Source organism: Campylobacter sp. 19-13652, assembly GCF_019702925.1.
Classification (GTDB): domain Bacteria; phylum Campylobacterota; class Campylobacteria; order Campylobacterales; family Campylobacteraceae; genus Campylobacter_A.
In genome coordinates, this window is record NZ_AP024713.1 from 746,073 (window position 1) to 802,397 (window position 56,325).

Consider the following 56,325-nt stretch of genomic DNA (forward strand, 5'->3'; position numbering starts at 1 on the left):
CAATAAGGCAATATTTTACCCCAAAACGTGGTTAAACTAAAATATCCCACCCTAAAGCCGTCTAGGGTTAGAGCCAGCAAGGGACTGCCCCTTGCCTTTTCACCGTGGCTGCTGTCTTTTCGTTCTAAAGATAAATTTAATAGTAACTAGACGGCTTAAGGCTGAGTATATTTATTGTCCCTGCTAGCTGGCTTTACTAGCAGGCGACATTACATTTTTTTGGTCGGCGTGAAATAGCAGAAAATACGCCGTCAAGGTAAAAAACGCTAATTTAAAAACACCCTGCGTTAGGGGGTGCTGGTGCTGGCTAACAGACGCTAGGGCTAGCTTAAAGCTATTAAGTGCTTACGCACAGGCTTTCTAAACGTCGCCTTGGGTAGGCTTATGGAGTGTTAGCTCCCTTCCGATTAACCTGTATTTAACGTGCTGTCGGTCGACGCTCTGATACAATCTCGGCGATTTACACGATATGGGTTTCCCAAGCCCTTAAAAAGTGGCGGTAGTATTTTTCTGCGCTACGGCAGGACATCCGCCACTTGTTAAAGGTTTTGGGGCTTAGCTCTGTAAGCCCTCTAAAAAGGCTTTTGAAAGCTTTTTGAGTATTTGCTGTGCCTCGTCCTTGCTGTGGGTGTTTTCTCTGCACTCTAGCATTTTGCTGGCTAGGGCGTTTATATCTGCTTGGGTCATTTTGTCTCCTTTGGTTTTGGTTGAGGTAATTCTACAATATGTAGTATAAAATAAAACTTAAATATACTACATTTTTTAAAAAATATTGTAGTACATTTTCTGCTATAATTTCACTAATAAGTTATGAAAAGGATAAGATGAGCCAACTAGACAGAGCTAAGGAGTATTTGGGATTTTTAAAATTTTGGTTAGGAGTGGCAGTAGGCTCATTTGTAGCTTTGCTTGGGTGGCTAAGCAGTAGTTACAAAACAGCTGAACCTATTTTTATTGCCGCAGCTGGAGCTGGTATGGCTCTGCTTGGGCTTTGGGTTGTTTGGCTAAATAGACGAGTAAAAGCAAAATTAGACGAGATAGAAAAACTTTAGGAGATTATAATGACGTTTGGCGAAATAGTTATTTTACTAGGGCTTGTGGGGCTTATGTTTATTATTTATGACGGCATTAACGCCATAAAAGACAGCAAGACAAATTAACTTTAAGGGGAACAGACATGACAATAACTTTACAAGATAGCCCAGCGAATTTTGTAAATGAGCTTAAAGCGTGGCTAGCTAGTAAGGGACAAAGGGCGGAGATAATCGAACAAGACGCCAGCTATCCTGAGCTAGACGTGGCAATAGCAGAGCTTGAAAGCGGAGAGTGTGAGGTGTTTAGTGATTTTAATGAATTTAAAAGGTCTTTAGGGGCTTAGACTTGATTTATAAAATCAAATACTCAAAGAAATTTAAAACTTCATTTAAAAAGTTAAACATCAAATCACAAGAGCTGGTTTATGAAGTGATTTATAAGCTAGCAAACGACAAACCACTTGAAACAAAACACAAAGACCACGCATTAAGGGGCAAATATTCAGGCTTTAGAGACTGCCACGTCTTGCCTGATTTGGTGCTAATATACCGCAAAGATAAAGATGTACTAGAGCTTGCTTTAGCTAATGCGGGTAAGCATGCGGAAGTATTTAGATAGATTAGCCTAAACAACAAAGGCAGGGGGACTACAACCCCTTAATATACGCCTTTGTCCCTATGGCAATGAGTGCTGAACGCGAGATGCCTAAACTCGCTGCGGCTGCGTCAATTTCGTTTATCACGCTCTCTTTTAGGGTGATTGTTACGTTTTTGGCTTTGTCGCTCAGACTTTGCTCTAGTTTTGGCTCTGGGATATTCGTGCCATCCTCAAGCAAAGGCTCAATGGCAGCTTCAAATGCCAGCCTTAAATCATCTATGGCTTGGGCTGGAGTGTCGCCATCGCCCCAAAATGTGATTTTTGCTCTTAAAAAATCAGGCATAAATGCTGAGTATCCGCCCCCCTCGTCATCAGGTATCTTTTTAACTTCTATTGTATAAGGTAAATTTAAATAATAGCTTAAATCTTTTTTCATCTTACTCCCCTTTTATGGCTTCTAACACAAGTTTAACATAGCAAATTTTAACAGGCTTGTTGTATGGTATGGTAAGCTGGGCTCCGTTTGTGTTTTTAAAGGTATGGTGCGAGCCTTTAACGCTACGTAAATGCCAGCCGTGAGCTAAAAGCAGGCTTTTAATAGTCTCAAGGCTTGCATTTTTTGGATTATTTTTAATCTTTTCTAGTAGCTTGTCTTTTTGGCTCACACTATCCCCTTACATTTTATAAGTGTATTATACTTGTAATGCACTTATAAAATGCTTAGAATTTCAATAATATAAGCCTTTATAACCTTGTCGCCCTTTTTTAGAATTTTTATTTTTAATTTCACTGGCTCTTTGTTTTCAGCTTTTCTGATTAGCTTTATTCTTTCATCTGCTGATATTATATCTGAATTCAATAGTAGCTTAAAGTCTTGCAATTTAAATGGCTTGCCGTCTTTTAAAAAATCCTGATTAGCAATAAGCCCATCTACTATCTCAAAATGCTCGCTCTCGTCGTTGCTAGCCCTACTAGAGCGAAAAGTATCTGCGTGCGTTAGTGGGGTTTGGTCTTTGTATATTTCTGGGTTTATGTATGCTACTTCGTCATTTTCCAATATGGAAGTGATAGCTCTTTTGCTTGCATTTGTAGCCCTTTCTATGTCCCTGTTATCCTTTACTTGACTTAAGGCATCGATTACCGCTTTTAGCCTGGTCGTTTCTTGATTGCTTTGTATCTGGGCTATATCTTTGTCTATCGACCTTGAATAAGAATATCCACCAGTAACGGCTGCAGCAATACAAATCAGAACAACCATACTTTGCCAACCATTCATATTCTCTACCGCCTGCCTTAAAAAATCTGTAATGTCTGCCTTTATACTTAGACACCCTTTATTGAGATGAAATTTTAGCACCTCTTGGCTTATATTAATATCAAAATGCTTGTTAATAGCCATTATAAAATCATCATAGCTTTTTTGATATTCCACTATAAGCTGAGCTATCCTAGCGTCTATTACGCTTGGGTCATAGTCTTTAAACCTGCCACCATCTAGCTTTATTTCGTAGTTTATGCCACTAATGTGTTATTTGTATATCTCTTGGATTTTGCAGCAGACTTTCTTTTAACGTTAAAAACTCTTGCAATGAGCGAATACTAATTTTATTTTCTTGCATTATAATCTCCCTAAAAAATCTTATTTTCGCCGTCTTTTTATGGGGCGTATAACTTGCACCACTCTAGCCATTTCTAACTGGCTATAAACTGCTTCATCGTCAATATCAATAGTTCTAGGAAAAAACTCAGGGCTGTTATTTATAGGCTTGAAAGTGATGGTGTTATTGTTGTCTTTATTATAAATTTTTATCGCAACCTCATTAAATAACCTATAATAGACCAAGTCGCCGTCCTCTAATTTATCAAACTTATCACATACTACCACATCTCGGTCGCAGATTTCAGGATACATACTGTCGCCAGTCGCCACTACCGCAAAAAGTCCCTCACGCCACATTTTATCAGGGTAGTATACTTGTAATGCAATTATAATATTCTTAGTTTATTCCTTGGTCGCTTAGCAAAAGTCCACTTTTTAGGCTAAGCTTGCCACAAACTTTAGCTAAAATTTCAAAGTTATCAACTTCTGGGTCAATTATAAACTCTCCATAGCTTAAGTTCATACTAATTGTTTTTACCTTTTTACCTAAAAAAGCAAGCTTTTTTACCATCACGGTATCATCTACCCTAAAGACATAAATTCCATCTATTGGTTGAAAGTGTCTGCCAGCGACCATTTCAACAATCACAAAATCCCCATCGTAATATTCAGGCTCCATGCTATCGCCAAAGCACCTAAAAGCCTTAATAAATTTAGGATTTGGGTAGTAAAGTTCAAGTACACTTTTGTGTATTGCTAGACGGTTTTCAACTTCAAAGTTATTATCAAATACCCCAGTGCTACCGCAACCAGCTGGCATAGAAAAAGCGTCAATATACATTATCTCATCTTTTGCCTGCTCTGCTTTTGCTATCTTATTTGGGTTATCACTAAAAAGCATATTTGCATCCTTTTCCCCACAAATGGCTAATGCGAAACTGATAAAATCAGGGCTTGGGGTGCGCTGCCCGCTCCTGTAGGCTTCGACTGTCTTTTTAGAAGTATCTACTCCGTAATCATAGCTTAGCTCAGATACTCTTGCAGAGCTAAGACCAGCTCGCTTAAACATATTTGTTAGCCTTTTTGCAAAATCGCTCATAATATACTCCTTATTTTATTGATGTAAATTTATCACAAAATGTAGTATTTATTTTAACTAAATCGTAGTAATTTAAAAAAACTTTAATGCTACTTAATGTAGAATTATCTTTATGGATACGAAAAAGCGAATTAGAAAATTTTTATTTGAATGTGGCAAGTCAAAAAGAACTATTGAAAGTTACTTTTGTGGTAGTCGTCGCCCTGATGGCGATACTAGAGAACTAATAAGGGTCAAATTTAAAATACCCACTAGTGTGTGGGGAGACAGACAAAAACTTATTGAGTTTGGATTATTGCGAGCCAAAAAGACACCCAAATGAGCGAGTAAATGACTAACTATACCACAAGGGGCTATGAGAGTGAATAAGCAAAAGGAGCGCACATAAAAACTATACAAACTGCGATAAATTCAGTGCTTGATAGGTTTTTTAGCACTCATGAAAAAGTCAACAAACCAAATAAAAAAGGAGGCAAAAATGAGTTCACCAGAAAAAGAAAAAATGCAAGAGTTAATAAAAGAGATAGATGAGTTTATAAAAAGCAGTGAGGAAAAGCAAAAATGATGAGCTTTGTTTTAAACGTGCTGGCTGTGGTTGTGGGGCTTGGGCTATTTTACGCCTTACCGCTACTGTTTGGGCTAATTTGCTTTGTTTGCATATTAGGCAGCGTGCTAATAAATGAGTGCGTAAGAATATTAAATTTAAAGGCAGAAAAATGAGACTAAATTATAAAACACCCGACACGCTTGAGATTATTCTTTTTAGCGCTTTAGTGGCGTATTTGGTTTATATGGCAATAAAATAAGGAGCGAACAATGGCACAGAAAAAATACTACTGGTTAAAATTACAAAAAGACTTTTTTAAAGACCCACGTGTGAAAAAGCTCCGCCGTATAGCAGGTGGGGATACGTATTGTTGCATATACTTGATGATACTACTTCATAGCCTAGAAACCGATGGGATAATAACCTATCAAGGCATAGAGAATAGTTTCTCTGCTGAGCTAGCTCTGATATTAGATGAGGATGAGACAAATATCGAAGTAACACTAAGCTATTTATTAGCTCAAGGCTTAATGGAGCAGTTTGACAATGAGTATGTATTAAACCAAACTGTAAATTTAATCGGCTCAGAATGCGAAAGTGCAAGACGTGTAAGAGCTATGCGAGAAAAAAGAGCAGATAAGCAAATTTCAAAAAATCAAAAAGCCCTAAAAAACGACGTTTGCGATGAAAAAGCGTTACATTGTAACGCCTCTGTAACAGAGTGTAACGAAACTGTAACGACAGAGAAAGAGATAGAGTTAGAGAAAGAGATAGAGTTAGAAGTCGCTATCGCTCCTAATGCGTGCGTGCGCACGTGCGAGAGCAAAACGACATCGCAGCAAGAAAAATCAAAACCCAAAGGCGATAAATTCAAAAAACCCACAGTCGATGAGATAGCCAGCTACATAAGCGAAAGGGGCTATGACCTAGACGCAGAGCATTTTTACGACCACTACGAGAGTAATGGCTGGTGTGTAGGCAAGGCTAGGATGAAAGACTGGAGGGCAACTGTACGAAACTGGGCGAGAAATCCTCTGCCAAAGGCTAGCAATAAAGCGCAAGGCTATCAAAAGGGGCAGCTAAGAGATGACATAGACTACGCAAAATATGGCTTCCCCGTGGAGAGTGAGATAATCGAGGGTGAATTAATAGCCCATAATAGCACGCAAACGGCTCATAATTTAACAAACGCACCTTTAGCAATACCAAGACAGCCACAAATAGGCAAAATGGCTTTAAGCGCTTCAAATGAGCCTAAAACAGTCCAAGGGGGTTTATGATGAAGCTAAATGAGCGACAGCAGATAATCAAATACGCCCTAGAGCTAAATGACGTGGGGGCTTTGGTATGGGATAGGACGCTAGCTAACGTAAGCCAAAGTGAGCTGTTTGAATTTTTTAGTTTCAGGCTTCAATTTATCGCCCCAATGGTAAGCAAAGAGCTAGCCACTATGCAAGCACTTAGGGCATATGAGAAGCTAAAAACTCTAAGAGCACTAAAGGCTGGGTATAGGGTATTTGAGAGCGTGCAGGCGTTAGAGAGCTTTGTTAAGGAGCATTTTAGAGGTGAAGCCTTGTCAAATGGTGGCGATGGTAGTGGATTTTTTGAGTACGGCATAATCTCAGTCGATAATGACGGTGAGCTAAGAAACCAACACGTTATCGTAAACGGAGCATATCAAAGACTAAATACAACTGAAGCGGCAGATTATTACAACTGGCTACTTGATAATCAGCATAAAATAGGCGATATTAAGCGATATACGACTGAGGAAGTAGCGAAAATAGATAAAGAAATAGAACAAAAAAAGAAAGAGCAAAATCAAAAAGCACAAGAAGCAGCAATAACGCTAAGTGCTAGCAAAAAAGCAAACCCAAATGTGGCTATGCTGCCGCAGATGATAGCAAAACTATCACAGGCAAAAAGGATAAGTGCGTGAGTGTTGATAAGACGCGTATCATCATAAAGCTAGAAAGCGGCATTAAGCCTATGGTTTATTTTTTAGACAGTGAGGGCAAGCGGCTAAATGAGGGCTATCTTAGCGTATCTTTAGGCACAGCGGTAAGTGAGCTAATTACAATGCTAAATGAGGCTAAAAAGCAAGCGTGGAGTAGGAGAATGAATAAAGCGCAAGGAGAGCTGGGGATATGAAAATGCGTAAACTATCCGCGCAAAAGTGTGAAGCTGTGATGATATTTAAGCATGCGATGAGCGGGCGGTTAAATTTAAAAGCTGGGGCTATGCTAGAGCAAAGACTTAAAGCACTTGATGAAATAGACGCTGCTTTAAAGCGTAGCCAGCTAGAAAAAATAGAGCAAGATAGAGTGATACAGTGGGCTAGGAGCGTGGGGTTAGTGTGCTTTAGAATAAGCAACGGCGACGGTAAGAAAAGCGCTGTGGCAGGGCGTCAGGCTAAGCTAAATGGGGTGCTTGCTGGGGTCAGTGATTTGCAGTGCATACACCTAGGGCGAAAGAATTTATTCATAGAGATGAAGCGACGTGGCGGCAAGCCTAGTGATTTAAGCGAAGCTCAAAGGGCATTTGGGGAGTTTGTAAATGCGAGCGAGAATAATGCTTTTGTAGTGGGGTATGGAGCAGTTGATGCGATAGGAAAGATAAAGGGGTGGCTTGATGCCTAGAATAGCAGGCAAAGAAAATGATTTTTTCATATTCTTGCAAGAAATTCTAACCAAAGAACAACTACAAGCCGTACAGTGGCGTTTTATGGGTTGCAGTGTTTATATCCCAAAGCCAAATCATAGTCGACTTGTTTTAGAAAAATACTTTTTAAAGTCCAACAAATATCAAGGAAATGTTAGTAAAAAAATCATAGCCCAAGAAATTCAAAGTGAATTAGAAAAACTTGATATAAAACTAAGCGAGGAACAAATCAAGGAAATAGTAAAATATGGCGAAAAAGCAAAAGCTAGAAATAATAAACGATAAAACAATAGTCAGCATAAGCACACTTATTAGAGTTGCCACAGTGCTTGGGTATACCCAAATGGCAGAGCCACATAAGGTAGCTGAGCTAATAGATGAGGGGCTACCTACGTATGAAAGCGGCAAAGAAAAAAGCTTTGCGCTAGAGGACTGCCTAATCTGGTATCAAGAGAATGTGCTTGAGTTTGATGATTTAAAAAGTGCAAAACTAAAAAGCGAAATAGAATACAAAAAGAGCCAAACAACTAAGATAAATTTTGAATATAAAATAGCCCGTGGCGAGTTTATTCCAGTTAAAGAGTTAAGTCAGCAACAAGCCGAATTAATAACCTTTATTAAAAACTGGGATAAAAACTCCCTAAAAAATATAAAAGAGCCTGAGCTTAGGGGCAAAATAGACGCTATTTACAAGCAAAAATGGGAAAGTCTAGCAGAGGAGCTATCTATGTTAAAGCAAAAAGAGCTAGATAAATGAGCTTTAAAATTACCCAAAGAATGATAGCTGCTTGTGAGTACAAAGACTTTATACCGCCTGATGAATGGGCGTTAAAATACTATCATTTTGATAAGACTTCAGCCGTGGGTGTTGGTAAATTTAACTTTAAACACGCCCCTCATCAAAAATTGCCACTTCACTACATAGGCAAAAATGAAGTAAGAGAGATAACACTTTGGGTAGCTAGTCAAACAGGAAAGACTACGATAGCTATGATAGCCTTAAATTGGTATATGGATAATAGAGGTGGCAATGCTATGTTTTTCTTGCCAAGTGATGAGCTAGTAAATAGCACCGCAACAAACAGAATACTCCCAGCCATTGCAAAGACCCCAAACGCACAATCACTAATAGCAGAGAAAAAAGAGCGTGGCTTACGAGAAAATACCAAAGACATACGCTATCTAGGCGGAAGTGTTAGAGTGCTAAGCTCTACTAAAAGCGCAAACAGAAAATCAACCCCAGCAGCATTTATCATAATGGACGAAATTAGCGAGATGAAGCATGAACACGTAATGGAAATAAGCGAGCGCGCTAAAACCTACGAGCAATATGGAGCAAAAATCATAAAAACATCTACTGCTATGCACGATGATGACCCCATTGTATTTGCTTATGAAGCAAGTGAGGTTAAATTTGAATACTCATTAAAATGCCCATATTGCTCCAAAAGCCATATCGATAATTTCTTAGAAAATATCAGATACCCAAACATTGATGAGTTTGATTTAGAAAATGAAAAAACCCCAAGACTAAAGCTAGCCGCATATGCTCAGCTAGCTAGTAAAAGTGCTAAATATGAATGTCCGCATTGTAAAAAGCTATGGGACGATAAAGATAAGGATAATGCGATAGACGCTGGTGCGTGGGTGAGAACTTCAAGCGTTGACACTGGTAGAAGCGTGGGCTTTAAGGCTAGCTCATTTATATCTAAATTTGTCAGCATAGCTGAGCTTACAAGGCAGTTTTTATTATGCGATAACGACGAGCAAAAAGCAGCGTTTTATCGTGGCTGGCTAAATCAAATTTATACCCCTGAGATAAAAACTACACCCCTAAGCGAACTTGAAAAGCTAAGAAATAAAGAGCTAAATCAAAATAAGATACCAGATGATACTGTAGGGCTATTTGGGGCAATAGACGTACAAAAAGACCACTACTATTATCTTGTTATGGCAGTAGATAGTAAATTAAACAGGCATATTGTTGATTGTGGTAGGTTTAATAGTGATGTTGAGCTTATAAATTTTGTAGCTAGTGTTGGGTTTTTTAGAAAAAGTGATAACAGCGAAAAAGAGCCAGTTTTTATTGAGTGCTTTGCAATTGATAGCGGCTTTAAAACAGATGAAATTTATCAGCTATGTTATAACTTAAACCATTTCTTTGATGATTACAGCCCACAAAAAGAGCGTATTTTGGCAAATAGGCAGGGCGAGCTAATAACAGCTATACCGATTAAGGGCGCAAGCACAAACAACAGCAACACAACAGGCGATTTAGGGCGCATAGTCTCGATTGATAAAGACATAAACGGAAAGGCGTTTGAGGGTGGACTAAGTCTGCACGTAATAAATACTTATCTATGCAAAGACACACTAATGACGCACCTTGATAATCAAATAAACGATAAAGACGCAGAACGGCTACAGGTATATCACAAAGCCCCAGAGAGCTTGCTAAAAAGCCTTGTAAGCGAGCATAAGGTACAGGTAAAATCAACCAGTGGCAAAGTCATTTTTGCATATGAGCCAATTTCGGCGCACCCATTTAACCACTACCTAGACTGTGCCACATACTGCTATTATCTAATAGCTAGATTTAATGTGCGCTTTAGAGCTAGCGCATATGCAATTAGTATGTCAAATAACTCAGTATCAAATAAAGATAAAACATCAAAGACAAGGGATTATTTGGATGAGTTTTAGCCAGTTTTTAAGCTCTATCTCATAGCGCAAACGATATAATAAGAAAATGAAATTTGAAGTATCTTTTATAAATGAGACGGCAGAAGCGGAGTTTTTAAGCTTGCCTGATGGTTTAAAAGCTCGTGGCGTGTATATGATTGATATGCTTGAGCTTGGCTTGCGTGGTGAGCCACATACCAAAGCTTTGGATGATGGGCTATTTGAACTACGTATTAAGTCCAAAGAGGGCATAGCAAGGAGCCTATTTTGTTATCAAATCGGCTCACGCATAGTGATTTTACGCACCTTTATTAAAAAGGACAATAAAATCCCAAGCAATGAGCTAAAAATCGCCAAAGCTAGACTAAAGGAGCTAAATGATGATAAGCTTTAAACAGACTAAGGATAAGCTACTAAAAGACCCAGCCTTTAAGGCGGAGTACGAAAAGGCAAAAGTCGAGCTAGAAACGGAGTTTGCCCTGCTTGATAGCCTAAAGCAGGCTAGAAATGAGAGCAAACTAACTCAGGCTGAAATAGCCCAGCGTATGGGGACAAAACAATCTGCCGTCGCTAGACTGGAGGCTGGCGTGTTTAATGCCAAACTAGATACCATTATCCGCTATGCACGAGCGATTGGGCTAAAAGAGCTTAAGATAGCATTGTAGACTTAATACATAGGGTGGTAGCCACCCTGAAACACAGGATAATAAATTTAAAATCCCATAGGGTGTCAGCCACCCTATGGGACTGGGTTTTAAAATGAAAATTCCCTAGGATTTATTAAAGATTAATCAGCTACAACCTTATATACTATCTTTTCATTATCAGCTGAGATTATATTTATTATTATGTCTTTAAATCTAATCTGCTTTTGTTTAGGGCTGTATAAGAGATTTTGCGAAAAGGCAGGGCGTGCCATATCATCTCCAGTATACTCCCTATACACCATAGTGATACTGTTATCATTTTTGCCAGTGTAGATTATTTCATAGCTTGATTGTTTGGTTTTTGTTGGTTTACGAGTGCTACTAGGGACTTTTTTGTATTCAAATTTAATGTCAGCTTTATCTATTGTGGCGTCGTAGATTTCATTACCTGCAGCTGCTATTTTTAGAATAAAATTATCATCTTTATCTACCATAAGTGCGATTGGGTCTAGGTATGGTATAGTATAAAGCGTAAGCCTTTGATTATCTAGGTCTATCGCGCCAGCCTTAAGAAAAATGTCGTCATCATCAATACGGAATTTTGCGTTTAACTCTGGAATATTTAAATGAAATCGTTTATTAAAAACATAGCCTTTTTTATACCAGCGCGTCTCAGTGTATTCAGAAACTTTTATTATGGCATTACCAACATAGGCGGTTTGTTCTTTGTTTATTTCATAATTTTTATCAAAAACCGTTTCTGTATCATAATAGCTTTGATATGCGTAATTACCAAGCCTTTTGCTAGCAAGATAGCTTGGTGCGTCAACGCAACCAACTATTGTAAAAGCTATAACCAAAAAGACAAATAAACTTACACCTTTAAAGCTTCGTCGTGTAATAGTGCTTGCTTTATCTATACTCATTTTAACTCTCCTATTCTTTTGAATTTATTTATTTTATATTAAATATTCTGAAAAAATTTTAAAATGTGCGTCCATTACTAACGCTTTTTGACCTTTGATTTCAGTAATACTTTTTTATACATTTTTGGATTTTTAAAAAATCGCCATTTAAGCTAAAATGCCTAAAAATACGGCATTAAAAAGATTTTTTGTTTTATGGACTTTATTACGATTTTGGGGAATAATTTCGGTATCAGTTGCAGGAAAGCAGCCCGCAACTGAAATAAATAAGAAAGGAGATTAAAACAAATGCAATCCACTCTGTTTTGGGTTGTTTTAATCTTGTGTTTAATCATAACAGAAGCAAGATAAGAAACAACTTAGCCCTCTAAATAAAATTAGGGGGTGGGGTTGCATTGATTTAATCTCACTTGAAAGGATAGAAAATGAGACGTTTAAAATATGATGAGTGCTTAGAGATAAATAGAAGGTTTAGTTTTAACTTTGCCGAAGTGCCTATAAGTGCCTTTGATAGCCTTTTTAAAATGGCTTGGACTTATACAGATGTTGATTTTTACACAAAATGCGAAGAGTATGAATTTTCTTTGGCTTACCTTGTAAAGGATAAGGCATTTTTTTACGAGCTTAGCAAAAACCAGCTTAGGAAAATCGAGCGTTTAGGCTGGGTAGTTATGGAGATTGATGACGCTATTTATTTTACGCTTGAGCGCATATTTAAATACACGGCTGATTATGAGCGTAGCGGAATAAGTGAAGTCGTAGCCATTAGGCAAGTGGAGTTATTAAAAGCACTTGGGAAAAAAATTGTTTTAGATAGGCTTTAAGATAAAACCCTTTCTAGTTAATCCGTGGTGGGTTGGGTGGGGATTAACTAAGAAAGGAGATTAAAAAAATGCTTTGCGTTGTAATTTTAACGCTAATCGCCTTAATAATTGCTTTGAGTAAGCTTTAAAGGCTAAGGCGTTGCCTCTTGTTTTGCAGGGGGCTACAACGCAGGCAAATTAAATTTAAAAAGGATAACAAAATGAAAAGCGTAGTTTTAGTTTATACTGGCGATAGCTGGCTAAGCCACTCAAGTTTAAATTTGGTGGGTGTTTGCCCTGATATGGATAAGGCGTTTAAGTTACTTAAAAAAGCTTGCAGACGTGATAAGGGGAAAATAGGCTTTATTGATATTAACGCTAGTGAGCCACAAGGGGAAATAATTTATCCTGGCGATGAGTATGGGGCGTTTTGCTTGCGTAGTGTAAAAGTTAGCGAAGTGCTTTAAAAGATAAAAAAGCCTTTCTTTAGTCGTGGGTTGGGAATGGTGGGGACTAAAGAAAGGAGAAATAAAAATGTGTATAGCTATTTTAGCCCTAGTTTGCTTAATAATTGCTTTGAGTAAGCTTTAAAGGCTAGCCCCCTTAATGGGGTGGCTATACACAAATTAAATTTTAAAAGGATAACAAAATGAAAAGAGATACAATTATTAAAAAACTTAAAAAAGTTGATAGCGGTTTTAGTGTTGATGGTAGCATTATCTACCTAGACGGCAAAGCAGTTGGCAATACAAACGGACACCCAAACAATATCTACTTAATTATTTTTTATTCGGTGGCAGATTTGTTAAAGTATCATAGTGGAGAAACCACTTGTTTGTTATAGGTGTTTAAGGCTGGGGGCGGTATAATAATGATACGTAAATGGCAAGAATTAAGCTTAAACGCTTTATTTAATATTGGAGTGGCGTTCTTTGCTGGTGGTGTGTTAAAAATGGCACTAGATACAGGCGTTGTCCTTGGTGCCTTTTTGGTGGCGTTAAATGGTGGGCTGGGGATTTTTCTTTTTAGTCTTGTGGCTTATTACCTAGAGAAAGGGGGCGAAAAATGAGCGGTTGGGATTTTGTTGTGGTGTTGTCTTTTGCATGGGTAGCTTTTGCGGCGAGCTTGTTGGCGTTTGTTGTCATAAAGGATAAAAGAGCAAATGGCAAAAAAGTGCTTGGGGGGAGAAAATGGCAGGCGATGAAATAGCGACGTTAATATCGTGCGTTTTTACATTCGGGGCGGCGTGTGCTTTGGCTTATGTGATTTATACAGACAAACACAGAGCAAAGAGACAAGGGAAAATATATTAAAAGGAGAAATAAAATGGCTGAAATATTTGAGATAATATCTTATGTTATATTGTTTTTAGGAGTAACGCAAATTTTAGCGGCTTTTGGTGTGGTTTAAAAGCCACTCTATTATAAAAGACTTCAGGGGCTAGGGGTAGAAATCTCTAGCCCCTTTTTTATTCTTTAATTTTCTCTAAAGCCTAACTACTAATAAGAATATCAACAAAAATAAACTAGCACTACGGCATACAAGGACAAGTTTATTATATTTGTGCTATCATTTCATCTTAACACAGGACAAGAAAACATCTAATTTTTTGTATAAAAAAAGGATAATTAATTTATTTTTTTAAGTTTAAAATATACATTTTATCAAAAATTATACTAAATTGATATTATGTTGGTTAAGAAAAGCGTCAGTTTTACAAGGTATAATTACGTCTAAAAATTAATAGGTTCTTTGAAAAAACGGGCTTCTTAGGGGTCGTCAGTGCCGCAAAAATATTTTCTCTGTCAGGATTTTAAAATTTTTGCAGACTTTAAAAAAAGTACTATTACGTAGTAATAGTAAAAATTCCAAAGTCTGCAAAAGTACCCCATATTTTAAATAAATCTATTTTTAATCAACGCAATTTTATGCTTGCTAAATACTAATAAATTTAAAGCAACTTTTTATCAAATTCAAATCTGTTTTCTGCCATATTTTTACCTAAAAATTATTCGTTTTTTCTAAGGCTTTAAATTAATTTTATTTTTAAGAAAAAGCCTAAAACCCAAATATACTTAAGCTTTACTTGGCTTTTAAAACTTTAATTCCCCACAAAAACAATATACAATTTTTATAAAATCAAAAAAGGGGCGAAAATGGGCGAAAATCTTGCGGATAACCTACCTAGCACAGAAATTGGCGAAGTAAAGTCTACTGCACCTATTCGCGGAGCTTCTTTAATCTCAAACACTAAGGAGCGTTTAGCGCAAGCAGAGCCTACAACACAAGATTTGCCTAATAAGCAAACAGAGCCTCTAGCCAAATCAATAACCAGCAAAGAAGCCACGCCACAAAATAGCTATGAAACAGATAGCTACACCCTAAAAGACCAGCTAATAGACGTCCGTCAAGCCATAAAAAAATTAATAAACACAAATATCGCAAGTTACAAAATAGGCGAACAAGAGATTGTTAAAAATAGATTAAGAGACCTGCAAGCTAGGGAGCGTTATTTAATAGAACAAATTCAAGACCTAGGTGCTGATTATGACCCACTTAGTGCTCCACCAGCAGTCAAAAAAACATTCATCTCATTCGAAAGATAAAAAATGCTAGCCCAAGTAAAAGATGATTTTAACATCATTTTAGAGCTTGATGAGCTATCTCAAGACGCAATCTACATCCGCTTTAAAACAAACGAACAGATACAGATTAAGTGCGTGTTTGACCTAGCTAAATTTAATCAAGATGATGATGAGCGGCGCACTTTAGTTGATACCGCAGTCGCATATGTAAAGCTAGATTTTAATCCTGAAATTTATGACACAATAATTTGCGATACAAATGAGTATAGGGTTATGCAGTACGCAAAAAGAGGCGCATATTTTAGGCTAAGCCTAGAGCTAAATAGGCGATTTAGCGGCGTACATAGCACAGGTAGGTTTAGATAATGGCTAGCTCCGTTTTTATCACAATTTTAAAAGACCCAGCACTTAAAAAGCTTGATGAGTTAATACAAAAATCCCCAAACTGGGCTAACGAGGCTTTAGGTAAGGTTGGGGCAGCTGTGCGTAAAAACATAGCCACAAAAACACGCTCATACGGCGAGCTAAATACTGGAGTTGGCAACAAAAATGGTCGTGTGCTGCTGTCTAGTCAAGACGACGGAGATAAAAAAATAGCCTTTTCAAGACTAAGCCATAAAAACAATAAATCACAACCCGATATGGGAGAGCTCGCTAGATTTAGGGTATATGACGCAAATCATAAGCTTTTAGTTGGTTTTTTTGATACAAAATCATTTACTCCCACTCTATACAGAAATGGCGAAATTGTCGGCAAAGGCTCGAGAATAAAAGGTATAGCTGGGCTTAAAAAGATAGCTCAAGATTTAGAAGCTGGAGGAAAACAAAAGCTTAGTCAAATGCAAATTAGGCTCTTTAGACGCAGTGGCTGGGGTAGAGCTGCCAAAAAAGGCTACATTACAAGAAGCGCAAGGACTGTCATATCCCCAGTTTTTAATCAAAGTAGTAGCGATATGAAAAGAATTTTTAAAGACACTATTACAAGGGCGTTTAATGGGTAAAGATTTAACACTTAGCCACGAAGCAAGCCAAAGCGCAAGCTTTTATGAGGGTGGACGATTTACACTTGCAAATAGAGATTTTATAAATGCCGCCAGTCCATTTGAAGATGTGGCTTTTTCTGAGCGTGATACTTTGCGAGCTAGGGCTAGATGGTTACACGAAAATAATCCAATAATCTCAAACATAGACCGCACAATAGTCGCCAATGTAATAGGCGGTGGGCTTAAATTTCAATTTAAACTAGGAAGCGAAACCACAGACGATAGTGTAGAAAGATTAAACTCAGAAATAGAGCTAGCTTGGGAAGTGGCAAAAGATGAGCTAGATATTACAGGCTCGGTGCATTTTGATGAGCTATGTAAAATTGCTCTAAAAAATCGCTTTATGGATGGCGAGTGCCTATTTTATCTACCCATTGTTGATGTTGGTTTTGGTGGGAAAGAGCTAAAAATACAGCCCATAGAAGTAGATAGATTTGCACTTGGATACGTTGAAATGACAAACGGCGGCTTTTATGATGGCATAGAGATTGATAAATTTGGCAAAAATGTAGCCTATCACATAAGCGACGGAGCATTTGAAAAAATAAAAATAGCAGGCAAAAATAATAAAAAGATAAGCTCAAGCGTCAAAATACCAGCTAGGGACGCAATTTATTATTTTAAAAAAGATAATAGATTTAGCCAAATTAGGGGTGTAAGCGAATATAAACAGACTATTATTGACCTTAAAAACTTTGCTGCTTTTATGCGCTCAACTATCGAGGGTGCTAGAAGCAGGGCTAATATCGCTTATGTACTTAAAAGACAAAACCCAGAGATGCTAAGAAATTTATCCGAAAAGCCAATTGAAGTAATCAATGGCATATTCGTCCAAAACCTGCGCCCAACGGATACCCTTGAAGTGCTTGACCCTAAAATTGCTGATGATAATTTTGGTGTATTTGTAGAAGCGGTTTTAAGACTAATAGCGTCTGGCAGGGGTGTTAGCTATGAGCTAGCTAGCAGGGATTTTTCTAGAGTTAATTACTCAGGTGGCAGGATGAGCCTACTACAAGATTATAAGCTTTTTGATGATGATTTATTGCATTTTTCAAGAAATTTTTACCGCCCTATTTTTATGCGTTGGCTTGAATTTGAAGCATTAAAAGGAAGCTTTAAATATCTAAGCTATCAAAAATTCTTAGAGCTAAAAAATCAGATAAAAGCGTCTGCTATTTTACTCTACCCGCCACGAAGGGAGTGGGTAGACCCATTAAAAGAGAGCAAGGCGATTGCCACAGAACTAGAATACAACACGACAACTCTTTCAGAAATTTACGCAAGGCGTGGGCTTGACTGGAGAGAGGGACTAAAGCAAATAGCAATTGAAAAAGATTTTGCAGAGAGCCTTGGACTAAGCAGATTTAATAACGCCAAATTAATAGTCAATACTAATGATAAGGAGGACGATAATGAATAATGAATTAGGCGATGAACTGTTAGCTCCACTTGCTATTAGCAAAGAGAGTTTGCTTTCATTTTTGAGTATAAATTTTAATTCAAATCTAAGCGCAAGACCGCAAAGCAGATACCAAAGCACAAAAGAGCAGATAATACTACCAGTAAGCGGAATGATGTTTCGGTATGAAAATGCTTTTACAAAGCTTGGATACGGCATTAGCACACAGACTTTAAAAGAGAATATCAAACAAGCCATTGATAGCGGCGCAGAAGTGTTACTTGTGATTGATAGTGGCGGCGGAGTGGTAAATGGAATTACCGACCTTTGTGATTATGTGGCACAGAATAAAGATAAAGTGAGTGCATTTGTAAAAGGCTACGCCGCCTCTGCTGCTTTTTGGCTTGCTAGCTCTTGTGGGAAAATATACGCTGAACGCTCATCAAGACTTGGAAGCATCGGTGTAGCTAGCGCTATTTTTGACGCCAAGGGTTTTTTTAAAAACCTAGGTATAAACGCCAAAGAGATAGCAAATACACTAAGCCCAAATAAAAGACCAGACCTAGCTACTGACGAGGGCGAGGCAATTTTAAGAGTTGAACTTGACGCAGCGGCTGATATTTTTATTAGTGCAGTTAGCAAGAATTTAAAAATAAGCAAGGAGGACGTGGTAAGCAAATTTAATCAAGGTGGCACAATTACAGGAGAGCAGGCGTATAAGTATGGGTTTATTAATGCCCTTGGAAGTTTAGATGATTTTATTAAAGGAGTAAATATGGATAAACAAGCGATGCAAACGGCTGAAGCCGTATTGCCTTTAAAAGCAGAAAAAAGCGTAGCAGACATCACCCAAAATAGTCAAAAAGCAAGCATAGAGCTTGATAAGTTTAAAGCCCTAAGCGAGTATAGAACCCTCTTAAGCGATGACGAGCACGAAGCATTTGCCAAAGATGAGACAGTAAGCGCACAGGCAATAAAAGATTTTATCTTACAAAAACAGGCAAAAGCTAAAGCACCAGTTGCGTTTAGTCAGGTTATAGTTGGGGATGACCTAGGCAAAGAAGCAAAAAAACAAGATGTAATAGACGCAGTGGCTTTAATGGTAGGCAATGACGCACCAAATGCTAGCAATCAAGCGTATCGTCTAGCAAATAGCGGTAGTCTAAAAGCTATGCTAGCGCATAATAGTGGGCTTGGATATTTAAACAGTGATAGCGATTTTATGTCTGCTATGACTACGTCTGATTTTCCAGTGCTTTTAAAAAGTTCACTATCTCGTGTACTTGAGGACGGCTTTAGTAAGGCGGAGACAACATACCGCTCGCTAGTTAAAGAGGTAGCGCATCCAGATTTTAGGGAGTATACTAGCGTACAAATGCAAGATGTACCAGCTAATGTATGGGATAATCCGCTAGTTGAGGGTGGCGAGACAAGAAGCTTTAGTCTAAGTGAGAGTACAAGGGGCTCTAGGGTTGAAAGCTATGGAGCTAAGTTTAACATAACTCGTCAAATGCTAGTAAATGATGATTTGGGAGCGTTTGTAGGTATGGTACAAAAGTTTGCAAAAAGTGCGGATAAATTTATAAATAAGTGCGTATATGATTTTATCCAACAAAGGGGCAAATATGCTAATTTTACCCTAAAAGACGGACACGCTTTATTTGATAAAACAAATCATAAAAACGTAATAGATGGGGCAAAGTCCGCACTAAGCAAAGAGGCTCTTTCAAGTGCTAGAATAGCAATGAGCAGGCAAAAAGATGAGTGGGGAGAGGATATTAGCATACACCCAAAACTTCTAATAGTCCCACCTGAGCTTGTTGATGTGGCAACAGAGCTTATGGTAAGTTCAGCTACGCTTGAAGCCAACAAAAACTCAGGCGTTAAAAATATCTATCAAGGCGCGTATTCAATCATAACCGACCCAGCACTAAGCGAGCCTGAAGCTTGGTATTTGTTTGCTAAAGAGCAAATTTGTCTTGGCTATTTAAGACAAAATGGTGGAGCTAAGCCTATTATTGAGCTAAAAGATAAATCTTTAGTCGATGGGCTTGTGTATGAGGGCGTACTTGATTTTGTTGTGTATGCAGCAAATTATCAAGGTGTTTTAAAATCCAAAGGCAAAGCTTAAAAGGGAGATAATATGCTAAGAAAATCAGAAACTATTCAAATGGCGCACGATAGTGCTGTAAAGAAAAACGATATTGTGCTAAAAGACGGAGATTTTGCAATGGTTGCGCTTAATGACGCAGAAGCAAACGAGCTTATTGCATATGGGGTTGAGGGTAGCTTTGAGTTTAAAAAAGATAGCGGAGCTAGCCTTAAAGTTGGTGATAAAGCATATTATAAGGTAGCTGAGAAAAGTATCACAAACACAGCAAGTGGGAATAAATTTATCGGCAGAGTGGTACAGGTTGGAGCGTCCACCGTAGAGGTAAAGATAAACACAAAGTAGGTAAAAATGGTATCAAACACAGAGCTTGCAGAGTTTATGCTAAAGGTAATTTTAGCTAATAAAGAGATAGATGAGTATTGCAAAGAGCATTTTAATACATCTTTGCTGCTTTTAGTTGGGGTAGATGTAAATAACGCCCCACAAGATGATGAAATGCCTATTTTAATCTTAGAGCCAGTTGTAAAAAACTTAGGAGCTCAAAGCGATTTTGAGTATGAGTTTTTGCTAAAGCTAGCCCTAAAAGGGGGCAAAGAGCCAAAACTAGGCAATGATGGAGTACTACGATATGAGGGAATTTATCAAATAGAAGCACTTGGTAATCTTATTGCAGCCACCATAGAAAAAGCTATAAATTGTCAAACAAACATAGATACAAGCGAAGTGAGTTTTTACCACGATGAAATAGCCTATTTCCCACTTTATTCTGGCACGATAATTATTAATTTTTCACTACCAAAAGTAATTGGGGATAGACAGCTAAGGCTAAGTTACACACAAGGAGAACAGTAATGGCTACACCAAAAATTAAACAGGTTTTACTGGATTTTGAGGATAAGGGTAAATTTGGGATAAACCCAGCTACCCCAAAGCCCTATCAGATTTCAGTAAATGAAAATGGCATAGTTGCTAATATGCAAACTAAGACAGATAACGTCATAGGTGGCGATATTGACAGTGGCGGTGAACTTTACAAGACATATGATGAAGTTGGCGGAAGCATTAAAATGCCACTTTATTACGAGCAGCTTGGAGTTATTTTAAAAGCAGCTCTAGGCGAGCCGCACACAGAGGACTTAACAAGCTCCAAGCCTGGGTTTTTTAAGCATACTTTTAAATCAACCGAATGTATACCAAGCGTGGTGGTACAGGATTTATTAAGTGTACAGTGTAATAAAAGTGGCACAGATAAAGATTTGATTAAAAAATTTAATGGGCTTAGGGTAAATACATTAAGCATAAGCGCAAGTCCAGATAGTGATTATGATGTTGAGATAAATTTCATCGGCGCAACTGGTGAGGATAACTTAAGTAATCAATCAATGCAAAAGCTTGATGATAGCTCAAAAGTCGTGCTAGATAGTACAAGAATGAAAAACGACCACGTAAAGCTTTATGTTGGCGATGATGGCAACTTCTACAAGCTAGCCAAAGAGTTTAATCTGAGTCTTGATAGGGGCACAGAAGCCATTAGGGTACTCTCAGCTGGCGCAATGGTAGAGGATAGCAAGTTTGACCTAACAGGGCAACTTAGCTCAATCTTTGATGGCGAGTTTTATAAAAAGGCTAAAAATCAAGAACAAATAAAAGTGCGCCTAGTCTTTAGTGATGGCAGCAATGAAGCTGAGTTTATTATCGCTCAAGCCCAGTTTGCAGTCGATGATAGTGCTAGAAGCTATGGTGGCAAGTATCCGCTTGATATGAAATTTAATGGCGTAAAAAGTGGCTCAACGGACGCAAAATTAAAAGTCGTTTTAACAAATAAAGTGGCAAGTTATTAATTAGGAGGAAAATATGAATAAGAAAATAGAGCAAAACCAACAAGATTTAGGGCAAATTTCAACCGAACTCATAATGGAGTTTAATAAAGAAAGAGCGGAGTTTGTAAAAAATGTATTTGAATATGAGCTTCCGCAAGAGCTTTCCGATGTGGCATATCCACTTAAATTTAAAGAGATAAAGGCGTTTGAGGGCAAATTTAATCTTCGCAACATAGACAGCGAGCCTGAAAAGATAGTCGATTTTATAGAAAAACTACTTATTGGACGTGGAATAAAAGCGGAAGCATTTGATGAGATGAACTTTGCCGAAATGCAAATATTAGCTCATAAGGTTTTGCTTGGCACTTTTGACGCTAAGGCGATAGCAGCAAAAAAGTAGTTGAGTTTTTAAAATGGCAGTATGATGAGAGCTTGCAAAAAGATATTGAGGTGTTTTTAGGTCTTAACCTAGAAATCCCTAGTGAGCTTTTACCTCCATACCTGCCAAAGTATCTAAAAGACGTTTTGGACTTTTACCAAAGCGTCAAAACTCAATGGAGAGTTGTTTCAGGTTTTAGCGGAATGGCTTTAGTCGGACTTGACTATGGGGCTGTATTTAACACCGCTAAAATATTTAAATTTGACCTTGATGAGTTTAATTTTTTAGTCTTGCAAGAAATTGAACGCTTTATCATCAATTGGCACAATGAAAAAATGAGTACCAAAGAATAAAGCTAGCGTAATAAGTTATTTTAGCTTGCTTAAGTCTATGCACTTTTTGATGGCTGGCTTTATTCTTTTGCTGTGGTTAATTTTTAATGCAATTTCTCAATAAATTTTTACCAAAAAAAGCTTATTTTCATTTAATTCCCCATAAAAAATCTCTAAAATCTTTTAAAAATATCTTATTTTAGGGGGTTAAAGTGTCAAATGCTAGTGTAATTATCAAAATGCAAGCTAACGACGAACTAACCCCTGCTCTTAAAAAAGCTCAAGAGCAGTTAGAAAAATTTGATAAAGTTGCTCAGCGTAACTACGAGCGCATACGCCAACTTAAAAGCGCAAAAGGGCTAATCCTTGATGGCAAGTTTGATACTGGAGTAGAAAGCATAACTGACCTACAGTCTCAGTTGGCTTTAGCAAGGCAAAAAAGCAATGAGCTAAAAAAACAAAATGCTAGCGTCAAAGAACAAAATAGTGCCCTAAGAGAGCAAAAACAAATTCAAAAGCAAATTCAAGCCGAACTAAGCAATACAATAGGGCTTTATGAAAAACGCTACCGTAGAGCACTTAGATACAAGCAAGACGCAGCCAAATCTGTTTCGCTTGAGATAGAAAATATCAAAAAAAATACTAAAGCTACAGATGAAAATAGCAAAAGCCAAAACAGAGCAAATGTTATTTTGCAAAAAGCTACCGCCATAAGAAATTCAAATATCAACTCTTTAATTCGCCATATAAGGCAGGTTGAAACTTTAGTAGTTTCTATCTACGGACTTAAAAAAGCTTACGATGCCACGCTAGGAAGCGGGATTGAGCTTCATAGACAGATAGAAAATCAAACAGCTGGTATTGCTGCGTTAATTACTGCTAATACAAGAATGGCTAATGGTAATACAGACCTAAGCAGACATTTTAACGCCTCTATGAAGCTATCAGAACAAACTATCAAGCAGATTAAAAAAGCTGCTATTGAAACAGCTGCAACTTTTCCTGAACTTACTGCAATATTTCAACAAGCAATAGGTGGTGCACTTGGTGCTGGTGCTAGTATGGGTAAGGATATAAGCGAGCAGATTAAAAATACCATAGACATAGCCCAAAAGATGTCAAATTTTGCCAGTGCTATCGGTATGCCTATGGTGCAAGTCAATGAGGAGATACGCTCAATACTTGAGGGGACTATTGACATAAACTCTCGTATAGCTAAAATGCTTCATATTACAAATGATGAGATACGAAAGGCAAAAGAGAGTGCTGGCGGACTTTATGAATATCTTAATAAAAAACTTGCTGCTGTTGATGCACTAAAGAGTATTGAAACATTTGATAGAGCTCTTGCTAGGTTAAAAGACAGAATGGATAACATAAGGCTTGAAGCCACAAGCGGAGCATTTGAAAATTTTAAAAAAGAGATACTAGCCCTTTATCAATGGCTAGGGGATAATGAAGCAGAAGTTACGTCTGGACTTAAAAAAGTAGCAGATTTTATAAGCACAGATTTATTGGGCGCAATTAAAGCTGTAATTGAATATTTAAGACAGTGGGGTGCAGCAATAGCCTACGCTGTTGGTGGCTTTATGGCACTTAATGGTGTTATTGCTTTAGTTACAAGGCTAAGTGCAGCAATAGCAGCACTTAGGGCTGGTATCATAGGCGCTGGTGCTGCTATGGCTACTTTACGTGCTGGTTGGGCTGGTCTTATTGCTCTAGCTGCTGGCGGGGCGGCATATTCGATTTATAATTATTTTTCTGATAGTGCTAAAGCCACTAGAGATTTTTCTGATGCACTTAATATAAGCACGGAAAATTTTAAAAAACTCAATGCCGAAGCTAGAGAGAATATTGTACTAAATTTAAAAAAGGGACTTACACAAAAGCAAACCGAATTAGAGCAAATTCAAAAAGAGATAGCTAATGCACAGAACTTTAGCGTAAATACTACTGGCTACGGTCTTGGTGGTAATTTTGGCGAATATGTAAACGGCAACAAAGTTAAAGAGTTGCAAGCTCAGGCAAAGATATTGGAGCAAGAAATTTTTAAGGCTAGCGCAGCCATAGCAGAAAATTCAAATATCAATGAGAACTTAAAGTCTCAAGAGAAGCAAGCAAAGAAAACAAGCGTCGCTACTCAGGAGTACTTAAGGGCGATTACAAGCTTATCAGCATCCGTGCAAAACGCCATATCAAACAACTCCACCCCTATTATTTCTGATAAGTTAGAAGCCAAAATAAAGACTAAAAAAGATGAAATAAAGCTCTTAAGTCAAACTCTTGATAATCTGCGCAGTAACGCTGGAGACGCCGAAGTCATAAAAAATATTGAAAGCGCAATTAAAAATGCAAAATCAAATTTAAATCAGCTATCACAAGAAAAACTAGAGCGAGATAAACGAGAAGCTGAAACAATAGAGAATAAACAAAAGCAAAAAGAAGCACGTGAAAAAAGAGAGGCTGAAAGAGCTAAAGAAAAAGCACAAAAAGAGCTAGAAACAAAAATTAAAACCCTAGAGGACATAGGTAGGACTGAGGAAGCGTGGCAGCTAAAACTAGCCGAGCTTAAAGAGACGCTTGGCAATAATAATTTTTTGAGTGAGATTGAACGATTTAAAATTTTAACTGTTGCTAGAGATAAATTCTACGAGCAAGCCAAAAAGAAAAAAGCCGAATTTGAAAAAGACTTCATCAAATCGCAAAACTCCTACACCAAAGCCCTCTCTTACACCCTAAAACAATACCAAAAAGACCTACCAAATGCAGCAGAAAAAGGCTTTGAGCTAGCTAGTAAGGGCATATCTAGTCTTGAGAGTAATCTTGAGCGATTTTTTGATTTTGGAAGTGATGGCTTTTTAAAACTAGGCGAGCTTGGTAAAAGCGTATTTCGTGATATTGCAAACACCCTAATCAGGCAAAACCTAACCCAGCCACTAACTGGAGCAATTGGAAATTTCTTAGGCGGAATATTTGGCGGAGAAAATGAAAGCCTAGCTAATACAGCAATGGCTTTGGGGCTAAAGGCGGCTCAGGGTGGTGGCTTTAGCGGTAAAATAGGCGATAGTGAAGTTGAAATTAGCGCGGCTGGAGATGTTTTAAAAGGGGCTGACGCACTAAAGGGTGCAAATACCAGCATATTTGGCAAGGCAATGGACGGACTAAGTGCCATAAACGCAGCAAAAACCGCATACTCTGCTTATCAAGGCGGATTAGCAGCAGCTGGCAGTGCGGTTGCTGCACCGTTTCACAGTGCTGGGGAGTTTTTAATTGCAAATGGTTTTGCCAACACTGGGGCATTTAGTATTGGTATGGGTGCAGGTGCTGGGTCATTTATAACAGGGCAAAGTGGATTAGCTGGAAGTATTTTAGCCGAAGGTGGAGTGGGTTCTGGCGTACTTGCCTCGGGTGTAATCGCAGGAAGCGCTATGGCTGGTGCTGGAGTTGGTGGAGCTATTGGTGCAATTGGTGATTTGGCATTTGGGGCGCAAACTAAGGCAAGTACAGGTGGAATGATAGGTGGGGCAATTGGTGGTAGCATTGCTGCACTTTCTAGCATTCCATATGTAGGCTGGGCGTTAGCTGCAATTGGTGCATTAGTAGGTGGGGCAATCGGAAGCTGGAAAATAAGCCAGCAAGGAATAGCTGTACGCGGCGAGGAGGATTTAGTTTATGATAATGGCAAAATTAGCGGTGCAGCACTTTATAACTGGACGGAGCAGAAAAAGAAAAGCTGGTATGGTACAAGCACAAAAAGCGATTATAACAGAATAGATGATTATAAGGTAAGTGCAGTAAATAAAGCCCTAAAATCCACAAGCTTATTAATTGATAGCTTTGCAAAGAGTGATAGTATTAGAATTTTAAGAGCAAACTATGGTGGCAATGGCTTAATAAATGAAGGTCTTACAATGGGAGCGCTTGAGGCAATCACAGGCGAAGCTGTACCACGCTGGGGAGTGGGACATTATCATTATGAGGTCTTTAAAAAAGAGGCAGAAATTCATAAAAAAGAGCTTTTTGAAACCTTTGCAGAGTATGCCACGACTGTTAAAAAAAGCCTGCACGAACTTAAAGCTCTGGCTCAAAATAACCCAGCTAAAGTTGCCTTAAACGAGCTAGCTGAAGCTAATAAGCTATTTAAATCAGTTGCGCCTGAGTTTTTTAAGGATGCAACTGAGGCTTTTAGCGTTGATTTATTTGATTTTAAAAAGCGGTATTTAGAAGCTATTCAAAATAACTTTACCCCAGATACGATAAATGCTTGGGAGGAGGCTAAAAATGCGCTTGAGGCTGCAAAAAAGGCGCAGCTTGATTATACAAAAGCCCTAATTGAGTTTAAAAGCCAAGTTGCAAGCCTGGCTAGCAATTTTTATTCAAACAGTGGGCTAAATACAGGCACATTTAACCTAATGAGTAGCGCAAGCAAGGTAAATGAGCTTTCAAAGCTTGTAAATTTTAGCTTAAGCGGTGGCGAGAGACGATTTTTAAATGAAAATGGTGGGATTAGTAGCATTAATGCTTGGAATAAATTTATCTCACGCTTTAATTATGATGAGCTTCAAGACTGGTTAGGTGAAGGAGAGAGCGAGCTTAAAAAAGAGCTAATGGGCGCAATTAATGAGTATAATGCAAGTATTAAAAACGGTGCGCTTAGTACTCCAGCCCTTGATAGTCTAAAGCAGGTAAGCCAGCAAATAGCAAACGCAAAGCTAGCCCAAAGCGCACAGAAATTTAAAGATAATCTAAGCGCATCACTTGATATACTAAACAGACAATACAGCGTGCTAAATAGGCTAAAAGATATGGCTCGTACATTAAGAGGGCAAGCAGATAATGCGGTGCTTGCACTTGGCTATAATGAGGCTTTAATCGCAGCTAAAGCGGCTTATAAAAACGCAGAAACAGATAGTAGGGCATATGCTGATTTGCAAGCTGCAGCTAGCGCAAGAGAAGCCCAGCTAAAGATAAGCTCAGCCACATATGAGGAGTACAAGCTAGGTGTATTTAAAATAGCTAACGAGATTGAGGATATTGGCGGTGGGGCTGATATTATGGCTATTAAGCTAAGCATTAATCGTCTTGAAATGCAGCTTGCTAATGCAAATAAAGACGCAAACCAAAACATGGATAGCCTAATAGCCCTGCAAAAAAGCCTAATAGCCCAGGCAAATACTGAAGCAGATGAGATTAAAAGGCTTCTTGGAGAGAAAAACCCATTAGTTGGCTATTTAAAGGCTATGATAAGTGCGCTTGAAAATCAAACTTCCGCAATTTTAAAAGGCAGTAAAACCGAGATAACGCTACCTAACATTACAATCCCTGACCTACCAGCTTATGTATCAAAGCCAGCTACAACTACAACCGCAAACGGTGCTGTATTAAAAGATGAAACAGATAGGACTATAAATAAAATCTACCTTGAGCTTTTTGGTAGAAGCGTAGAACAAGATGGGCTTAATCACTGGAGGCGAGATATGCTAGCTGGTGGCTGGGACGCAAAGACTGCAGCTGGGCATATTAAATACGCAGGCGATTTAAATTTACAAAAAGCTGGTATGAGCCTTGATGAGTGGAATAAGACGTACGGCTTTAAGCCATTTGCAGACGGTGGTATCGTAACTCGACCAACTAGGGCTTTAATAGGCGAGGCTGGATATGCTGAGGCTGTAATACCTCTAAAAAATGGAGCTGGATTAAAGATTGATGCAGGTGGAGCGTTTAGCGCGATGCTAGCTGAGCTTAGGGCGCTTAATTTAAAAACCCAAAAGCTTGATAGAAGCTTTGAGGATAGCGCAAAATACCTACAAACCCTAAATGCCATGATTAAAAACGTTACAAATCTTGATGGCAGTGCGCTATTAATGGAAAGGGCAGCGATATGAAGCTAATTAGAAATTTAATAAACCCAACAATAAAACCCTTCGCTAAGATTTTTGGGAAGTATCAAATAAATTACGCTACAGCTTTTGCTCGTGGTGCAGATGCGGATAACGCAACGCCATATTCTAGCGGAATGCAAGTAAGAAAAGATGATAGGATAGTATATAAGGGCAGGCTTTATCAAGCCACAAGAGACATAAGCTCGCTCACAACCGAGCCAAACTCTGAAGCAAATGCCACTGCGTTAATTGATATGGGAGCAAGCAACGCTAATAAATTTCAAGATGAGCTAATCAACTCTCAAACTATTAGCTCAAAAAGCACTAATGCGCTTATAATCGATGTTGATACTGATAAAAATTTTATAGATAGAGTAAACCTGCTAAACATAATTGGCGAAAGCGTAAGCATTTTCCAAAACGAAATAAAAATAAAAGAGATACCGCTAAGAGCTAGGAGAGCCAAAAGTTGGCTTGATTTTTTTACAATAAATACCTTTTTAAGCTATAAAAAAGACATCAGTATAAGCTTGCCACCTATTAAAGGTAGGTTTTTAATATCTATATATCCAAACTCAAACGGCGCAGCACTGGGACATTTAAGCATAGGAAAGGGTATTGATATAGGGCATTGCCTTTATGAGCCACGAATTAGCGTGCTTGATTACTCACGCAAGAAAAAGGATGACTGGGGCAATATCACACTAGCCAAAGGCAAAACCGCCACACTGCTTGATATAAAGGCTGTAGTTTACACTGAGCTAGTCGATGAAGTAAAAGAGACACTAAGAGATGCTTGCGGGGAGCTTGTAACGCTTGTAGCAGATGAAAGAGATGAGGGCATAAAAAGCCTAAGCTTGCACGGCTTTATAAAGGAGTTTAATATCACTGTATCAAACTCTCAAACAAGCGAATTAAACTTAAGTTTTGAAGGAGTAATTTAATGTCAATTACAAGACTACCAACCCCACCAAGTCTAAGTGATTTACCTCACTTTGAGGAGAGGGCAAACGCATTTATAGCAGCTTTGCCTACCTTTGCAACTGAAGCAAACTCATTAGCAAGTCAAGTAGAACGCGCTAAGATAGAAGCAAAAAATAGCGAAACCACAGTAAGCACAAAAGCAAATCAGATACTTGGATTAAGCAATACCTTAAACGAACGCTTAAGAGAGATAAAGGAGATAATTAGCACCTTAGAGCAAGACGGCAGGCTTGATAGATTAAGCACCTTAAAAACAGAGCTTGAGACTTTATTAAGCAGGGGAGGAGAGGCATTAAACAAAGCCCCTATTTTAGAAACTTCTAAGGTTCTTGAAGCGATAAATTTAGCAAATGTGCTAGTAGATACAAACTCACCTACTATAGACCTATCCCTTGGTAGAAACTTTAAAGTTACTCTAAGCTCAATCTCACAGCTTAGCTTTAGCAGTGTAAGACCTGGCGCAAACGGCATATTAATAATAAATGCTGGCAATAAAATTAGCGGGTATGCTAGCAATATCAAACTCGCGCCAAATAATCAAACATTCTCATATCTTGTGGGCGAAACATTGCTTTTATATTACGTTATAAGTCAAGATGAAATCATTTTAAAGGTGGGCTGATGTCTTTTCACGTTTTTTGCTTAGAAGATAAAAACAAACGCCACGGTATCCGAAGCTTTTTAAATGATATAAAATTATACTGGCAAAATCAAGAAGCTGACGCTGAGGATATTAAGTGGTTTTTTCTAGCAGATGAATATAGCTGGGGGAGTATGGATTTTAATGCTTTTAGGGAAAAGGTAAGCGTAAATAATGCAAAAGCCATTATAACAAGGCGGTGGATATTTGACGCAGGACGCACAGGTATCTGGAGAGGCTTTAACACAACAACTGGTGCTTTTAATACTATAAAAAATCTATCAAAATTACTAAGACAAAACACGACAAACCCAAACACGCTAGTCTTTAACAATAATATTTTTATAAACCTAGATAAAGCAGAAGGCGGAAGCGATGTACCAAATGGATTTAATAGCAAAGATGCAAGATATTGGCGGATTTGCTTGGTTGCTGATAACGGCAATGTGATTTTTAGCGTAGATATTGATAATGCCGTGCAAGATTGGGAAGTTAGGCTGGATTTTACAAACTACATAAACGAAAATGCTGAGGAAGGAGTGAAATATGCAGATGTTTTTTATGCTAGGGGGTTACCTTTTAAAAAGATAAGAGATTTTAAGTATATTGGGATAGTTTGGTTTAAATATTACTTTGAATTTAGAGAACTAAGCAGGGCTAATATTGTGATTTTTCCGCTTGATAAATTAATAATGGAGTAAAAAATGTTTTATAACACGCATACAGATACTATAGTCTATGATGAACTTATACAAACACAAGATGGCTTAAAATATGTCAAATTTCTAAGCCACGATGAGCTTTTAAGGCTTGGTTTTAAAAAGGTCATCAAAGAAAAAAGACCTGAAAACATAGGCAAATACGAACAAATAAAGGAGATAAGAACGCAAACAGATGAATATTATAATATATCCTATAGGGTTATTCCAATAGATATAAAAGAAGCAAAAAAGCTAAAGCGTGAGGAGCTAAAGCTAGAACGCGACGCGGCAATCTCAGAGCCACTAAATAACGTCCAAGTTGCAAGTGGAGATGATTTACGCAATATTGAGGGTGCCATACTAGCCTTTAATAGGCTTGCAAGCGAGGGGAAATTAGCGTGGATAATGGCTGATAATTCAGTATCAAAGCTAAATAAAGAGGAGCTAGAGGCTATAAGAGATGGCTACATAGACAGAAAGCAAAAGATGTTTAACGCCTTTGCACTTGCTTGTGCTAAGCTTGAGATGGCAAGCTTGCCGAGTGAGATAAGTGAGATAAAGCTAGATAAAGGAGAGTTAGATGTTTAAAACCGACCTAGATATTAGACGAATAATAGGGGTAAATAACTGCTGGCAGACATTATCGCCTTTGGTGTTTGAATACTACCAAGACAAAAAGAAAAAGGTATATACAAGCCCTAGCGTACCAAATTTAAAAGCCTGCATAATCACAGTTAAAAAAGGCTTTATCTTTGACTTTGCTAGCGTACCAAAAGCCCTAACAAATTTATTCCCTAAAAGTGGAGCACGCTATGATAGGGCTAGCTGCTTGCATGATTGGCTGTATGCTACAAAGATGACTAGCCGTGCCGAGGCTGATGAGATTTTTCTAAAAGCTATGATAAGCGATAAGGTAGGAAAGATTAGGGCTTATTCGATGTATTATGCAGTAAGGGCATTTGGCTTTATTGCTTGGGGAGATAAAAAAAGGGAGACCTTTACCCCAGAAAGGGGTGAGCTATGAAGCAGGTGGCAAAAAGCTTAAAAAGTCTTATCTCCATAGAGATTTTTACGGCTTTTACTCTTAAGCTTATCGATAAAATAAAGTGTGCAGATAATAAGCACTGCGCCCAAAAACTGAGGAATAGTCATTCTCGTCCCCTTAAAACACTTAATAAATATTCGCATTCACTCCAGCTATGGTGCAAGGAGCGAGCCAAAAACATAAGCCCGAGCGCACAAAAAGATAGCTTGCCCCAGCCTAGCTTTTCAAAATTTGCAAAAGTCCAGCCAATAACCCCAAAGCAAGAGATTATTTCAGCACCGAGCCATACTCTAAGAATACTTAGGCGTTCTTTTATAAATTCATTACTTAACTTATCATTTCTAATAATCATTCCAAAATCATATCAAAACTATGTTTTTAATCATCTTAAAGGAGTTAAAATTGTTTAAATGTCTATTTTTAGCCATTTTGGCTATTGTTTTTACAGGCTGCGTTGGAGCAATTTCTAAGCATAATTATAAGCTTGATGATATCCAAAAAGCGGAGCGAATTTATCGTGGTATCGGAGTGGTATATGGTAGCACAAAGGCTGTGATTAAACAAAGTAGAAAGGATAAAAATGCCGCTAAATGAGATAATTGACAAGCTGCTTACCTTTTTATGGGTCTTTTCTATTTCGGCATTTGCTGGCATTACTAGAAGGGTAAGACGCCTGCAGGGTGCAAGTGGCAATGATGAGCTTAAAAAAGAGGGAAGCTGGATTTTATTTGCAGCTGATATTGTAATAAGTGGCTTTATCGGAATGCTTACTTATTATATTTGCGTATATGCAAATGTACCAGATAGCCTAATGGCTGTATACATAGGGGTATCAGCTCATATGGGGACAAAAGCACTTAGCCTTTATGAGGCACTATTTAGCAAGGGTATGAAAGGCTAGGCTATGGATTTAATAGAAGTAGCAATAAGCGCATTTTTAATAGCACTTGGGGGATATTATATGAGTGTTTTTATTAGGATTAGGGGTGGGGAGAGAAAGGTTTAACATGAAACTAACAATAACTAGATTTAAAGAGATTGACGACGGTACGATAGGCAAATTTAAACTACTTGATGATAAGGGCAACGTATGGCTAGAGGGTTATACGCTTGAACCAGCTGGAGATGATACTACCAAAGCAGGTAAGGATAGGCGAATACCAGCAGGAGAGTACAGTATAGACTGGCACAATAGCCCAAAGTTTAAGCGCAGATTGCCACGTCTTAGCAGTGCATTGGTGCCAAAATCAAGGCAAATCCTAATCCACGCAGGCAACTATCCAAAGGACACGACTGGCTGCGTGCTAGTAGGAGAGAGCTACAACAATGCTGGGGTATTTAACTCAAAGGCTATGCTAAATCGCCTGCTTGCTTTAATGCATAAACAAGATGGGGTGGTTGTGGTGGAGAATAGCTTTACATAGAGATAAAAACTGTGCCATTTTTGTGCCAAATTGTGTCAAATTTGTGCCAAAATTGGCAAATTGTAAATAATTTATTGTAATGTCTAAATGCTTTACAAAGTGCCATTTTATGGGATAGAGACACTGTTTTTATAGGTTTTTTAATTTCTTATATTAAAAGAAAAAATTTATAATAAATTAGTATAATACAAAAATTTCAAATAAAGTAGGGCGATTGAAAAATTTTAAGGCGATTAAGGACGAATTAGTTATTTTCTTGCGAAATTACCTGCAAGAAAGTGGTGCAAAGGGCTTTGTGCTGGGGCTTTCTGGTGGGCTTGACTCTGCTGTGGTGGCACATCTTTGTGCGATTGCTGCGCCTGAGCGCTTAAATGTCTTGCTTTTGCCTAGCAAAAACTCAAGTCAGCAGCATTTAAATGATGCGTTAAGCGTATGCAAGGCATTAAATTTAACGCCAAATATAGTAAAAATAGACCCAGTTTTAGAGGGGTTTAAAAGCGCCATAGATGGCGAGATAAGCCATTTAAGGCTTGCAAATTTAACCGCTAGAACTCGTATGTGCCTACTTTATGACGCTTCAGCGAGCCTTAGTTCATTAGTTGTTGGCACAAGTAATAAAAGCGAGATCATGCTAGGATATGGCACTATTTATGGGGATTTAGCCTGCGCTTTAAATCCTATAGGCGATCTTTTTAAAACCGAGATAAGAGAGCTTGCAAGAGAGCTTGGGGTAAGCGATGATATAATCCAAAAAGCCCCATCGGCTGACCTCTGGGCTGGGCAGAGTGATGAGGGTGAGCTAGGATATAGCTATGATGAGCTAGACCATGTGCTAGCTCGCATAGAAGCAGGGGCTAGCGAATCTGAGCTAATAGCTAAGTTTGGCAGAGATTTGGCGATTAGCGTCTTAGCTAGGTTTAATGCGAATAAATTTAAAAGCAAAATGCCGCCAGTGGCAAGAATAGGGGGTTAGCAATGGAAGAGATAAGTTTTTTTAAGCCTACTATAACAAGTAGAGAGAGCGAGCTTATAAACGAGGCGCTAAATAGCCAAGGTACAGATATGATAGATAGGCTTGAGGAAAGCTTAAAATCGTACTTTGACGCACGCCATATAATCGTTACTTATAACGCAGCTGCGGCGCACCATCTAGCGCTTTGTGCGATGGATATAAAGCGCGGAGATAAGATAGTTTGTTCTGTAAATGCTTTTCCCAGCGTCGCTCAAGCCATACGTCATTTTGACGCAGAGCCTATATTTGTAGACATTGATGAGGATGATTTTAATATAGACCCAAATGCCCTAAGAGCAACACTTAATAAACATAATCATAAAAAGCTAAAAGGCGTCTTTGTCTCTCACATAGGCGGGCAGCCAGCAAAGATGAGAGAAATTTATGAGATAGCTGGAGAATACGGCATAAAGGTGCTTGATGATGGAAATAAGTCTATAGGCATGACCTATGACGGTAAGAAAATAGGCAACACTGGCTCGTTTATATCTTGCTTTCAGATTAGCTCGCAGCTAAAAAATCCAGTCGCCACGGCTGGCTTTATGATTACAAACGATGATGAAATAGCTGCTCGCGCTCAGCTTTTGCGCAACTATGCTCTTTTAAGCGGCGTCGATAAATACGGCAATCTAGGCTATATCTATGATGTTGTTGATATTGGTGTAAAATACGACATCACTACGCTAAATGCAGCATATGCCTTAGCACAGTTTGAGAAAAATGATGAATTTATCGCTCGCCGTGCGGCTATTGCGGAGTATTATAATAAGGCTCTTGATGGTTGTCCGCACGTAAGAACCCCAGTAAAAAAGCGCGATCACGTCTATACTCAGTATATCATTAAGATAGACAAAAACCGCGATGGCTTTGCTAGGGAGTTGTTAGAGGCTGGAATTCATACAAGCCTTCATTACATACCCATACATATGCTAAAGTATTATAAAGATAAATATAGCCTTAAGGTAAATGACTTTCCAAATGCGCTAAAGGCTTATCAGCAGGTGCTATCTTTGCCTATTTATAATGCGCTTAAAGATAGTGAAGTATCATATATCTGCGAGAAAATCGAGCAAATAGCAAAATCAAGAGTCTAGTACTTGCGTGCTTTAAAGCTTTTGCATTCTAAGCTATTTTTACTAGGTGAGAGATATATCTATTCGCCTAGTATTTTGTGGAAATTGCTAGCTATTTTGCTTTTGCCGCTTTCTATATTATGGGCTTTAGGGGTAATAATAAAAAAATCTCTAAATAAGAAACAAACACCTCCACCACTACCAACCATTAGCATAGGAAACCTCACTCTAGGAGGCAGTGGCAAAACTCCACTTTGTGTTGCTATTAGCTCTAATATTAGCGGTGCTTGCATAATCTTAAGAGGTTATAAAAGAAAAAGCAAAGGGCTGGTCGTAGTGGCTTATAATGGCAAAATATTAGCCGATATTAACTCCAGTGCAGATGAGGCCATGCTCTATGCAAGGCTTGTTAAAAATGCTACTGTAATAGTAAGCGAGGATAGGCTACAAGCCATACAAAAAGCAAAAGAACTCGGCGCAAGATACGCTTTGCTTGATGATGGGTTTGGTAAATTTAATATAAAAAAGCTAGATATTTTAATAAATCCACTCTATTCTCCAGCCTTGCCTTTTTGTCTGCCTAGCGGTGGGTATAGGTATCCGCCTAGCTTTATAAAATATGCTGATTATGTGGTGCAAAGTGGGCGTGAGTTTAAGTCTATAAGTTATATAAAAAATTCAAGCAAAAGCATGGTTTTAGTTAGCGCTATTGCAAATCCAGCTAGACTGAGTGAGTTTTTTGGCCGCACTGTGGGGCAGGTATTTTTCCCTGATCATTATGATTTTAGCAAGGCTGAGCTTGAGGAGATTTTGGCTAAATTTAACGCCACAAGCCTGCTTGTAACGCAAAAAGACTACGTAAAGATAACCCATTTTGGACTTTGTGTGTCGCTTATTGAGCAGCATACTATTTTATGTAGCGATTTTGTGGCTTTGTTAGAAAATTTTATAAGCCAAGAGGCGTTATAAATTTATTATTAAATCATTTATGATATAATAAAGTCTATGGAAAAGTTAATAATCACAACCGAATCTAAAAAAACTTTGGCTAAAAAGCTTGCCAAAAAGCTCGTAAAAAAGGGGCTAGCAGCCTGTGTCATGGTGTCAAAAAATGAGTTTAGCGCCTATATTTATGAGGGTAAATTTTATAAAGAGCGTGAGTGGGTGTTAAGTATAAAAACTGCGCAAAAATTTAAAAAAGTAAAGCACTTTATAAAGAAAAATCATAGCTATGAGCTACCTGAAATAATAGGTCTAAAAATAGCTAAAATAGACAAAAAATATAAAAAATGGCTAAAAGGACAGAGATAATGAGACTAATAAGCACAAGAACAGACGGCAAGTTAAAGCCTAAAAAATCAGAGCTTAGCGAGGCGATATTAAATCCATCTGCGGAGTTTGGTGGGCTTTATGCGCCTAAGAAACTGCCAAAGCTTGAGTATGAGTTTTTCCAAAAGGGCGGATATATGAGCTATGCGAAGTTTGCTATAAAGCTCATAAAGGAGTTTAAATTTGACGTTTCAAAGGAGCTTTTTAAGACTGCGCTTAAGCGATATGAGAGCTTTGATGATGCAAACGAGCCAGTGCCTCTTGTAAAAATTGCAAAAAATTTATACGTAAATGAGCTTTACCACGGCCCTACAAGAGCGTTTAAGGATATGGCGCTTCAGCCATTTGGTGCGCTTTTAGCCGAGCTTGCTAAGGAGCGTGGCGAGAGGTATTTAGTCGCTTGCGCTACAAGCGGAGACACTGGGCCAGCTACACTTGAGACATTTGCAAATGCAAGCAATGTAAACGTGGTCTGCCTCTATCCAGACGGCGGTACTTCTGCGGTACAGCGGCTTCAAATGGCGACAGCTTCGGCTTTGAATTTAAAAGTCATCGCTATAAACGGCAACTTTGACGATGCACAAAGGGTGTTAAAAGAGCTTTTAGCTAGTGATGAGTTTAAAAGCGAGCTTGAGCGTAATGGGCTAAAGCTAAGTGCGGCAAACTCAGTAAATTTTGGGAGAATTTTATTTCAGATAATCTACCATGCCTACGCATATGCTAGGCTTATTCACAGTGGCGAGCTTAGTAGGGACGAGAGCTTTGATGTGATAGTGCCAAGCGGTAATTTTGGTAATGCTTTAGGAGCTTATTATGCTAAAAAAATGGGCGCAAAAATAGGCGTTATAAAAATAGTCTCAAACGAAAATAATATCCTAACAGAGTTTTTTACTACAGGGCGCTATGATCTGCGTGGCAAATCTCTAATAAAGACCATAAGCCCAGCTATGGATATTTTAATAAGTTCAAACGTCGAGCGGCTGCTTTTTGATAAATTTGGCGCAATTCGCACAAAAGAGCTTATGGATAAGCTAAAATCTGATAAATTTTACGAGCTAACAAAGGCAGAACTTGCAGCACTTAATGAGGATTTTGAGGCGGATTTTTGCACTGATAGCGAGTGTAAAAAACAGATTGCAAAATGGGCTAAAAAGGGAGTATTGCTAGACCCACACACTGCCACTTGCCTAAAAATGCGAGACAAAGAGCGCCTTAGCGTCATTACTTCGACGGCTGATTGGGTGAAGTTTACCCCTAGTATGGTGTCTGCGATTAAGCCTGATGCACCAGAGTGCGCTAAGCCAGAGGAGGAGCTGTCTGCTATGCTGTCTTTGGGTGCAGAATATAAAGCAAAAGTGCCAGTTCAAATTTCCAAACTCTTTAAACAAGAGGTGCTTCATAGTGAGATTTTAGACCCAGATAAGGTAGCTAGTGCGGTTTTAGGCTGGCTTAAATGATAGTCATACCAGCGCGTCTGGCCTCTAGCAGACTAAAGGATAAGATACTCTTGCCAGTTGGAGGTGTGCCGCTTTTTGTCGCTACGGCTAGGCAAGTTAGTGGGGTCGATGAGGTACTTGTAGCGGTTGATGAGCCTATGGTGCTTGAGATAGCCAAAAGCTATGGGTTGCGCGCTGTGCTAACCTCAAAGCAGCACCAAAGTGGCACTGATAGGATATATGAGGCTGTGAGTGCTTTGGGGCTAGGAGATGATGAGATTATCATAAACGTCCAGGCCGATGAGCCATTTATAGAGCCTGATAATGTGCTTAAATTTTATCAGTTTTGCCGAGATGGTGGGGCTTTTATGTACTCTTGTTTTAAGCTTGTTGGGCTTAGCGAGGCACAAAATCCAAATCTAGTAAAAGTCGTTACAGATGATGCTAGTCGTGCGCTTTATTTCTCACGCTCGATTATCCCATATCCTAGGGCTGAGTGCGCTAGTTTTAAGGCTCATTTGGGGATTTACGGATATAGCGTGGCTAGCCTTAGGGAGTTTTGCGCTCTTAGTGCGTCGATGCTTGAGATGACCGAAAAGCTAGAGCAGCTTCGCGCCCTACAAGCTGGCAAGGACATAAAGATGCTTGAGATTAAAAGCAGCAGTATCGGCATAGATACGAGTGAGGATTATGAGAGGGCTTTAGCTCTTGTTTAAGGGCGCCTTGAAAATCCCTTAGAGATTTAGTTTTAAATTTTTAATATTTTGGTGCAATGATGGTAGCCTCACTAGCAAAGCCTTAAAACCAATAGCTTAATTTAATAGCACGCCTTATCATAAATAGATAAATATTTAGGCTCTATTTTAACAAAGTATGGTTCCTTAGGGACACTAAAACAAGCACAGCACCGCTAATTCGTACCAGTGGCTTTTGGTATTTTTACAAGGTCGGCACGATTTTTAGCACTTCGTAAAACTCAGCGCAAAAATCTGAGGATCGGTGGCAAGTCCGTAGGACTTAAGACGACGACTGCTTTTTTGCGGCTCGTATCGCTTTGCGATATACTCGCCAACATCCAGTTTTGCAACGCTAGCCTAGAAACTTCGCTTCGCTCGTTTTCTAAAGAAGCTTTGCTTTCGCTTTATGCACGCACAGCAAGCAGTTGCTGTGCTAAGCCACTCATATACGTGGCGATAGCTTGCCAAAAACCAAATTAAGCTTTAAAAAAAGCAATACTTTTTAAAACAGAGCCAATTTTTAAAGGAGTGCTTTAAATGTAAGTTTTAAACTCTAATGTAATAAATTTAAAAACAGTCCATTTTTAAATTTACTTTTATAAAATAATCCCAAAAATATCTTTTAAACTTTATTATAAGCCTGTTGAAAAAAGATTATCTTTTAAATTTAATTCAAAGCATTTTAATATAATTATATCCTTTTAAAAAATAGTATTATTTTTTAACTACAAATTTAAACTATAATATAACCCCAACACCATTAATTTAAATTATATGCATGATATGTGACTTATCTTTTAAATTTATAAAGCGATGATATTGTTTAAAAAAGAAAGAAAAAGGTAGATGGCAAATTAAAAGACAGGCTTATTTATCAGATAGTATAAATTTTTTCTTATATTGCATGCAATGAATTTATAGGCTAGATGGCTGATTAAAGTCTTAAGCCTTCATATCAAGATAAGCCTGTATGGGGGTCAAAGCTCAGCCAGTGCCATTTCAAGTCCATGCGAGCTTTTGTTTGCCTCAAGTTGCTGCTGTTTTTGTAGTATTGCATTTTGTTTTAGGCTTGCTCTTAGCTCTTTTTCATAATCCCTTACCAAATCATCAATCGTCGCTTTTAATTCGAGCCTTTCTTCAGCGCTTTTGCTTTCGTCATTTAGCCCCATGCTCTCCTCGAGCTCGGCGCGTTTTTTGGCTAGTTTTTCGCCTATTATGTCCTCGCTCATTTTTGCCACAAAGCCAAATGCTCCGTATTTTTTAAGCGCAGCTTTAAAATCCTCAACACTCATCTGATTTAAGCTAGCGTCCGCATTTGGCTCGCTTTGGCTGTTTAGCAGGCTTTTGAATTCATCACTATTTGCCGATAGTTTTCTTGTGTATTTTGCCGCTTCGCTTAAAACTGAGCCTAATGTTTTGGAGTCTATTTTCATGATTTCTCCTTTTTAGACTAGATAAGCAAATTTCATTCCGTTTCTAGGGCAAGTTTAGCTAAAAATCTAGCAAAATCCTCGCCGTCATTTGGGCAACGAATCACTTTATATAGCTCATACCCTAGCTCATCTGCGATTTGTCTATACTCTATGGCTAGCTCAAAATCCGTCTCTGAATTATCAATGCAAAATGAAATAGGTACGATTATGGCTTTTTTTATTTCAATCTGCTTTAGGGTGTCGCTCATGGCTGGTTCTAGCCATTTTACTGGACCTAGTTTGCTTTGATATGCTAACTTAAATTCTTTAAAATTTAGTCCATTTTGTCTGCATAGGTTGCTTAAAATTTCAACATGCTCTTTTACATGCTTTTCATACAAATCACCTCTATCTATCACGCTTTGGGGCAGAGAATGAGCAGAAAAGATCAGTGTTACCTCTGATATATCATTACCTTTAATCTGGCTTAAAATTCTATTTAATATTATATCATTATAGGCACTATTTTGGTAAAACTCTGGTACGATTTTTACTTCGCCTTTAAATTTTATCTCATCAAGCACATTCTTTACGTCATCAAGGCTTGAGAGTATTGTTGTACTTGAGTGGTGTGGATAAAGTGGCAGTAGAATTATCTCGTCAAATTCAGAGTATTTTACCATTGTATCTTTTGCAAAAGCCGGGGTGTAGCGCATGGCAAAATCAACTGCACTAAACTCGCCGTAAAGTGAGCTGATTTTTTCGCATAGGCTTTTTGTAGTATCGCTTATGGGCGATTTTCCGCCTAGTTTTGCGTAGTTTTCTTTGGCGTTTTTGTGTCTTGCAAAGGTTATGATATGCGCTATGATGGAGCGTAAAAAATCGCTTTTTATGGGTAAAATTCTTCTATCTTTAAACATATTTAAAAGAAAGACCTTGACCTCGCTTAGATTATTTGGACCACCCATATTTAGTAGTATTAGCGCACGTTTCACGCAAAAAGCTCCTTAATTTTTATTATCTCGTCTATGCCACCAAGCTCAGCTTCATTTGCTCTGCCTTTTTGCATAAAATACTCATAAAACGCCCGATATTGCGCTCTGACTTCGCTACTATCTGCGTCTACTCGTAGATTTATCTGCCCTATCTCGCTTTGCATGTATAGCTTGCGCCCCAATAAATCAGCAAAATAAATTCCACCACTTGTAGCAACTTCTATAAAGTGCCGCTCGACTTCGCCTAGCATTGAGCATTGCATGCACAGGGCTTGTGATGTAGGCATTATAAGCTTTAAGCTAGCTTGCGAATATGCGCCTTTGCGCGCTAGTATAGTGCAGGATAGATCCTTTCCGCCGTAGACTTCTGCGCTTGAGGTAAAGCTTGCTAAGTCTATATTATTTACCAAAAGTTCGACTATGCTTAGGGCTTTTGGATTTATGCCTGTAACGCTCATGCTATAAATTTGCTCCTCTTTTAAAAGCTCTTTTTTAAGGGAGAGGATAACTGGGTGAAATCTATGCGGCAAGTCCAAAATAGCCCTTACGTTAGCGGCTTTTGCTAGCTCGCTAAGCTCGTGCAGTATCTCAAGGGGAAGCGGAGCGAGACGTGAGATTATGATGTTTTTGCACTGTTTTATAACCTCTTTAAATGACTGCAATACTAGCTCGTCTTTTACATAAATTGCCACTACATCAGGGGAGGCTTGTGAAAGCATGGTGCTTACGTCATCATAAAGTGGTACTCTAGCACCATTTAAAGCACCTCCTAAGGTGCACACTCCGCAAATTTCAAACGTGTTTGAGTGTTTAAGTTCGTTTAGCCTATCTTTTATATCATCACTGCTGTCGTCTAAAAGCGCGATGGATAGCTGCATTGTCTCCCCTTTGCATTATTTAAATCACTTATTATAATTAAAATTTATTTAAAATCTGCTAATTATGTGTTTTTGATTTTAATTAGCCTTACATGAGTAGCATTTTAAAGCCCTCTAAATTATCCAAAATGGCGGATAAATTTAAAAATTTAATAAAATTTATGCTAAAATCAGCCGTTTATTTTAAATTTAGGAAACATAAGCAAATGGATATTAGACACGAATACCTAAACTTTTTCGCCTCCAAAGGACACGAGATAATCCCCTCTGCGCCACTTGTGCCAAACGACGCTACCCTGCTTTTTACAAACGCTGGTATGGTGCCATTTAAGAGCATTTTTACTGGCGATGAGCCACGTCCTACTCCGCCTATTCGCACCTCCGCTCAGACTTGCATTAGGGCTGGGGGCAAGCACAATGACTTAGATAACGTCGGCTACACTGCCAGGCACCACACCTTTTTTGAAATGCTAGGAAACTTTAGCTTTGGCGAGTATTTTAAGCGTGAGGCTATCGCCTATGCGTGGGAGTTTGTAACTCAGGTTTTAAAGCTACCAAAAGAGCGGCTTTACGTAACTGTGCACGAAAGCGATGACGAGGCGTTTGGGCTTTGGTGTGAGCATATTGCAAGCGAGCGAATTTACCGCTTTGGCGATAAGGATAACTTCTGGCAAATGGGCGATACTGGACCTTGTGGGCCTTGCAGCGAGATATTTTATGACCAGGGTAGCGAGCATTTTAACAGCCCTGAAGACTATATGGGCGGCGACGGCGACCGCTTTTTGGAGATTTGGAATTTAGTCTTTATGCAGTATGAGCGAAACGAAAAGGGCGAGCTAAGCCCGCTACCAAAGCCTAGCATCGACACTGGTATGGGGCTTGAGCGAGTTACTGCGATAATGGAAGGTAAGTTTAGCAACTACGACAGCTCGCTTTTTATGCCTATCATTGATGAGATAGCTAAAATTTGCGCTAAGCCCTATGAATACGAAAGCGGCGCAAGCTACCGCGTCATAGCCGATCACATCAGAAGCACGACCTTTTTGCTGGCTCAAGGAGTGAGCTTTGATAAAGAAGGGCGGGGCTATGTGCTGCGTAGAATTTTACGCAGGGCTGTGCGTCACGGCTACTTGCTTGGCATTAAAGAGCCGTTTATGTATCGCCTAGTAGATAGGCTTTGCGAGATTATGGCTGGGGCGTATCCGTATTTGCTGGAGAAAAAAGAGTTTGTAAAGCAGATGGTAAAGCTTGAAGAGGAGCGGTTTTTCGCTACGCTTGCGGCTGGGATTGAGCTGTTTAATAAAGAGCTTGAAAGCACAAGCGGTGAGATTTTTAGCGGCGAAGTAGCCTTTAAGCTTTATGACACCTACGGCTTTCCGCTTGATCTGACTTCGGATATGTTGCGTGAGAGAAATATGCGCGTTGATGAAGCTAAATTTGACGAGCTAATGAATGAACAAAAACGCAGGGCAAAAGCGGCCTGGGTCGGCAGCGGCGACGGGGCGAGCGCGAGCGGGGATTTTAAGCTCTTGCTTGAGGAGTTTGGCGAGAATGAATTTATAGGCTATGAGAGCCTAGTGAGCGAAGCAAAGGTGCTTGGGCTTTTAGACGCTGAGTATAAAAAGGTGCAGTCTTTGGGCGCTAACCAAAGTGGCTGGGTGATGCTTGATAGGACGCCATTTTACGCTACTAGCGGCGGGCAGGCTGGCGATAGGGGTGAGCTGGCTGGCGTGGCTAGCGTGGTGGATACGCAGAAGTTTTTTGGTTTAAATTTAAGCAAAATCGACACCAAAACCGAGATAAAAGTGGGGCAAGCAGTAACAGCAAGAGTAGGCTGTGAGCGAGCCCAGATAGCACGGCACCACTCAGCCACGCACCTGCTGCACGCTGCACTTCGTGCGGTGCTTGGCGAGCATATCACTCAGGCAGGCTCCAGCGTAGAAAGCGACAGACTGCGCTTTGACTTTACCCACCCAAAGGCGCTTAGCGGCGATGAGTTAAGCCGCATTGAGAGCTTTGTTAGGGCTGAAGTGGCGGCTGCGGCTGATACTCTTGTGGAGATAATGGATTTAGAAAGCGCAAAAAATAGCGGTGCGGTTGCCCTTTTTGGCGAGAAATATGCCGAAAATGTGCGTGTGCTAAGCATAGGCGCTAGTAAGGAGCTTTGCGGTGGCACTCACGTGGCAAATACGGCTGAAGTGGGGGCGTTTTTTATCGTTAAAGAAAGCGGCGTAAGTGCTGGCGTGCGCCGTATTGAGGCGGTTTGCGCTAATGCAGCGATAAAATATGCAGATGAGCTTAGAAGTGAGCTAGCGGGGCTTTATGCCGAGATTAAAAACACCGACTTATTAGCTGGCGTAAGAAAGCTAAAGGGCGAGATAAAAGCCCTAAAAGACGAGCTAAAGCAGGCCGCGAGCTCTGCAAGTGTGGCTGGCGAGAAAGTGGGCGAGACGCTCGTTTTTGTCGGCGAGTTTGGCGGTGATATAAAGGCAAAAATCGATGAGCTTAAAAATCAGCACGATAGCGTCGTGGTAATGCTATTTAAATCAAGCGATGATAAGGTGCAAGTAGCAGCTGGGGTAAAGGGCGCTGGCTTAAAGGCTGGGGAGCTGGTTAAATTTGCAGCTGGTATTTTAGGCGGCGGCGGCGGCGGACGAGATGACTTTGCCACAGCTGGGGGCAAGGACGCCTCAAAGCTGGGCGAAGCTATGGCGGCTGCAAAAGAGCTTATAAAGACAAAGCTTGCTTGATGGAGTATAATATCGCCTTTGCTAGGCTTGAGTATTTTTTGCCATTTTTGCATATCGCTTCAACCGTAGTATATGCTGGGGCTTTACTAGGATTTACGCTTGTTGGGCGAAAGCTTTTAATTAGCGAGAGTAGGGAGCGTTTTTCCATCTTGCTTTCGCTTTTTAAGTCATTTAGCGTGATTATCCTAGTGTCGCTTTTTTTGATTTTAATAAGCGCTGGTGTGTTACTGCTTGAACATCAAAGAGTAGCAGAGGTAACTGATCCTATGGCAGAGGCGATACTGGCGACAAAGGCGGCGCTTTGGATATTTTTACTGCTTAATACTCTTTATACTTTATATCATTATAAAAAATCCGTGTGCGCTTTTAGCCAAAAAGACATGATTCAAACCCACGAGAGCCTTATTTTGATAGTTTATTATTTTATACCGTTAAATTTATTGATCCTTGTCGTGGCTGGCTACCTTGGGCTTTCATACAGGGGGTTTATGTGATAGTTTTGGTTTCCTCATCTCCTTCTCGTGCTAATATATTGCGTGAGGCTGGACTTGATTTTGTTGTGCGTAGCTTTAAATTTGATGAAAATTTAAAAAAAGAGGGTATAACTCCACAAACTTATGTGCAAAAAATTCTACGTCAAAAGGTAAATCAGGCTAAGGAAGCTGGCTTAATTAGTGCGCTTTTGGATGAGTTTAGACATGGATATTTGGTATTTGCTGATAGCTGCGTGGGCGTGAATAATACAGTGCTTACAAAGGCAAGCGATGAGGAGCAGGCTAAAAAAATGCTTCTAATGCAAAGCGGTGCAAGTGCTAGCGTTTTTACAGCTATGGCTGTAGTTAGTGCTAAATTTGATATTTTTAGCCTTAGTAAAACGACTTTTAAATTTGCTCCATATGATGACAAAAGGCTAAAAGATTACCTAAAAAGTGGCGATTGGCAGGGCAAGGCTGGTGCTATGATGATAGAGGGCTTTAGTGGGGAGTTTGTGTTATCTTGCGAGGGTAGTTTAAAAAATGCTATGGGCTTAGATGTAGATATTTTAAAGGCTTTTTATGAAAATTTTATTTAACATTTTAATAGCTTGTGCGGTCGTGCTAGTTGGTGTGTTTGCCTATTACTATAATGAACTTCGCTTTGAGGCGCGCTCAATAGTGCAGGATTATCACCCAAAGCTGGCTACACAGATACTCGATAGAAATGGCAAGCTTATAGCAAATATCTTTGATGAGGGTGGCAATCGATTATATGTCAAATACGACGATATACCAGGGCGCGTCATAGAAGCTCTTGTAGCTATTGAGGATACTAGCTTTTTTGAGCATGGTGGTGTAAATTTAGAAGCCATTGTGCGTGCTGGCATAAAAGACGTCATAGCGGGTAAGCTAGTTGAAGGCGCTTCTACGCTAACGCAACAGCTTGTTAAAAACCTAGTCTTAACCCGTGAGAAAAAATTTAGCAGAAAACTAAAAGAAATAATGCTATCTATTAAAATAGAAAGCGAGCTAAGCAAAGAGGAGATTATAGAACGATACTTAAATGAAATTTATTTTGGACATGGATATTATGGTATTCGCACCGCTGCACAGGGATACTTTCACAAAAGCCTTGATGAGTTAAGCTTAAAAGAGATAGCTATGCTCGTGGGCTTACCAAAAGCTCCTAGTGATTACGATCCCACACGTCATAAAGATGCTAGTCTTGGACGCGCAAACCGTGTGCTAGAGCGTATGTATAGTCTTGGCTGGATAAATGATGATGAGTATAAAATCTCCACCCAGCAAGACCCGATTGTTTATAATGACACACTTACTTTAAATGCCGCTCCTTACGTGGTTGATGAGGTACTAAAGGAGATGGTGCGAAGATATGGCTATGAGGATATTAGAACAGGTGGATATATTATACGTACTAGCATTGATTTAGAGGTGCAAAATATGGCTCGCGAAAGCTTGCGCTGGGGATATAATGAAATTTTAAAGCGCAACACAAGAGCAAATCGTGAGCTATTAAATGGGGCTATGGTAGTTACTAGGCCTCAAACTGGCGAGGTTTTAGCGCTTGTTGGTGGAGTGGATTATGAAAAAAGTAGCTATAATCGCGCCACAATGTCTCAGCGTCAGCCAGGATCTGCTTTTAAGCCATTTATCTATCAAATAGCCCTTGATAGCGGATATTCTCTAGTTAGCCAGCTTGATGACGTGCCAGTAAGCTATGACTCAGGCGACGGCAAGGTCTACACTCCTAAAAATTATAGTGGCGGTTTTAGTGGTAAAATAAGTCTAGAGGACGCACTGGTATTTTCTAGAAATTTACCGACTGTAAATATGACAAACGCGCTTGGCATAGAAAATGTCGCAAGCGACCTTGAGAGTTTTGGGTTTAAAAATATCCCAGCTGTTTTGTCGGTATCTCTTGGAAGTTTTGGAATTTCCGTTATCGACCTAGCTAAGATGTATTCTATGTTTGCAAATGAAGGGCGTATAATAGTGCCAAATTTAATCCACTCCATAGAGGCTTCAAATGGCTCAGTCATAGCCACATCAAGCCCAGATATTTACGAGGCCGACCTGCCTGAGCAGTCATTTTTAATGATAAGTATTCTTCAAGATGTGGTAAAGCGCGGAACTGGAAAGGCAGCACGTGTACCTGGCATAGAAGTAGCAGGAAAGACTGGAACGAGTAATAATAGCGTAGATGCGTGGTTTTGCGGATTTACTCCCGATACAGAGGTTATTATATGGTACGGAAATGATGATAATAGCCCCATGAGAAAGGTAGAGACTGGTGGGCGTACCGCAGCCCCTGTTTTTGCTGATTTTATGAAAAAGTATCTAGCTCGCTATCCTGATATAAGGCGTGAGTTTATCCGTCCAGAGGGGGTTTACGTGGGTAAATATGACGGTAAAGAGGTATTTTACACAGATCTTTCTCGCCTTCCAGCTCAGCAAAAATCTGTAAGTGATGAGATAGAGCAGGAAAATAACGAAAATGGCTTGATATTTTAAGGTTTTAATATGAAAAAAATACTCATGATAGAAGACGATGCGGAGCTGGCTGAAATTTTAAGCGAGTTTTTAGAAGCTCATGATATGAGTGTAACAGTAGCGCAAGATCCATATATCGGTATTTCTACTCTAAATTTAAATAGCTTTGATCTTGTGATATTAGATCTTACTTTGCCTGGGATTGATGGGCTTGAGGTGTGCAAGCAAATAAGGGCAAGGCATAATGTGCCTATTATGATTTCAAGTGCAAGGCATGATATTACAGATAAGGTAAATGCGCTTGAAAATGGCGCAGATGATTATCTACCAAAGCCTTATGACCCAGAGGAGCTGCTAGCACGTATACGCTCGCACCTTAGGCGAGTAGGCGCGCAGACGCAAAAAGACGAACACCATAAAGATATAATCTTAAATGAACATGAAAGAAACATCTACTACAAGGGCGTGGTTTTAAATTTAACCGCAGCCGAATATGACATACTACGCTATCTTATAAATAAAAATGGTGGCGTAGTAAGCAGAGAGGAGCTAATCTATAACTGTGATAGTATAAGCGAGGATAGCACTAGCAAGAGCATAGACGTGATGATAGGGCGCATTAGGGTAAAGCTTGGCGAAAATCCAAAGGAGCCACATTACATACATGCAGTACGTGGTGTGGGATATAGGCTATCGCAGTGATGCCACGCTCGTCTATTTTTATAGCCATTACCTTTATATTTTTACTAGCCCTTACTAGCATAGGGCTTGCGTTTTTGTGGCTTATGGACTATGATAGGCAAAATTACACAAGAGAGCTAAATAATAGATACTCAAACGTAGCGCGAGCCCATCTTTTTTATATGAGTGGGATTATAGATAAAGATCAGTTTGCAAGGCAAATTGAGAGTATAAATATGCCAGATGTAAGCAGTGCAGAACTTCGTGAAAAGGTGCTAAAAGATGGCGAGGTTATAGACGAAATAAGCGCTGACATAGGCTCAAGTGCCATAATAGAGTATAAAAAACGTCACTATCTCAAGATAAATCATCTTGATGAGATGAAGCTTTTAGCTGATAGGGATTATCAGCCATATAGGTACTATGTGATAAAGGCGATTTTTGCGATAGTTGCAATTGTGCTTTTAAGCGCTTATATTTTTGTTATTTATAAGATAAAGCCTCTTCGTAGACTAAAAAGGCAGATTGATAAATTTGCCAGTGGGGATTTGGCTAATATAGAAAACGTAAGCGCTGGGAATGATGAGATAAGCGAAGTTTCGCAAGCTTTTTACAATGCCATAAGTGAGATAAAAATTCTAAATAGCTCAAGGCAGCTTTTTTTAAGAAATATAATGCACGAGCTAAAAACACCCATCACAAAAGGGCTAATAACTGCTCAAATGATACCAGAGGGTAAGCATAGACAGAGGCTTATAAGCCTCTTTCATCGTCTTGAGGGGCTTATAAATGAGCTAGCCGCAGTCGAGCAGACTACCTCAAATGTGGGGCTTGGGGCTAGGGCTATGTGTAAAGTGCAGGATATAGTCGATGAGGCTATTGATATGGCTCTTGTTTCGCGAGAGCAAGTGGTGGTTATAATAGACGATGATGCGCCTATTGAGGTGGATTTTAGGCTATTTTCAACAGCTGTAAAAAATATGATAGATAATGGCATAAAATATAGCGATAATAAAAAAGTAAAGCTTATAATAAGTACTGATGAGATTGCCTTTTTTAGCAAAGGCGAGGGGCTTAGTGGCGAGCTAGGGCTTTATACCCAGCCTTTTATTAAAGGCGAAAACTCAAAAGATAGCTTTGGTCTTGGGCTTTATATAGTAAATTCTATCTTAAAATCACACAGCTTAAACCTAGAATACGAGTATATACAGGGCGTTAATGTTTTTAAATTTAAAAATCTAAAATCCATAAGACAAAACGGCGCGTGAGTAAATTTTACATACTTTTTAGTTTAAATTTCATCTATTTTTCATTATTTAAATTGCTTTAATAAATATTCAAATATAATTTTTGAAATTTTAATTTAAGGGGATTTATTATGGAATTTCGTATAGAAAAAGACACTATGGGACAGATGAATGTGCCAAATGAAAAGTACTGGGGTGCACAAACGCAAAGAAGCTTTGAAAATTTCCCTATCGGCACTGAGCGTATGCCAAGCGAAGTAATCGCCGCTTTTGCCTATTTAAAAAAGGCATGCGCTATCGTAAATAACGAGCTAGGCAGGCTTGATGATGATAAAACTAAGGCTATTTGTGAGGCGTGCGATGAGATTTTGGCGGACAAACTTGAGGGTAATTTTCCGCTTGTAGTGTGGCAAACTGGCTCTGGCACGCAGTCAAATATGAATATAAACGAGGTCGTGGCAAATAGGGCTAGCGAGATAATGGGGAGTGATTTTCGCGTTAAAAAGCTGGTGCATCCAAACGATGATGTAAATAAAGGTCAAAGTAGTAACGACACCTATCCTACGGCTATGAGAGTGGCTTTTGTGCTTGAGATACAAGCGCGCCTGCTACCAGCCATTACAAAGCTTAGAACTACCTTAGAGGCAAAGGCTGATGAGTTTAAAGAGGTCATCAAAATAGGGCGCACCCACCTGCAAGACGCCACTCCGCTAAGCCTTGGGCAGGAGATAAGTGGCTGGGCGCACATGCTAGCTAAAAGCGAGGAGCAGGTAAAAGACAGCCTAAAATATCTCTGCGAGCTAGCCATAGGCGGCACGGCTGTGGGTACTGGGCTAAATAGCCATCCTGATTTTTCGCCTATGGTGAGTGCGGTGCTAAATAAAATTACTAATGTAAAGGCTAAATTTATAAGCCACCCAAATAAATTCCACGGTCTAACAAGCCACGATGGCGAGGTCTTTGCAAGTGGTGCGCTAAATGCACTGGCGGCAAATTTAATGAAAATAGCAAACGACGTTAGATGGCTTGCATCTGGGCCACGCAGTGGGCTAGGCGAGATAATAATCCCTGAAAACGAACCAGGCAGCTCCATAATGCCAGGCAAAGTAAATCCAACTCAGTGCGAGGCGATGACTATGGTTGCGGTGCAAGTAATGGCAAACCACGTCGCTGTAAGTATGGGCGCAAGTCAGGGCAACTTTGAGCTAAACGTCTTTAAGCCCGTGATTGCTTATAACCTACTTCAGTCAATCCGCCTGCTTTCAGATACCATGAACGCCTTTAACGACCGTTGCGCCGTGGGGATTGAGCCAAATCTAGCCACGATTGAGGCGCACCTTAAAAACTCGCTTATGCTTGTAACCGCTCTAAATCCGTACATAGGCTACGAAAACGCCGCAAAAATCGCAAAAACTGCCTACAAAAACGGCACAACTTTGCGTGAGGAGGCGATAAATTTAGGGCTTTTAAGTGGGGAGGATTTTGATAAATATGTCCGCGCTGAGGATATGATTGCGCCTAAAAAATAGCTTGAAATTTATGCGCTAACGCACTTTGTGCGGTTGCTTTGCACCATTTTTGCGAGTGCTTTTTACAACCGCACACTTTTTTGTGCAAGGTTGACTTTTTGAGGCATCCTCAGCTAAGTTATCCACTTGTATGGGGCAAATTTGCTCTTACTTGCTATAATTTTTTAGCCTTTTATTCTCAATTTAGTAGATAAAATGATAATTTTCACGTTTGCTATGTGGCTAGCCTTTGCTATGTTTTAGCGGTAGATTCACGTCTTAGATTTTTGTCCTACCTTACCATTTTCGCTACTAGCATATTCTTTTTGTAGGCTCAGTTATGCTGGTGGTGGGCATTATTTTAAGCGGCAATAGCCTGCTTATTTTGCGAGCTGATTTTGTAAATTTAGCATTTTACACTTTGTTTGACGGCTTGCTTGAGGTTTTGCGATTATCTTGTTTTTTGTGCTTTTTCTTAAAATTAAAGTAGCGCAAATTGCGATTTCGCCCATATTTGGATAGCTTTTGGCTAGTTCTATAATTGACAGCTTCGGACTTTTTTAAACCTAGCCAAAAGCCCCAGCTATCTTTAACCTATTTTTGGCTAGGCGTGGTCTTTGCTGGCGTATTTGTGGCGCTTTTAATCCAGCCAACAAAAAGTGCAGGCTAGCCTTTTGCTATATCGGCTCTTGGCTATTTTAAGAGTACAGTAACCACAGCTTAAACAGCAGTAAATAGCGAGCTTAGAGGCTTGGTTTATTTTTGTGCTGTTTTTATATGGCTTTTTTCTGCTTTTTAGTTACGTTTTGTTTTTAAAAATGGGCTTGACATGATAAAATACCCTTGACAAAGACGTCGCTTTATTGATATGGCTTAGCGGCTTGCTTGGGGGGGGTGCTTTACGTCTTTGGCGTGGCTTATTTACCGTCCATTTTTGGTAGTTCAGTACTGGTAATTTTCATGCTTTTGGGGCAAATTTTAGCGGTGTAGTGATTGATGGTTTCGAGCTTTTAGGAGCTTGGAAAAAGCCTGTATTTTATGGTTGGAGGCGCTAATTTTTGGTGTTTGTTTAGTAAAAATTTAAATTTAAAGCCCTTTGCAAAGTTATTTTAGCTATAATGGCATTCATTTTAACTAAATTTAAGGGAGATATATGCAGCAAACCACAGAAAATGAAGAATTTGTCGAGGTTAAAACAAGGGAGATAAATACCCCATTTTATGCGTATTTTGTTGCGGCTGTTTGCTTTGCTTGGTCTTTGTTTCAGCTTTATATAGCCTATTTTCCGCTTAATACAACTATCGCTCGCTCCATTCACCTGGCCTTTGCGATAGCTATAATTTTTAGCATTTATCCATTTAGTTATCATAAAGCAGCCCATAGCAAGCTTCCGCTTTATGATATATTTTTAGGTGTCGTGGGCGTGATTTGCGTGCTTTATCCTGCCTATGAGTTTTATGCGCTTGCAGAGCGTCCTGGGGCGTATACACACACAGATATTGTGGTGGCTTGCGTGGCGGTTTTAATCGTGATTGAAGCAGGACGCAGAGTGATTGGCCCTGCGCTTGGGATTATTTGTGCGCTATTTTTGGTGTATGATTATTTTGGTCGCTATATGCCAGATATCATTGCTCACAGGGGCGCTAGTGTTGAAAAGCTAGCAGGGCATATGTTTTTAACGACAGAGGGAATTTTTGGTGTACCGCTTGGCGTTAGCGTGAGCTTTATTTATCTTTTTGTGCTTTTTGGCTCACTTCTTGAGCGTGCTGGGGCTGGGCAGTATTTTATAAATTTAGCCTTTAGCCTGCTTGGGCGATTTCGCGGTGGTCCAGCAAAGGCTAGCGTCATAGCTAGCGGTCTAACTGGTATGGTAAGCGGCTCAAGCACCGCAAACGTCGTAACGGTGGGTACTTTTACGATACCGCTAATGAAAAAGGCTGGTCTTGGCAGCGTTAAGGCTGGAGCTATCGAGGTCGCTGCTGGGGTAAATGGGCAGCTCATGCCACCTATTATGGGCGCAGCTGCTTTTATCATTGCTGAGTTTTTGGGTATGAGCTACACAGACGTGATGACAGCGGCCATCATACCAGCCTTTGCCTGCTATATTTCGCTCTTTTTTATCGTGCATTTAGAAGCTTGCAAACTTGGCTTAAAGGGTGTAAACAGCAGCGAATATCAATCTAGGATAAGGATTTTCTTAAGCGGAATTCATTACATTACGCCTATTTTGGTGTTGCTTTATACCCTTTTAATAGCTAAAGAATCCGCTATTGCAGCAGCATTTAACGCTATTAGCTTTTTATTTTTGATTATGATTTTCCAAGAGCCAGTTAAAAAGCTAGCCGCAGGGCAGCCTGTTACTCGTGCAGATGTGCTTGTGGGTTTTAGCGATATATTTTACTCTATGATAGCCGCAGCAAAATCAATGGCGACGATAGCCGCAGCTACGGCACTAGCTGGCATAATCGTAGGCTCAATCAGCCTAACAGGACTTGGTGCGGTTCTTAGTGATTTGGTTGAATACCTAGCTGGGGATAATATCTTGCTTATTCTTTTATTAACTGCGCTTATGTCGCTTATTTTGGGTGTTGGGCTACCAACTACGGCAAATTATATTGTCGTATCAAGTCTAGTTGCACCTGTTATTTTAATGCTAGCTGGCAAAAATGACCTCATAGTCCCAGCCATAGCCGTGCATCTTTTTGTCTTTTATTTTGGAATTTTAGCTGATGACACGCCTCCAGTTGGCATAGCTGCATATGCCGCTGCTGGCATAGCAAAGGCAAATCCCGTAACTGTAGGCTTACAAGGCTTTTTTTATGATTTGCGTACCGCGATTTTGCCGTTTGCATTTTTCTTTAATAATAAACTCATGCTAATTGAAAGTGTAGGCGACCCAAGTGATGCTAGAAGTATAATATGGATGAGTGATGCTTTTGAGATAGCTTTTGTCTTTGCGATGACTATTGTAGGTATGTTTGCCTTTAGCTCGGCGCTTCAGGGCTATTTTGTAGGCAGGGTAAATTTAATTGAGAGGCTTTTATTGCTGCTTGTAGTGCCTTTTGCCCTGGTGCCAAATGTCCTAGCTAGATACGGCATTGTGCCAAATGAGTGGGTGGGCTATACGATAGGTGCGGTTTTATATGGACTGCTTTTTGCGTTTAGCTGGGTGCAAAACTCACGTCAAAAACGCATAGTGTCATCCAAAAATGCGCAAGGTGCATAGCGATGAATGCTTTAAGTAAAAGGCAGTTTTTTACGCTTTCCCTTACGCTTTTTTCGCTCTTTTTTGGGGCTGGGAATTTTATATTTCCGCCCGTTGTGGGGGCAAATTCTGGTGAGAATTTTTTCGTTGGGATTATGTTTTTTTCTCTTGCGGCTGTGGCTTTGCCAGTGCTTGGCGTAGCAGCAGTAGCAAAAGCAGGTAGCCTAAGGGAGCTAGCTAGCCGCGTGGACAGCGTTACAGGGCTTATTTTTTGCACCGCAGCCTATGTCGCACTTGGTCCACTGCTTGCTATTCCTAGGGCTGGAAGTATGCCTTTTGAGATAGGGCTAGCTCCACTTTTACCAGCCGCTAGCGATAAACAGAGCCTACTTTTAATCTACTGCGCCGCTTATTTTGTTTTTAATGCTTATGCTTGCCTAAATCAAAGTAGGCTTTTAAATTTAATAGGCAGGTATCTAACCCCAGTCTTGCTTGCGCTTATAGTGCTGCTTTTTTTCTTTGGATTTAGCTCTACGCACGCTCACGGATTAGGTTCTGCTAAGGGCGGTTATGCCACTTCAGCGGCGGCTACTGGCTTTGTAGATGGGTATCAGACTATGGACGCGCTTGCTGCTTTGATTTTTGCCTCACTTATCGCTGATGTTCTGCGAAAAATGGGCGTAAGTAAAAAAGGCGAACTAGCTAGCCTTAGTATTAGGGCTGGGCTTTTTGCTGGGGTGGTGCTGGCTGCGGTTTACGTTATGCTTGGTCTTTTGGGGGCTATGGTGCGCCCTAGCGAGGATTTAAACCCAGCTGCGCTTTTAAGCTTTATTTCTACTTCTAGCTTTGGATTTGGTGGGCAGATTGTGCTTGGCATTAGCTTTTTACTGGCTTGCTTTGGTACTACTGTGGGGCTTACTAGCGCGGTTTCTGAGTTTTTTAAGGGGCTTTTTCCGCGCCTTAGCTACTCTATGTGGGTGTGTGTATTTAGCGTACTTGGTGCTATTATGGCGTCAAATGGGCTGGATAAAATTTTATCCATTTCTGTGCCTATTTTGGTTGCTCTTTATCCAGTGGCCACCACTCTCATACTGCTATCTTTAATAGACGAGCTAATAGATGCTAGTGCTTTGGTTTATAAATTTTGTGTGTACGTGGCTGGCGTGATAGGTCTAGCTAGCGGGCTACGTGCGGCTGGCGTTAGCCTTGGTGTAGTTGATGGCTGGCTTGATGGTTTGCCATTTTATGAGAGTATGCTAGGCTGGATAGTGCCTGTGGCGGTGGCCTTTGGGGCTAGCTATGTGCTGCATATTATTTTGGCTAAGAATGTGAGATACTAAGATGAAAAAACTAAGCATTAGGGATATACTTGCTAAAAAGGGCAAAGAAAAAATAGTCGCCATTACTGCTTATGATGCACTTTTTACAAAGCTTTTTGATGAGAATGTGGATCTGATTTTAATCGGCGATAGCCTAAATATGAGCTTTAACGGCAAAAAAGACACGCTTGATATTGATATAAATGCGATGCTTTATCACACTCGTGCGGTTTGCGGTGCGGCTAGGCATGCCTATGTGGTAGCAGATCTGCCATTTGGTAGCTACTATGACGAGCGTGGAGCGATAAAAAGCTCGCTAAAGCTCATAAAACAAGGCGGTGCGGACGCCGTTAAGCTAGAAGGCGGGGCAAAAAAGGCTCATCTGGTGCGTGCTTTAAGCGATGAGGGCATTAGCGTGGTAGGGCATATCGGACTTATGCCCCAGTCTGTGCGCTTTGAGGGCGGATATTTGGTAAAAGGGCGAGACGAGAAGCAGGCGCAGGGCTTGCTAGCTGACGCTTTGGCACTGCAAGAAGCGGGAGCTGTGACGATAGTGCTAGAGGGCGTCATCTCAAGCGTAGCAAGCGAAATCACAAATGCCATAAAAATCCCCACAATAGGCATAGGCTCTGGTGCGGATACGGACGGGCAGATACTCGTATTTTCCGATATGCTAGGGCTTTTTGATGAGTTTGTGCCAAAATTTGTCAAACGCTATATGAATGGGGCAGACTTGGTGCGCAAAACGATAAAAAACTATGCCGATGAAGTAAGGAGCGGAGCTTTTCCATCAAGTGAGTATGAGTATAAAA

65 protein-coding genes (1 of these 65 cut by a window edge) are annotated in these 56,325 nt (G+C 39.6%); 54 read left to right on the forward strand and 11 right to left on the reverse strand.

What is annotated here, in order from left to right; translation table 11 throughout:
- Positions 1-555: 555 nt before the first annotated feature.
- Entirely contained in the window at positions 556-687 is a 132-nt protein-coding gene (locus tag LBC_RS09005) for a hypothetical protein (protein ID WP_260173438.1), read from the reverse strand.
- A gap of 137 nt (positions 688-824) precedes the next feature.
- On the opposite strand from LBC_RS09005, the gene LBC_RS03655 reads away from it, so the two are divergent.
- The 3 genes from LBC_RS03655 to LBC_RS03665 all read left to right on the forward strand — a co-directional run bounded on the left by LBC_RS03655 (position 825) and on the right by LBC_RS03665 (position 1,653).
- The gene (locus LBC_RS03655; RefSeq protein WP_221254749.1) at positions 825-1,052 is read left to right on the forward strand and encodes a hypothetical protein; all 228 of its coding nucleotides are present in this window, start codon (positions 825-827) and stop codon (positions 1,050-1,052) included.
- 125 nt (positions 1,053-1,177) lie between these two features.
- Positions 1,178-1,378 carry a hypothetical protein gene (locus LBC_RS03660; protein ID WP_221254750.1) on the forward strand — a complete coding sequence of 67 codons (201 nt, stop codon included), beginning with the start codon at positions 1,178-1,180 and terminating at the stop codon, positions 1,376-1,378.
- Positions 1,379-1,380: 2 nt separating this feature from the next.
- Positions 1,381-1,653, forward strand: a complete 273-nt coding sequence (locus LBC_RS03665; RefSeq protein WP_221254751.1) for a type II toxin-antitoxin system YafQ family toxin — start codon at positions 1,381-1,383, stop codon at positions 1,651-1,653.
- 28 nt (positions 1,654-1,681) lie between these two features.
- Here LBC_RS03665 and LBC_RS03670 read toward each other — a convergent pair whose 3' ends face one another.
- From LBC_RS03670 to LBC_RS03690, 5 genes are all read right to left on the reverse strand, one after another.
- A complete protein-coding gene (locus LBC_RS03670; RefSeq protein ID WP_221254752.1) occupies positions 1,682-2,068 on the reverse strand; it encodes a type II toxin-antitoxin system HicB family antitoxin in 387 nt (128 codons plus the stop codon).
- 1 nt (position 2,069) lies between these two features.
- A complete protein-coding gene (locus LBC_RS03675) occupies positions 2,070-2,297 on the reverse strand; it encodes a type II toxin-antitoxin system HicA family toxin (RefSeq protein ID WP_221254753.1) in 228 nt (75 codons plus the stop codon).
- Between the two features lie 44 nt (positions 2,298-2,341).
- Positions 2,342-3,064, reverse strand: a complete 723-nt coding sequence (locus tag LBC_RS03680; RefSeq protein WP_221254754.1) for a hypothetical protein — start codon at positions 3,062-3,064, stop codon at positions 2,342-2,344.
- 207 nt (positions 3,065-3,271) lie between these two features.
- Positions 3,272-3,625 (reverse strand): S24 family peptidase, encoded by a 354-nt coding sequence (locus LBC_RS03685; RefSeq protein ID WP_311721255.1) that lies wholly within the window; start codon positions 3,623-3,625, stop codon positions 3,272-3,274.
- Positions 3,626-3,629: 4 nt separating this feature from the next.
- Positions 3,630-4,331: a S24 family peptidase gene (locus LBC_RS03690; RefSeq protein WP_221254756.1), complete on the reverse strand. Its 702-nt coding sequence runs from the start codon at positions 4,329-4,331 to the stop codon at positions 3,630-3,632.
- 439 nt (positions 4,332-4,770) lie between these two features.
- Between LBC_RS03690 and LBC_RS09010 the strand changes: the two genes are divergently transcribed.
- The 11 genes from LBC_RS09010 to LBC_RS03740 all read left to right on the forward strand — a co-directional run bounded on the left by LBC_RS09010 (position 4,771) and on the right by LBC_RS03740 (position 10,886).
- Positions 4,771-4,896: a hypothetical protein gene (locus tag LBC_RS09010; RefSeq protein WP_260173439.1), complete on the forward strand. Its 126-nt coding sequence runs from the start codon at positions 4,771-4,773 to the stop codon at positions 4,894-4,896.
- Positions 4,893-5,051: a hypothetical protein gene (locus LBC_RS03695; protein WP_221254757.1), complete on the forward strand. Its 159-nt coding sequence runs from the start codon at positions 4,893-4,895 to the stop codon at positions 5,049-5,051. The genes LBC_RS09010 and LBC_RS03695 overlap by 4 nt, the downstream gene beginning before the upstream one ends.
- 96 nt (positions 5,052-5,147) lie before the next feature.
- Entirely contained in the window at positions 5,148-6,158 is a 1,011-nt protein-coding gene (locus tag LBC_RS03700) for a phage replisome organizer N-terminal domain-containing protein (protein ID WP_221254758.1), read from the forward strand.
- Positions 6,155-6,817, forward strand: a complete 663-nt coding sequence (locus LBC_RS03705; RefSeq protein WP_221254759.1) for a hypothetical protein — start codon at positions 6,155-6,157, stop codon at positions 6,815-6,817. The genes LBC_RS03700 and LBC_RS03705 overlap by 4 nt, the downstream gene beginning before the upstream one ends.
- A complete protein-coding gene (locus LBC_RS03710; protein WP_221254760.1) occupies positions 6,814-7,029 on the forward strand; it encodes a hypothetical protein in 216 nt (71 codons plus the stop codon). Before LBC_RS03705 ends, LBC_RS03710 begins: the two co-directional genes overlap by 4 nt.
- The gene (locus tag LBC_RS03715; RefSeq protein WP_221254761.1) at positions 7,026-7,517 is read left to right on the forward strand and encodes a hypothetical protein; all 492 of its coding nucleotides are present in this window, start codon (positions 7,026-7,028) and stop codon (positions 7,515-7,517) included. Before LBC_RS03710 ends, LBC_RS03715 begins: the two co-directional genes overlap by 4 nt.
- Complete coding sequence (locus LBC_RS03720; protein WP_221254762.1) at positions 7,510-7,824, forward strand: hypothetical protein; 315 nt, start codon at positions 7,510-7,512, stop codon at positions 7,822-7,824. Before LBC_RS03715 ends, LBC_RS03720 begins: the two co-directional genes overlap by 8 nt.
- A complete protein-coding gene (locus tag LBC_RS03725) occupies positions 7,787-8,296 on the forward strand; it encodes a hypothetical protein (protein ID WP_221254763.1) in 510 nt (169 codons plus the stop codon). Before LBC_RS03720 ends, LBC_RS03725 begins: the two co-directional genes overlap by 38 nt.
- Complete coding sequence (locus LBC_RS03730; protein ID WP_221254764.1) at positions 8,293-10,242, forward strand: terminase gpA endonuclease subunit; 1,950 nt, start codon at positions 8,293-8,295, stop codon at positions 10,240-10,242. Before LBC_RS03725 ends, LBC_RS03730 begins: the two co-directional genes overlap by 4 nt.
- 46 nt (positions 10,243-10,288) lie before the next feature.
- Positions 10,289-10,615, forward strand: a complete 327-nt coding sequence (locus tag LBC_RS03735; protein WP_221254765.1) for a type II toxin-antitoxin system RelE/ParE family toxin — start codon at positions 10,289-10,291, stop codon at positions 10,613-10,615.
- The gene (locus tag LBC_RS03740) at positions 10,599-10,886 is read left to right on the forward strand and encodes a helix-turn-helix transcriptional regulator (RefSeq protein WP_221254766.1); all 288 of its coding nucleotides are present in this window, start codon (positions 10,599-10,601) and stop codon (positions 10,884-10,886) included. The genes LBC_RS03735 and LBC_RS03740 overlap by 17 nt, the downstream gene beginning before the upstream one ends.
- Before the next feature lie 122 nt (positions 10,887-11,008).
- Here LBC_RS03740 and LBC_RS03745 read toward each other — a convergent pair whose 3' ends face one another.
- A complete protein-coding gene (locus LBC_RS03745; protein ID WP_221254767.1) occupies positions 11,009-11,794 on the reverse strand; it encodes a hypothetical protein in 786 nt (261 codons plus the stop codon).
- A 425-nt stretch (positions 11,795-12,219) separates the two neighbouring features.
- On the opposite strand from LBC_RS03745, the gene LBC_RS03750 reads away from it, so the two are divergent.
- The 21 genes from LBC_RS03750 (at position 12,220) to LBC_RS03850 (ending at position 31,499) form a co-directional block, all read left to right on the forward strand.
- The gene (locus LBC_RS03750; RefSeq protein ID WP_221254768.1) at positions 12,220-12,618 is read left to right on the forward strand and encodes a hypothetical protein; all 399 of its coding nucleotides are present in this window, start codon (positions 12,220-12,222) and stop codon (positions 12,616-12,618) included.
- Between the two features lie 200 nt (positions 12,619-12,818).
- Entirely contained in the window at positions 12,819-13,064 is a 246-nt protein-coding gene (locus LBC_RS03755) for a hypothetical protein (protein ID WP_221254769.1), read from the forward strand.
- A 182-nt stretch (positions 13,065-13,246) separates the two neighbouring features.
- On the forward strand, positions 13,247-13,441 hold the full coding sequence (locus LBC_RS03760; protein ID WP_221254770.1) for a hypothetical protein: 195 nt from the start codon (positions 13,247-13,249) through the stop codon (positions 13,439-13,441).
- 27 nt (positions 13,442-13,468) lie between these two features.
- Positions 13,469-13,666 (forward strand): hypothetical protein, encoded by a 198-nt coding sequence (locus LBC_RS03765; protein ID WP_221254771.1) that lies wholly within the window; start codon positions 13,469-13,471, stop codon positions 13,664-13,666.
- Positions 13,663-13,806 carry a hypothetical protein gene (locus LBC_RS03770; RefSeq protein WP_221254772.1) on the forward strand — a complete coding sequence of 48 codons (144 nt, stop codon included), beginning with the start codon at positions 13,663-13,665 and terminating at the stop codon, positions 13,804-13,806. The genes LBC_RS03765 and LBC_RS03770 overlap by 4 nt, the downstream gene beginning before the upstream one ends.
- A 947-nt stretch (positions 13,807-14,753) precedes the next feature.
- A complete protein-coding gene (locus tag LBC_RS03775; protein ID WP_221254773.1) occupies positions 14,754-15,203 on the forward strand; it encodes a hypothetical protein in 450 nt (149 codons plus the stop codon).
- A 3-nt stretch (positions 15,204-15,206) separates the two neighbouring features.
- Positions 15,207-15,548 carry a hypothetical protein gene (locus tag LBC_RS03780; protein WP_221254774.1) on the forward strand — a complete coding sequence of 114 codons (342 nt, stop codon included), beginning with the start codon at positions 15,207-15,209 and terminating at the stop codon, positions 15,546-15,548.
- Complete coding sequence (locus LBC_RS03785) at positions 15,548-16,183, forward strand: hypothetical protein (RefSeq protein ID WP_221254775.1); 636 nt, start codon at positions 15,548-15,550, stop codon at positions 16,181-16,183. Before LBC_RS03780 ends, LBC_RS03785 begins: the two co-directional genes overlap by 1 nt.
- Positions 16,176-17,645, forward strand: coding sequence for a phage portal protein (locus LBC_RS03790; protein WP_221254776.1), 1,470 nt, complete (start codon positions 16,176-16,178; stop codon positions 17,643-17,645). Before LBC_RS03785 ends, LBC_RS03790 begins: the two co-directional genes overlap by 8 nt.
- Positions 17,638-19,755, forward strand: coding sequence for a S49 family peptidase (locus LBC_RS03795; RefSeq protein WP_221254777.1), 2,118 nt, complete (start codon positions 17,638-17,640; stop codon positions 19,753-19,755). The genes LBC_RS03790 and LBC_RS03795 overlap by 8 nt, the downstream gene beginning before the upstream one ends.
- A gap of 12 nt (positions 19,756-19,767) precedes the next feature.
- The gene (locus tag LBC_RS03800) at positions 19,768-20,079 is read left to right on the forward strand and encodes a DUF2190 family protein (RefSeq protein ID WP_221254778.1); all 312 of its coding nucleotides are present in this window, start codon (positions 19,768-19,770) and stop codon (positions 20,077-20,079) included.
- 6 nt (positions 20,080-20,085) lie between these two features.
- Positions 20,086-20,589 (forward strand): hypothetical protein, encoded by a 504-nt coding sequence (locus LBC_RS03805; RefSeq protein WP_221254779.1) that lies wholly within the window; start codon positions 20,086-20,088, stop codon positions 20,587-20,589.
- Entirely contained in the window at positions 20,589-21,578 is a 990-nt protein-coding gene (locus tag LBC_RS03810; protein WP_221254780.1) for a phage tail tube protein, read from the forward strand. The genes LBC_RS03805 and LBC_RS03810 overlap by 1 nt, the downstream gene beginning before the upstream one ends.
- Positions 21,579-21,591: 13 nt before the next feature.
- Complete coding sequence (locus tag LBC_RS03815; protein ID WP_221254781.1) at positions 21,592-21,957, forward strand: hypothetical protein; 366 nt, start codon at positions 21,592-21,594, stop codon at positions 21,955-21,957.
- Positions 21,958-22,007: 50 nt separating this feature from the next.
- Positions 22,008-22,289, forward strand: coding sequence for a DUF1799 domain-containing protein (locus LBC_RS03820; protein ID WP_221254782.1), 282 nt, complete (start codon positions 22,008-22,010; stop codon positions 22,287-22,289).
- A gap of 191 nt (positions 22,290-22,480) precedes the next feature.
- On the forward strand, positions 22,481-28,153 hold the full coding sequence (locus LBC_RS03825) for a phage tail tape measure C-terminal domain-containing protein (protein WP_221254783.1): 5,673 nt from the start codon (positions 22,481-22,483) through the stop codon (positions 28,151-28,153).
- Positions 28,150-29,094: a hypothetical protein gene (locus LBC_RS03830; RefSeq protein WP_221254784.1), complete on the forward strand. Its 945-nt coding sequence runs from the start codon at positions 28,150-28,152 to the stop codon at positions 29,092-29,094. Before LBC_RS03825 ends, LBC_RS03830 begins: the two co-directional genes overlap by 4 nt.
- On the forward strand, positions 29,094-29,756 hold the full coding sequence (locus LBC_RS03835; protein WP_221254785.1) for a hypothetical protein: 663 nt from the start codon (positions 29,094-29,096) through the stop codon (positions 29,754-29,756). Before LBC_RS03830 ends, LBC_RS03835 begins: the two co-directional genes overlap by 1 nt.
- Positions 29,756-30,475 carry a hypothetical protein gene (locus LBC_RS03840; RefSeq protein ID WP_221254786.1) on the forward strand — a complete coding sequence of 240 codons (720 nt, stop codon included), beginning with the start codon at positions 29,756-29,758 and terminating at the stop codon, positions 30,473-30,475. The genes LBC_RS03835 and LBC_RS03840 overlap by 1 nt, the downstream gene beginning before the upstream one ends.
- A 3-nt stretch (positions 30,476-30,478) precedes the next feature.
- Positions 30,479-31,063: a DUF4376 domain-containing protein gene (locus LBC_RS03845; protein ID WP_221254787.1), complete on the forward strand. Its 585-nt coding sequence runs from the start codon at positions 30,479-30,481 to the stop codon at positions 31,061-31,063.
- Positions 31,056-31,499, forward strand: a complete 444-nt coding sequence (locus LBC_RS03850; protein WP_221254788.1) for a DUF1353 domain-containing protein — start codon at positions 31,056-31,058, stop codon at positions 31,497-31,499. The genes LBC_RS03845 and LBC_RS03850 overlap by 8 nt, the downstream gene beginning before the upstream one ends.
- A gap of 124 nt (positions 31,500-31,623) precedes the next feature.
- Here the strand turns inward: LBC_RS03850 and LBC_RS03855 are convergent, their stop codons facing one another.
- Positions 31,624-31,872 carry a hypothetical protein gene (locus tag LBC_RS03855; RefSeq protein WP_221254789.1) on the reverse strand — a complete coding sequence of 83 codons (249 nt, stop codon included), beginning with the start codon at positions 31,870-31,872 and terminating at the stop codon, positions 31,624-31,626.
- 50 nt (positions 31,873-31,922) lie between these two features.
- On the opposite strand from LBC_RS03855, the gene LBC_RS03860 reads away from it, so the two are divergent.
- The 9 genes from LBC_RS03860 to kdsB all read left to right on the forward strand — a co-directional run bounded on the left by LBC_RS03860 (position 31,923) and on the right by kdsB (position 38,510).
- Complete coding sequence (locus LBC_RS03860) at positions 31,923-32,114, forward strand: hypothetical protein (RefSeq protein WP_221254790.1); 192 nt, start codon at positions 31,923-31,925, stop codon at positions 32,112-32,114.
- The gene (locus tag LBC_RS03865; protein ID WP_221254791.1) at positions 32,101-32,421 is read left to right on the forward strand and encodes a phage holin family protein; all 321 of its coding nucleotides are present in this window, start codon (positions 32,101-32,103) and stop codon (positions 32,419-32,421) included. Before LBC_RS03860 ends, LBC_RS03865 begins: the two co-directional genes overlap by 14 nt.
- Before the next feature lie 106 nt (positions 32,422-32,527).
- Positions 32,528-32,944, forward strand: coding sequence for a DUF5675 family protein (locus LBC_RS03870; protein WP_221254792.1), 417 nt, complete (start codon positions 32,528-32,530; stop codon positions 32,942-32,944).
- A 214-nt stretch (positions 32,945-33,158) separates the two neighbouring features.
- Positions 33,159-33,917: an NAD+ synthase gene (locus LBC_RS03875; protein ID WP_221254793.1), complete on the forward strand. Its 759-nt coding sequence runs from the start codon at positions 33,159-33,161 to the stop codon at positions 33,915-33,917.
- Positions 33,918-33,919: 2 nt separating this feature from the next.
- Positions 33,920-35,050, forward strand: coding sequence for a DegT/DnrJ/EryC1/StrS aminotransferase family protein (locus LBC_RS03880; RefSeq protein WP_221254794.1), 1,131 nt, complete (start codon positions 33,920-33,922; stop codon positions 35,048-35,050).
- Between the two features lie 3 nt (positions 35,051-35,053).
- Positions 35,054-35,998 (forward strand): tetraacyldisaccharide 4'-kinase, encoded by a 945-nt coding sequence (locus LBC_RS03885; RefSeq protein WP_260173440.1) that lies wholly within the window; start codon positions 35,054-35,056, stop codon positions 35,996-35,998.
- A gap of 36 nt (positions 35,999-36,034) precedes the next feature.
- Entirely contained in the window at positions 36,035-36,340 is a 306-nt protein-coding gene (gene cutA, locus LBC_RS03890; protein WP_221254795.1) for a divalent cation tolerance protein CutA, read from the forward strand.
- Positions 36,340-37,815, forward strand: coding sequence for a threonine synthase (gene thrC, locus LBC_RS03895; RefSeq protein ID WP_221254796.1), 1,476 nt, complete (start codon positions 36,340-36,342; stop codon positions 37,813-37,815). The genes cutA and thrC overlap by 1 nt, the downstream gene beginning before the upstream one ends.
- On the forward strand, positions 37,812-38,510 hold the full coding sequence (gene kdsB / locus LBC_RS03900) for a 3-deoxy-manno-octulosonate cytidylyltransferase (protein ID WP_221254797.1): 699 nt from the start codon (positions 37,812-37,814) through the stop codon (positions 38,508-38,510). Before thrC ends, kdsB begins: the two co-directional genes overlap by 4 nt.
- Before the next feature lie 998 nt (positions 38,511-39,508).
- On the opposite strand, the gene LBC_RS03905 is transcribed toward kdsB, so the two are convergent.
- The 3 genes from LBC_RS03905 to LBC_RS03915 are packed head-to-tail and all read right to left on the reverse strand — an operon-like array spanning position 39,509 to position 41,816.
- Positions 39,509-39,964, reverse strand: a complete 456-nt coding sequence (locus LBC_RS03905; protein ID WP_221254798.1) for a response regulator — start codon at positions 39,962-39,964, stop codon at positions 39,509-39,511.
- 32 nt (positions 39,965-39,996) lie between these two features.
- The gene (gene hemH / locus LBC_RS03910; protein WP_221254799.1) at positions 39,997-40,938 is read right to left on the reverse strand and encodes a ferrochelatase; all 942 of its coding nucleotides are present in this window, start codon (positions 40,936-40,938) and stop codon (positions 39,997-39,999) included.
- Positions 40,935-41,816, reverse strand: a complete 882-nt coding sequence (locus LBC_RS03915) for a hypothetical protein (RefSeq protein WP_221254800.1) — start codon at positions 41,814-41,816, stop codon at positions 40,935-40,937. Before LBC_RS03915 ends, hemH begins: the two co-directional genes overlap by 4 nt.
- A 206-nt stretch (positions 41,817-42,022) precedes the next feature.
- Here LBC_RS03915 and alaS point away from each other — a divergent pair, with 206 nt between their 5' ends.
- From alaS to panB, 10 genes are all read left to right on the forward strand, one after another.
- Positions 42,023-44,566, forward strand: a complete 2,544-nt coding sequence (alaS, locus tag LBC_RS03920) for an alanine--tRNA ligase (protein WP_221254946.1) — start codon at positions 42,023-42,025, stop codon at positions 44,564-44,566.
- On the forward strand, positions 44,566-45,060 hold the full coding sequence (locus LBC_RS03925) for a hypothetical protein (protein ID WP_221254801.1): 495 nt from the start codon (positions 44,566-44,568) through the stop codon (positions 45,058-45,060). Before alaS ends, LBC_RS03925 begins: the two co-directional genes overlap by 1 nt.
- Complete coding sequence (gene maf / locus LBC_RS03930) at positions 45,057-45,638, forward strand: septum formation inhibitor Maf (protein WP_221254802.1); 582 nt, start codon at positions 45,057-45,059, stop codon at positions 45,636-45,638. Before LBC_RS03925 ends, maf begins: the two co-directional genes overlap by 4 nt.
- A complete protein-coding gene (locus tag LBC_RS03935; protein WP_221254803.1) occupies positions 45,622-47,574 on the forward strand; it encodes a penicillin-binding protein 1A in 1,953 nt (650 codons plus the stop codon). Before maf ends, LBC_RS03935 begins: the two co-directional genes overlap by 17 nt.
- A 9-nt stretch (positions 47,575-47,583) precedes the next feature.
- A complete protein-coding gene (locus LBC_RS03940) occupies positions 47,584-48,255 on the forward strand; it encodes a response regulator transcription factor (protein WP_221254804.1) in 672 nt (223 codons plus the stop codon).
- A complete protein-coding gene (locus tag LBC_RS03945) occupies positions 48,255-49,502 on the forward strand; it encodes an ArsS family sensor histidine kinase (protein ID WP_221254947.1) in 1,248 nt (415 codons plus the stop codon). Before LBC_RS03940 ends, LBC_RS03945 begins: the two co-directional genes overlap by 1 nt.
- A gap of 110 nt (positions 49,503-49,612) precedes the next feature.
- Positions 49,613-51,010 carry a class II fumarate hydratase gene (gene fumC / locus LBC_RS03950; protein ID WP_221254805.1) on the forward strand — a complete coding sequence of 466 codons (1,398 nt, stop codon included), beginning with the start codon at positions 49,613-49,615 and terminating at the stop codon, positions 51,008-51,010.
- A gap of 1,132 nt (positions 51,011-52,142) precedes the next feature.
- On the forward strand, positions 52,143-54,215 hold the full coding sequence (locus LBC_RS03955) for a TRAP transporter permease (protein ID WP_221254806.1): 2,073 nt from the start codon (positions 52,143-52,145) through the stop codon (positions 54,213-54,215).
- Positions 54,216-54,217: 2 nt separating this feature from the next.
- Complete coding sequence (gene brnQ / locus LBC_RS03960) at positions 54,218-55,534, forward strand: branched-chain amino acid transport system II carrier protein (RefSeq protein ID WP_221254807.1); 1,317 nt, start codon at positions 54,218-54,220, stop codon at positions 55,532-55,534.
- Between the two features lies 1 nt (position 55,535).
- Positions 55,536-56,325: the 5' portion of a 3-methyl-2-oxobutanoate hydroxymethyltransferase gene (gene panB / locus LBC_RS03965; protein ID WP_221254808.1), read on the forward strand. Its footprint extends 5 nt past the window's final position; 790 of the gene's 795 nt are visible here — the first part of the coding sequence; the start codon lies at positions 55,536-55,538; the stop codon falls past the right edge of the window.

Coding starts and splice junctions, on each gene's coding strand:
- thrC (WP_221254796.1), top strand. CDS start 36,340: ATGAGACTAATAAGCACAAGAACAGACGGCAAGTTAAAGCCTAAAAAA.
- LBC_RS03835 (WP_221254785.1), top strand. CDS start 29,094: ATGTCAATTACAAGACTACCAACCCCACCAAGTCTAAGTGATTTACCT.
- LBC_RS03700 (WP_221254758.1), top strand. CDS start 5,148: ATGGCACAGAAAAAATACTACTGGTTAAAATTACAAAAAGACTTTTTT.
- LBC_RS03855 (WP_221254789.1), bottom strand. CDS start 31,872: ATGATTATTAGAAATGATAAGTTAAGTAATGAATTTATAAAAGAACGC.
- LBC_RS03725 (WP_221254763.1), top strand. CDS start 7,787: ATGGCGAAAAAGCAAAAGCTAGAAATAATAAACGATAAAACAATAGTC.
- LBC_RS03815 (WP_221254781.1), top strand. CDS start 21,592: ATGAATAAGAAAATAGAGCAAAACCAACAAGATTTAGGGCAAATTTCA.
- LBC_RS03745 (WP_221254767.1), bottom strand. CDS start 11,794: ATGAGTATAGATAAAGCAAGCACTATTACACGACGAAGCTTTAAAGGT.
- LBC_RS03760 (WP_221254770.1), top strand. CDS start 13,247: ATGAAAAGAGATACAATTATTAAAAAACTTAAAAAAGTTGATAGCGGT.
- LBC_RS03750 (WP_221254768.1), top strand. CDS start 12,220: ATGAGACGTTTAAAATATGATGAGTGCTTAGAGATAAATAGAAGGTTT.
- LBC_RS03840 (WP_221254786.1), top strand. CDS start 29,756: ATGTCTTTTCACGTTTTTTGCTTAGAAGATAAAAACAAACGCCACGGT.
- LBC_RS03720 (WP_221254762.1), top strand. CDS start 7,510: ATGCCTAGAATAGCAGGCAAAGAAAATGATTTTTTCATATTCTTGCAA.
- LBC_RS03765 (WP_221254771.1), top strand. CDS start 13,469: ATGATACGTAAATGGCAAGAATTAAGCTTAAACGCTTTATTTAATATT.
- LBC_RS03785 (WP_221254775.1), top strand. CDS start 15,548: ATGGCTAGCTCCGTTTTTATCACAATTTTAAAAGACCCAGCACTTAAA.
- LBC_RS03800 (WP_221254778.1), top strand. CDS start 19,768: ATGCTAAGAAAATCAGAAACTATTCAAATGGCGCACGATAGTGCTGTA.
- brnQ (WP_221254807.1), top strand. CDS start 54,218: ATGAATGCTTTAAGTAAAAGGCAGTTTTTTACGCTTTCCCTTACGCTT.
- LBC_RS03795 (WP_221254777.1), top strand. CDS start 17,638: ATGAATAATGAATTAGGCGATGAACTGTTAGCTCCACTTGCTATTAGC.
- LBC_RS03755 (WP_221254769.1), top strand. CDS start 12,819: ATGAAAAGCGTAGTTTTAGTTTATACTGGCGATAGCTGGCTAAGCCAC.
- LBC_RS03935 (WP_221254803.1), top strand. CDS start 45,622: ATGAAAATTTTATTTAACATTTTAATAGCTTGTGCGGTCGTGCTAGTT.
- LBC_RS03655 (WP_221254749.1), top strand. CDS start 825: ATGAGCCAACTAGACAGAGCTAAGGAGTATTTGGGATTTTTAAAATTT.
- LBC_RS03830 (WP_221254784.1), top strand. CDS start 28,150: ATGAAGCTAATTAGAAATTTAATAAACCCAACAATAAAACCCTTCGCT.
- LBC_RS03730 (WP_221254764.1), top strand. CDS start 8,293: ATGAGCTTTAAAATTACCCAAAGAATGATAGCTGCTTGTGAGTACAAA.
- LBC_RS03695 (WP_221254757.1), top strand. CDS start 4,893: ATGATGAGCTTTGTTTTAAACGTGCTGGCTGTGGTTGTGGGGCTTGGG.
- LBC_RS03865 (WP_221254791.1), top strand. CDS start 32,101: ATGCCGCTAAATGAGATAATTGACAAGCTGCTTACCTTTTTATGGGTC.
- LBC_RS03810 (WP_221254780.1), top strand. CDS start 20,589: ATGGCTACACCAAAAATTAAACAGGTTTTACTGGATTTTGAGGATAAG.
- LBC_RS03775 (WP_221254773.1), top strand. CDS start 14,754: ATGGGCGAAAATCTTGCGGATAACCTACCTAGCACAGAAATTGGCGAA.
- LBC_RS03670 (WP_221254752.1), bottom strand. CDS start 2,068: ATGAAAAAAGATTTAAGCTATTATTTAAATTTACCTTATACAATAGAA.
- kdsB (WP_221254797.1), top strand. CDS start 37,812: ATGATAGTCATACCAGCGCGTCTGGCCTCTAGCAGACTAAAGGATAAG.
- LBC_RS09005 (WP_260173438.1), bottom strand. CDS start 687: ATGACCCAAGCAGATATAAACGCCCTAGCCAGCAAAATGCTAGAGTGC.
- LBC_RS03805 (WP_221254779.1), top strand. CDS start 20,086: ATGGTATCAAACACAGAGCTTGCAGAGTTTATGCTAAAGGTAATTTTA.
- LBC_RS03955 (WP_221254806.1), top strand. CDS start 52,143: ATGCAGCAAACCACAGAAAATGAAGAATTTGTCGAGGTTAAAACAAGG.
- LBC_RS03940 (WP_221254804.1), top strand. CDS start 47,584: ATGAAAAAAATACTCATGATAGAAGACGATGCGGAGCTGGCTGAAATT.
- LBC_RS03870 (WP_221254792.1), top strand. CDS start 32,528: ATGAAACTAACAATAACTAGATTTAAAGAGATTGACGACGGTACGATA.
- LBC_RS03905 (WP_221254798.1), bottom strand. CDS start 39,964: ATGAAAATAGACTCCAAAACATTAGGCTCAGTTTTAAGCGAAGCGGCA.
- fumC (WP_221254805.1), top strand. CDS start 49,613: ATGGAATTTCGTATAGAAAAAGACACTATGGGACAGATGAATGTGCCA.
- LBC_RS03690 (WP_221254756.1), bottom strand. CDS start 4,331: ATGAGCGATTTTGCAAAAAGGCTAACAAATATGTTTAAGCGAGCTGGT.
- alaS (WP_221254946.1), top strand. CDS start 42,023: ATGGATATTAGACACGAATACCTAAACTTTTTCGCCTCCAAAGGACAC.
- LBC_RS03945 (WP_221254947.1), top strand. CDS start 48,255: ATGCCACGCTCGTCTATTTTTATAGCCATTACCTTTATATTTTTACTA.
- LBC_RS03780 (WP_221254774.1), top strand. CDS start 15,207: ATGCTAGCCCAAGTAAAAGATGATTTTAACATCATTTTAGAGCTTGAT.
- cutA (WP_221254795.1), top strand. CDS start 36,035: ATGGAAAAGTTAATAATCACAACCGAATCTAAAAAAACTTTGGCTAAA.
- LBC_RS03740 (WP_221254766.1), top strand. CDS start 10,599: ATGATGATAAGCTTTAAACAGACTAAGGATAAGCTACTAAAAGACCCA.
- LBC_RS03660 (WP_221254750.1), top strand. CDS start 1,178: ATGACAATAACTTTACAAGATAGCCCAGCGAATTTTGTAAATGAGCTT.
- LBC_RS03735 (WP_221254765.1), top strand. CDS start 10,289: ATGAAATTTGAAGTATCTTTTATAAATGAGACGGCAGAAGCGGAGTTT.
- LBC_RS03705 (WP_221254759.1), top strand. CDS start 6,155: ATGATGAAGCTAAATGAGCGACAGCAGATAATCAAATACGCCCTAGAG.
- LBC_RS03925 (WP_221254801.1), top strand. CDS start 44,566: ATGGAGTATAATATCGCCTTTGCTAGGCTTGAGTATTTTTTGCCATTT.
- LBC_RS03850 (WP_221254788.1), top strand. CDS start 31,056: ATGTTTAAAACCGACCTAGATATTAGACGAATAATAGGGGTAAATAAC.
- LBC_RS03845 (WP_221254787.1), top strand. CDS start 30,479: ATGTTTTATAACACGCATACAGATACTATAGTCTATGATGAACTTATA.
- LBC_RS03880 (WP_221254794.1), top strand. CDS start 33,920: ATGGAAGAGATAAGTTTTTTTAAGCCTACTATAACAAGTAGAGAGAGC.
- LBC_RS03915 (WP_221254800.1), bottom strand. CDS start 41,816: ATGCAGCTATCCATCGCGCTTTTAGACGACAGCAGTGATGATATAAAA.
- LBC_RS03770 (WP_221254772.1), top strand. CDS start 13,663: ATGAGCGGTTGGGATTTTGTTGTGGTGTTGTCTTTTGCATGGGTAGCT.
- LBC_RS03790 (WP_221254776.1), top strand. CDS start 16,176: ATGGGTAAAGATTTAACACTTAGCCACGAAGCAAGCCAAAGCGCAAGC.
- LBC_RS03715 (WP_221254761.1), top strand. CDS start 7,026: ATGAAAATGCGTAAACTATCCGCGCAAAAGTGTGAAGCTGTGATGATA.
- LBC_RS09010 (WP_260173439.1), top strand. CDS start 4,771: ATGAAAAAGTCAACAAACCAAATAAAAAAGGAGGCAAAAATGAGTTCA.